The organism is Leclercia sp. CFBP8987, assembly GCF_034044995.2.
Lineage (GTDB): Bacteria > Pseudomonadota > Gammaproteobacteria > Enterobacterales > Enterobacteriaceae > Enterobacter > Enterobacter tamurae.
The window spans coordinates 345,749-402,916 of record NZ_CM188255.1; the positions used below are offsets into that span (position 1 = coordinate 345,749).

The window sequence follows — 57,168 nt, forward strand, 5'->3', positions numbered from 1 at the left end:
TGATTACCCTCGTCGGATTCAAGAACGAGATTGGGCTGTCGCTGGTAATGGTCTGCCTGCTGCTGGGCTTCTGCCGGGAATCGCAGATCTATCAGGTGACCCGGGCGCTGTACTGGGTGTTTTACATCCAGTTCCCGGTGGCCATTTATCAGCTGATCTTTGTCCTGCCGGAGCGCGTGGCGCTGCGCGGCGAGGCGGAGAAATGGGACTCGGTGGTGGGGACCTTTGGCGGCGATCCTATGGGTGGCGGCAACACTGCCGCGATGGGGCTGTTCTGTCTGCTGATCATGCTGCTTAAAGTCTCGGAATATAAACATGGGCTGGCCAGCTTCAAATCCATGGCGCTGCATATCGTGCTGGGGTTTGTGATGTGCATCATTGGCGAAGTTAAATTCGTGATCCTGCTGTCGCCGCTGCTGCTGGGCTGGGTGTGGCTGACCCCCTCCTGGGTTAAAGAGGCGAGCAAGGTCAACCTGGGCGTGCTGCTCTCTATTCTGATCGGCATGGCGCTGCTGATCGGGCTGGCGGTCGTCGCTCTGGCCTATACCTATTCAACGGCCTACGGCGGCGATACGGCGGAGAACCCCTTCGTGGTCTTCCTCGACTCCATGGATTACATCTTCGATCCGGACTTTATTACCCCCGGCGGGGAAGTGGGCCGCTTCACCTCTCTGCTGTTCTGGGCACAGCATAACGATCTGTCAGGGCTGCCGGGAACGCTGTTCGGCTACGGCCTGAACGCCACCAACAGCGGCAGCGCCGTCTCCCCTGGCTTCCTGCATCAGTATTATAACCTGTATCTCGATAGTACCTCCCTGAGCATGTTGTTATGGGAAGTGGGCGTGGTGGGGACGGTGCTGTTTGTGGGCCTGTTTATCTACATCCTGAAGGCGGCCCGGCCCGAGCCGGTGTTGTCTGTGGAGCAGCTCGATAAGCCGGACGTTCAGCTTCTGAGCTTTGCGCCGGCGTTTAACATCTTCGCCATCGCCTGTCTGCTCAGCCTGCCGTACAGCCAGATACTGATGATTACGCCAATGTTGCAGTTCTTGTTTTATATGTCGTTAGGTTCCAGTTTGATTATTCGCCGGACCGTACGCCGTCATACGGGGCATTATTGATGTACAAACCCTTTATTACCGTCAGTATCAAAACCTTTAACGAAGCCGAATGTATTGAGAAAACCATCGACAGTATCCGCAGCCAGCTGGGTACGTATCCGCATAAAATTATTGTTGCCGACAGTCTTTCAACGGATAACACCCAGCAGTTGGCCAGCGATAAAGGGGTGATGGTGGTGTCGTTAACCGAACCGACAGACCGCTGCTGCGGCGTCGGGCATCAGCTGGGCTACCTTCACAGCGAAGGGGAGTTCATCCTGCTGATGGATGGCGATATGGAGCTGGAGCCCGGTTTTATCGATCATGCGGTGGCGTTTTTGCAGAATAACCCGACGTACGCTGGCGTGGCCGGTACGGTGGAGATGGATGACGCCTCAAACTACGAATTTACCTCCCGCAAGCAGCGTATCAATAAAATCTACCCGCTGGGGGACAGCGACCATCTGGGTGGCGGCGGCCTGTATCGCCTGTCTGCGATTGCCGATATCGGCTACCTGACCAACCGCAGCCTGCACGCCTATGAAGAGGCGGAGTTAGGCATGCGCCTGCTGGCCGCGGGCTATAAACTGCATCGCCTGAACGTGCCCTATTTCCGTCATACCTCCTACACGATGCCGACCTTCAGGATGCTGCGCTATCGCTGGAAGAGCGGCTTCCATCAGGCGCCCGGCGAACTGCTGCGCAGCGCGTGGGGGAAACCCTGGTTCCGTGATGCGTTGATGATGGTGAAAAACGAAGTGATCTTTGCGAGCTACATCTTCATCGTGCTGATTGCCTTCTTCTCTTTCGACGTCAGCCTGATTGATATCGCGCTGTTGCCGCTGCTGGCCTTTATCCTGCTAAAAACCCTGCGTAACCGCTCATTAAAAAATGGCCTGAACAGCGTGATCAACCTCGCCGTGCTCTCTGCCGGACTGGTGAAAGGGCTTTTCCACCCGCAGCGCGATCCCCGGGTTCCGCCGGATAATAAAGTTATTCATGAACAGGTAGAGTAATGAAAGTCTTACTGGTGAATAAGTTCTTCTTTATCAAAGGAGGCGCTGAGACGGTCTATTTTCAGGAACGTCAGATGCTGAAAGAGGCCGGTGTGGAGGTGATCGATTTCTCCATGCAGCATGAGAAGAACTTTCCGTCTGAGTATGCCGACCACTTCGTCAGCAATGTCGATTATCACAAAGAGGGCGGCCTGCTGGCGGGGGCGAAAACCGCCATCAACTTTATTCACAACCGGGCGGCCTGTAAAAAAATGCGGGCGCTGCTGGAGCAGACGCGCCCGGAGATCGTCCATTTCCACAATATCTATCACCAGCTGACCCCGGCCCTGATCAAGGTCGCCCGGGATTTCGGCTGTAAGACCGTTCTGACCGCCCACGACTATAAGATTATGTGCCCGTCGTACTCGATGCTGCGCGACGGCAAAGTGTGTGACGCCTGCGTCACGGGCAGCGTCTTTAATGCGTTTCGCTATCGCTGCCAGGAGGGCTCGGCGTCGAAGAGCCTGCTGCTGTCGCTGGAGGCGACCTGGCAGTACATCGCGCAAAATTATCAGGCGCTGGACGTTATTGTCTCCCCGAGCGAGTTTCTGCGTAGCGAGCTGAAACGCTCTCTGCCGGATTCGCGCATCGATGTGATTGTGAACGGTATCAACGACAGCCACACGCCGGAGGCGGGGAAGGATGAGGGATACCTGCTGTACGTCGGGCGTTTGAGCCGGGAGAAAGGGGTCCCGACCCTGGCCCGGGCGCATCAGCTCATGCGCAATCACATGCCGTTAAAAATCGTCGGCCACGGGCCGCTGTATGACGAGATGGTGGTGGACTATCCCAACGCGGAGTTCCTCGGCTATGTGCAGCAGGGCCCGGCGCTGGATGCGTTGATTCAAAACGCCCGGGCCGTGGTGCTGCCGTCAGAGTGTTATGAAAACTGCTCCATGGCGGTGCTGGAGGCGATGTCATTCGCCCGGGCCGTGGTGGGCGCCCGCATCGGCGGGATCCCGGAGCAGGTACGTCACGGTGTGGAGGGATTGCTGTTTGAACCTGGCAACGCTCAGGATCTGGCCGATGCGCTGGACGTGATGGCGGAAAACCCGGCGCAGGCCCATGCGATGGGGCTGAAAGGCCGGGTACGGCTTTGCCAGAAATACTCACTGCGCAAGCACATGGAGACGTTGCAGTCGCTCTATCGCGAACTGCTCGACAGGCCATAATATGCCAAAAAAAATCACGGTGTTGGGTACCCGCGGGATCCCCGATGTATTAGGCGGCGTCGAAACCCATTGTCAGAATCTGTATCCGGCTATCCGCCAGCAATATGACGTGGAGATCTGCGTGATCGCCCGGTCACCCTATGTCCACTACCGGCGCTCGAGCTATAAAAATGTCGAGACGCTGGCGATCTGGGCGCCCAAAAAACGCAGTTTCGAAGCCATTGTGCACTCTGTTATTGCGGCGTTGAGGACATTCGTTGACCGATCCGATATTGTGCATGTTCACGCCATTGGACCCGGCCTCGTGGTGCCGTTGCTACGCCTGATGGGCAAACGTGTGGTCTTTACCCATCATGGGCCGGACTACGAGCGCCAGAAGTGGGGCAGGATGGCAAAAAAAATCCTGATGCTCGGTGAGAAAGTGGCGGTGAAGTATGCCCACGAAGTGATTGTTATTTCTGAGGTGATCAACCAGCTGATCCAGCAGAAATACCATCGCTACAATGCGCATCTGGTTTATAACGGCGTTAACGTGCCGGAGCCGCTGGCTGACGAGACCATCGACAGGATCCTCGGGCGGTATGAGTTGCAGCCCGGGCGTTATATCGTGATGGTCGGGCGGTTCGTTGAAGAGAAGGGGATGCATGATGCCATCGCCGCGTACCAGCAGTCGGGCCTGACGCTGCCGCTGGTATTGGTCGGGGATGCGGATCATGATACGGAGTACAGCATCCACCTGAAACAGCTGGCGTTTCAGACGCCCGGCGTCGTGATGACCGGCTTTTTAAAAGGTGAGGCGCTGCAGGTCGTCTTCTCTCAGGCCTCGCTGTTTGTGATGCCCTCGTACCATGAGGGATTGCCCATTGCGCTGCTGGAGGCGATGTCGTTTTCGCTCCCGGTGGTGGTGAGCGATATTTTGCCGAACCTTGAGGTCGGCTTACCGGCTGAGACCAGTTTTAAGCTGGGTAATGTCGCTGACCTGGCAGATAAAATGTCCCGATGGGCGGACTCACCCCGGATTGATTACGGCGATTTTTTGCAGCGTTACAACTGGGATGAGATCGCCAGAAAAACCGTGTCCATTTACCATAGATTAGACAAAACAATAGGTTAAAATTGACCAGTAAGCCCCGAAACCCGATTGTTATCGACCGTTTTTATGAAGTGCTTGATAAGGATGTCAGCGCCCAGCTGACCCCGGAGCAAAAAGAGGAGATCGAGAGCGCGATTGTCTCGGTTACCCTGGCGTCGCGGCACCGGATCGATTTCCGTAAAAGTTTTCCTTTCTTCGGCAAACGCCTCTATATGGTGTTCCTGCTGGGACGGGATCTGCGTGCCCGCTCGCGTCCGGAGTCAAAGCTGTCGCGTATCGTGGTGACGTTTCTTATCCTGTTCGCCACCCTGTTCCTGCTGTGTTGCGTGCTGCTGACGTTGTACATGATCAAATCTGCGCTGGGCATAGACGTTTTCCAGAACTACCACGTCGGGATTTGGGACTGGTGGCTCAATCTGAAATACCAGTAATCAGGCGCTGTAACCGCCGGGATTGTTCTTCTGCCAGTTCCAGGCGTCGCGCATCATCTCCTCGAGATTGCGCGTGGCCTGCCATCCCAGCTGCTGGCGTGCCAGCGATGAGTCCGACCAGCACTCTGCCACGTCGCCGGAACGTCTGCCGACAACCCGGTAGTTAATCTTGGTCTGGGCGGCTTTTTCAAAAGCCTTGATCAGATCCATCACCGAATAGCCCACCCCGGTACCGAGATTGATGGCCTTAAATGCCTCGCCCTCGTCTTTATGATCCAGCGCGGCCAGATGGCCGTGGGCGAGATCCATCACGTGAATATAGTCCCGCACGCCGGTGCCGTCCGGCGTCGGATAATCATCACCAAAGACCGTCAGGCACGGCAGCTTGCCGATGGCCACCTGAGAAATATAGGGCACCAGGTTATTCGGAATACCGTTCGGATCTTCTCCCAGACGCCCGGAGGGATGCGCGCCAACGGGATTGAAATAGCGCAGACAGGTGATCCTGAAGTGCGGCTCGGCGACGGAAAAATCAGCTAAAATCTGCTCCACCATCAGCTTGGAGGTACCGTACGGATTGGTGGTACCGCCGGTGCGCGACTGCTCGCTTAAAGGCACCGATTCGGGATTGCCATACACCGTGGCCGAGGAGCTGAAAATAAGACTGTGGATGCCCGCGCGCTGCATTTCATCCAGCAGCACTAGTGTCCCGACAACATTATTTTCGTAATAGGCGAGGGGATGGGCAATGGACTCTGAAACGGATTTAAGACCGGCGAAATGGATAACGTCGGTGATGGTGTATTGCGAGAAAAGGGTTTTTAACGCGTGACGATCCAGAATATCAGCGATGCAAATTACTGGCTGTTTGCCGGTTAATTCTGCGACCCGGCGTAATGACTCCTGCGAGGCATTAGAGAGGTTATCAAGGACGACAACATCTTCGCCTCTCTCCAGTAATGCCAGCACCGTATGAGAACCAATATAGCCTGCGCCACCCGTGACCAGAATTGCCATAATAAATCCCCCAAAAAGCCATCACCAGCCGACACAAAGACCCGCCGGAACAGAGATGCGCTTTCGCAGTATTTTATTTTGCCGCTCTGGTTAGCGTAGTGCGGCTTCCCGATATTGTCACTTAGTTGAAAAGCCGCTTACGGTGATTAACCATAATTTTATACGCCAGCTTTTTAAGCGTAGAGAGCAGGCTGAAGGTAAGGTGCTTGGTATCGTAGACAATATAGTTGTCGGTGAAGTTTAAGGTGTGGATCCCATCGCTGTTGTTAATCGACGCACTTATTTTCCCCACCAGTTTCTCCTGGTATTTATGCGGGGTTAACGTGGTTAATTCCTTAATGAAGATGGATTTCCCGTATACCTCAGGATGGCTCTCCTGAGTAAAGATGTAGGTTTTATTGTTGATGGAGTACGGCTTACCGGCCCCGCGAAAATGAACGTTGCAGACATCCAGGTTCGGGGAGATCAGGGTCCAGTCGCCCAGAATGCCCTCTGAGGTGTGAATCACCAGCTCGTTATCCATGGTGGTTGAGACCATGTAACTGACGCCATTCAACTCAAAGACCACGTTATCCGTGACGGCCATATCGGAGACCAGCACTTTGACCTTTTCCCAGCGCGCGGGGAAGTCGACGGACTGGAACAGAATCACTTCTTTGCGTTCTGACGACTCCGGGATCATGAACAGTTTCCCGTCGAGCTGGAACAGAAAGGGAAAAGAGAGATGGCATTTTAAGTCATCAAATCCTTCCAGCTTCAGATCATCGATCTCGTCGAGATTTTTATTGAGGATACGGCAGCGCAGCACCCCCTTCGAATTCAGAAAAGAAAACGCTTCATAAAAAACATACAGCAGATCGTTTTTATCAATAATAAAAGGATCGGCCTGGAAAGTATATTTTTTATCAAGCTGCTGTGCTTTGCTGGTACGCAGGATATCCAGCGTGTTTTCCGGGAAAACGTGCTGGCCATGGCTGTTAATGACCATGATGTCCCAGGACTCATGGAAGAACAGCTTTTTTATTATCCTGTTATTTTTATTAAACATTTTGCCGCGCTTCCCATCAAAAGGTATTAATAAATCCAGAGAGGAAAAGGATATTTCATAGTATAACAACCTTATGACGAATGGTTAGGCAAAGAAATAATAGGAATGGGTGAGTCCGGGATATATCGTATGAAATAAAATAAACTTTAATTCTGCCACAGCTTATTAACTGGCCCCAGGGTAAAGGAACATTCAATGCGCGTAGACAATCTGTCATGCAAAAAAAGTCGGTTGTGGCTGCTTGTTGCTGGGGTGCTCACCCTCTCATCGGGCTGGGTGAAGGCGGAGAGTACGGAGCCGCTGCAAACGGTGAATCCTCCGGCCATCAGCGGACTATTGACCAACCCGGGCAGTGGCGTGGCCCGTTTTCACGACCAGGACTTAAGCGTCGCGCAATATCCGGCGACAGGCCTCGAGTATCGTCGCTATTACTGGAGCGAAGTGGAACCAAAGGAGGGGCAGTACAATTTTGCGCTGGTGGATGAGGGGTTTGCCGCTGCGGCAGCGCATCAACCGGCGATGAACGTTGGCCTGCGGTTTATGATCCTTGATGGACCAGAGTCGGGCTCAGAGATCCCGCAGTGGCTGATCGATAAAGGTATCAAAGGCAGCTGGACGCCGGATCATAAGACCTTTGTCCCGGATCTGGACGATCCCACCTATCTGGCTTACGCCCAGCGTCTCCTTCAGGCGTTTGGCGCGCGTTATAACAACAATCCGGAGCTGGCGTTTATCGATATCGGGATGGTTGGCGCATGGGGAGAGTGGCACAACAGCAACTTCCCGACCCTGCAACCATTGCAGGAACGCTATCCTCCAGCGCTGCTCAACCGCTATGTCGACATGCACTTCAGCGCCTTCCCTGATACTCCTAAAATCATGCTGCTCAACGGCTATGATTCTGTGGCTTATGCGGCAAAGAGAGGGGCGGGCTGGCGGGCGGACTGCCTCGGCGACTGGCGCAACTTTAGCCGTACCTGGAGCCACATGAGCAATGATTATCCGGAGCGCATTGCGGCGGCAGACGCGGCCTGGCCGGGGTTTACCCAGGCGTGGAAAAAAGCCCCCGTCAGCCTGGAGATCTGCGGCCATATGGCGGAATGGCTGAGCGAGCAGAAGTATACCCGGGAAGAGGTGCAGGCCACCTTTGACTGGGCCCTGGCGCAGCATGCCAGCACCCTGAACCTGAAATCCACCGATGTGCCGCAGGTATACCGCGATATCCTCGACAAGGCGCTGGCAAAAATGGGTTACCGATTCCGGGTGGTGTCGCTGACCCATTCGGCAAGCGCCCGCCCGGGTCAGGCGGTTTCCCTCCATAGCCAGTGGGCCAACGACGGCGTGGCACCGATTTATTTGCGCTATACCCTCGCCTGGCGTCTACAGGACCCGCGCGGGAACACGGTCGCGCAGGGCAGCGCCGGGGATGATATCCGCCAGTGGCTACCGGGCAGGCACAGCTCGGCATATCAGCTGGCCACCCCGCGTAATCTGCAGGCAGGACGCTATCAGCTGGATGTGGGGTTGGTGGATAAAAACAACAAAGCGCGTATTCAGCTTGCTAACGAGGGGAAGCTGAGCGATGGCTGGTATCGGCTGTCGTCGGTGATGATTGAGTGAGGGCGCAGAAAAGCATTTGGTTCGCTACTCTGGTTCGTTCCTTCTAAATCTATCGTAATGACATCTGCGTTACGCATGTTGTATACTTAATATCCACATAAATCCAGGAGGACAACCCCATGCCAGCCGCAAACAGTATGGCGATTAAACGCGAAACTCTGAACTTGCGCATCAGACCCGCTGAGCGCGATCTCATCGATCGAGCGGCGAAAGCAAGAGGGAAAAACCGCACTGACTTTGTGTTGGAGGCCGCCCGTGCCGCCGCCGAGGAAGCGTTGATCGAGCAACGTATCATCATGGCCGATCCGCAAGCTTATCAGGAATTTCTTGCCCGTCTGGACCAGGCTCCTGCGCCCAATGCCGCGCTGCGTAAAACCATGCAGACCCCTGCGCCGTGGGAGCAGGAAAAGTGATCTCCGCGCCAGAACCGCTTCATGCCGGGCATATTCCTACCTCGTTTTGCTGCGGTGTGGATTCTATGGATAACTGGCTGAAACAGCGGGCGATGAAGAACCAGCTTTCTGGCGCATCCCGTACGTTTGTCTGCTGCGACGATGCTAAGGTGATGGCTTACTACTCGCTGGCTTCAAGCGCTGTGGTGACAAATAATGCGCCCGGTCGCTTCCGCCGCAATATGCCTGATCCTATCCCGGTTGTAGTGCTGGGCCGTCTGGCAGTGGATAAATCACTGCACGGGCAGGGCCTCGGGCGAGCGCTGATACGGGATGCCGGGCTGCGGGTGATTCAGGTGGCAGAGACTATTGGCATTCGCGGGATGCTTGTTCACGCTCTGTCGGACGAAGCGCGAGAGTTTTACCTGCGGGTGGGGTTTGAGCCGTCGCCAATGGATCCGATGATGTTGATGGTGACGTTGGGGGATTTGGTTAATGCCTGATTGATATTATTTGCAACCAATAAGGTGGTAGGGTCGTCTATTTAGATGCGGTATTAGCAAAAAGCAAAAACCCGCCTTTTGGGCGGGTTCTTTAAATAGTGGTGCCCGGACTCGGACTAACGCCGAAGGCGTTGAACAGCGCGCTCGTCGCGCTGGCCCCGAAGGGGTGAGCCGCTGGCGGCGAATAATCGAACGTAGTTCGATGGAGAGTCCGGTTCTCCAAAAGCAAAAACCCGCCTTTTGGGCGGGTTCTTTAAATAGTGGTGCCCGGACTCGGAATCGAACCAAGGACACGGGGATTTTCAATCCCCTGCTCTACCGACTGAGCTATCCGGGCAACGGGGCGCATTAAACCGCAATCACGTACGGTCGTCAACCTTATTTCGGGAAAAGCTGTTCAACTGCTTAAGTTTGCGGCAATCTGTCGGTTTGCGCGGCGATTTTGCACAAATCTTCCAGACACAGAGGTAAACCCGGGCAATGCTGACAGCGAAAAAGGGGGCGCGACAGTGAACGACTGGCTTGAGCTGCGACAGCATGCAGATACGGGAATTGAAACCATCAAGGCGCACTTTGAAGGGCACGCCTACGATCCGCACTGGCACGACAGCTATCTGGTGGGGATCACCCTCAGCGGCACCCAGCAGTTCCATTGCCGCCGGGAGCGCCACCGTAGCCATCCGGGGGATGCGTTCCTGCTTGAGCCAGGCGAGATCCACGACGGCGACGCGCCGGTTGCGGGCGGCTTCACCTATCTGACGTTCTATCTCGACGAGCGCTGGCTCATCCATACCCTGCACGGCCTGTATGATTCCACGCCCGGCAGTTATTCTCTGCATTTCACCCAAACCCTGTCTCGCGAGCCGCAGCTGGTGCGCACCATTGGCGACACCTTTGCGACGCTGCACAATGACGAGATGAAGATCGTCCAGCAAAGCACGATGGATAATCTGCTGGCGCAGCTCACCTCCCACTGTCACTGGCGCAAAAAATTACCCTCACAGTTGCAGAGCGCGGCAGTGGCGCACCGGGCGCGGGACTATCTCTATGCCCATCTCGGCGACAATATTGGTCTCTCCGACCTTGCCCGGGAGACCGGCACCGATCGCTTCACGCTCACCCGCTGCTTCAAGCGCGAGTTCCACCTGGCGCCCCATGCCTGGCTGATTCAGCTGCGGCTGGCGAAAGCGCGACAGTTTCTGGCGCGCGGGGATCTGCCCGTGGATGTGGCAGCGGCGCTGGGGTTTGCCGATCAAAGCCATTTAGGCCGCTGGTTCCAGCGGGCTTACCGGATCACACCTGCCCACTACCGTCGGTTGTGCACAAACCTTCCAGACGTTTCCAGAAAATAGCGGCAATGTCAGGGCTCTTATAATAAGGAGTCACCTGTGAATCTGATGCCGTTTCTGTTGTTTGCTTTTGTTGCCTCGATAACGCCGGGGCCCACCAATATCCTTATTCTGACCAACAGCCAGCATTATGGGGTAAAGGCGACCCTGCCTGCGCTGGTGAGCGCCTGCGTGGCGGCCAGCGCCATTGTGCTGATTTCGGGAGCCGGGGCGGGTGAGGTGCTGCGCCAGTATCCGCTGGTGCGGCAGGTGATGAGCTGGGCTGGCGTGCTGTGGTTAAGCTGGATGAGCTGGCAGCTGTTTTGTGCGCCCGCGGCAAACCTGTCCGGCGAAACGCATACCCACTTTACCGCGCGCGCAGCGGCGTTATTGCAGGTGATCAACCCTAAAACCTGGATGATGGCGCTGGCGGTGGTCAGCCTGTTTGCCCCGGCGGGAGAGCATGCGTTACGGGATATCGCCCTGATGGCGCTCTGGTTTCTGCTGATCTCCGTTGCCTGCCTGCTGTGTTGGGCATGGCTGGGGCAGGCGGTGAACAGGCTGTTTCGGACCGCGGCGGCGATGGTGCGTTTTCAGCGCCTGATGGCGCTGTGTCTCTTCATTTCTGCCTGGGCGGGGATGCTGGCTTAAGTCAGCGCCCCACCTTTGCGGCACTGCGCGAAGTGCAGAATATCTTCCGCCAGACGCTGTGCCGTATCGACATCGGCCTGGCTGCGGTTCACCAGCATCCGGCTGAGGCACCCTTCCATGATCAGATCCATCTGCTTTGCCACCATCGCCGGATCGTCCACTTCCAGGGTGGTCAGCAGCTCATGCGTAAAGTCATGCGAGGCGCGTTTTTGCTGGTCGGCAAGCTGGTGGATCGGGTGACCCGGATCCGGGAAAAAGGTACAGGCGGCAATAAACAGGCAGCCCGGATAGCGATGATTACGCACGCATTCGGTAAGCGCAGAGTAACGCGCCAGTAATTTTTGCTCTGCCGAAAGCTCGGTGTTGAGCATCAATTGTCTGCGCCAGGTATCTACCTGCTGGCTGAGATAGCGCAGAGAATCGTACAGCAGCGCCTCTTTATCGGGCCAGAAACGACGTAGTTCATCCAGAGGATAATTCACGCGCTCGGCAACCATCTCCAGCGAGGTGCTGGCTATCCCTTGAATTTCAAGCAATTGCAGGGTTGCGCCCAGAACATCTTCACGTTGCACGGTTTTCTCCTCCGTTTACTTTCGTACTTTCCCATCTGAAGTGTCGTTTACGGTTGGCGATCGCGCAAATGTGCACTGAACGATGCGGCATCCATAAAACCTGTCACTCGCTGTGCAGGCTGCTCCTGACCTTGTGCGTTGAAAAACAAGATAGTGGGCAGACCGAGCACATTGAGCGCTTTCAGCAGGGCCTTATCCTGCGGGCCGTTCGCCGTAACGTTGGCCTGCAGCAGAACAGTATCTTTCAGGGCGTTTTGCACCTGCGGATCGCTGAAGGTGTATTTTTCGAACTCTTTGCAGGCGACGCACCAGTCGGCGTAGAGGTCGAGCATCACCGGTTTCCCCTCGGCTTTGGCCAGCGCCTGATGTAACGCGTCGATATTTTCGATCGGCGTGAAATTCAGGTGCGCCTGGCTATGGGCTGCGGGGGCACCAAAGGCCCAGTCCTGCAGCGGTCGCACGCTGACCAGCGCGGCGGCCAGGAGCAGGATCTGCACCACCCGGACCCACGGCTTGCGGGCGTTTAAGCTGCTGATAAAGGCCCAGCCAAAGAAGGCGACGCCCAGCATCGCCCACAGACGCAGGCCCCAGACATCGCCGATCACCCGCTCAAGCAGGAACACCGGCAGCGCCAGAATAACAAAACCAAACGCGGTTTTTACCGTCTCCATCCACGGGCCGCTCTTCGGCAGCAGGCGGTTGCCAAATACCGTCACCAGCATCAGCGGCAGGCCCATCCCGAGGGCGTAGAGATACAGCGTGCCGCCGCCGAGCCACATATTCCCGCTCTGGGCGATATAGAGCAGGATCGCGCTGAGCGGGGCGGTGGTGCAGGGCGAGCAGATCAGCCCGGCAATGGCCCCCATGGCAAACACGCCGCCCACAGAGCCGCCCTGCTGGCGATTGCTCATCAGCGTTAAGCGGGTTTGCAGGGAGGAGGGCAGCTGCAGGCTGAACAGGCCAAACATCGACAGCGCCAGCAGGATAAAGACCATCGACAGGCCGATAAGCACGTAAGGGTGCTGAAGCGCGGCCTGGAACTGCAGCCCGGCGGCCGCGACCACCAGCCCGAGCGCGGTATAGGTGAGCGCCATCCCCTGTACGTAGATAAATGCCAGCAGCAGCGCGCGGCCGGTGGAGAGTCGCTGTTGACCGCCGAGCACGATGCCGGAGATCAGCGGATACATGGGCAACACGCATGGCGTGAAGGCGATACCGATGCCGATCAACAACGCCCAGAAAGCGGAGAAGGGCAGTTCGCCTCCTGCGCTGGTCTTCTCCTCTGCGGGAAGAGGGGAAACCGCAGGGACGGCGGCCGCTTTCACTTCGCTGAGCGGAATAACTTTGGTTTCCGGCGGGTAGCAGAGACCGGCGTCGGCACAGCCTTGATAAGTCACCGTCAGGGTCGCGCCTTTATCCGCCTGCGCGACGGCGACGGGCACTGACAGCTGGCCCCGGTAGATTTCACTTTTGCCGTAGAATTCATCTTCGTGCGCCACCCCGGCGGGCAGCTGAAGGGCGCCTACCTGCGCCTGAGCGGGCGTGATGCTGATCTGCTTGCGATAGAGGTAGTATCCCTCCTTCACATTCCAGTTGAGATTCAGTTCATGTTGGTTTTGCTGAAAATCGAAGACAAAAGCCTGATCGGCAGGCGTAAAGTTCGAGCGGCCGGGTGCATCAAACAACCCGGCAAAGACTGACGTGCTGCACAGCAGCAGGATCAGCGTAAGGAAGCGTTGAGCCATGAGAGATAGTCGTTATCGCCGTGGAGCACTGGCAAAACCAGCAGTTCCGGTGTCTGGTAAGGATGATGGGATTTGAGGCAGTCGAGGAGCGCCTGCTGATGGGCCACGCTGGATTTAAGCAGCATCTGCACTTCGTACTCCTGTTCCAGCTTGCCTTCCCAGTAGTAGAGGGAAGTGGCGCCGGGGAGGATGGTCACGCAGGCTGCGAGCTTATCTGCCAGCACTTTGGCGGCAAGATCCTGAGCGGTAGCTTCATCGGGAGCGGTACACAGAACAACAACAGTGTCGGGCGTATTCACAAGTCGACCTCGGTATCGCGAAAAAAATCACTATATCACGACCGGCTGCTGCTCATTAATGAATCGGGCCGCTAAGCGGCCCGACTTTAACTCTTTTTACAACCAAAAGCGGTTTACAGCACAATCCCGCCGATGATGAAGCCAAGGACCACGCACAGGGTAATGGCAATCACGCCCGGGATCAGGAAGGCATGGTTAAACACGTACTTACCGATACGGGTGGAGCCGGTGTCATCCATCTCAACCGCGGCCAGCAGGGTCGGGTAGGTTGGCAGCACGAACAGCGCGGAAACCGCAGCAAACGAGGCAATCGCCGTCAGCGGAGTGACGCCCAGCATCAGGGCCGCAGGCATCAGCGCCTTGGTGGTCGCCGCCTGGGAGTAGAGCAGGGTCGCGGCAAAGAACAGCACCACCGCCAGCAGCCACGGATAGTTATGCAGCAGATCGCCGGCGACGGTCTGGATATCGGTGATATGGGCTTTGACGAAGGTGTCGCCCAGCCAGGCCACACCCAGTACGCACACGCAGGCGCTCATACCGGATTTAAAGGTGCTGGCGTTGAGCACTTCGCTGGTGTCGATTTTACAGGTGATGCTGATCAGCGTGGCGATGGTCAGCATGAACACCACGATCGCTTCGTTACGCGGCAGAACCGGGTTCTGAATCAGCCCTACGGTATCGCTGATGGCGGTGGCGTAGAACATCACCGCGATAATCCCGATCAGGAACAGCAGCACGGAGCGTTTAGCGTGTGGCTTCAGGACAAAGGCCTGGCTGCCGCGCAGCTTCACTTCGCCTTTCGCCAGACGTTCCTGATAGACCGGATCGTCTTTCAGCTCGGCGCCGAGGAAGTTACAGAATACCGCGGTGATCATCACCGCAATCAGGGTGACCGGAATACAGATCGACAGCAGCGTCAGGTAGCTCACGCCCATCGGCTCCAGAATACCGGCAAAGAACACCACCGCCGCGGAAATCGGCGAGGCGGTGATGGCAATCTGTGACGCGACAACGGCGATAGAGAGCGGACGGGATGGACGGATGCCCTGCTCTTTCGCCACTTCGGTAATCACCGGCAGGGTAGAGAACGCGGTATGGCCGGTCCCGGCCAGAATGGTCATAAACCAGGTGACCAGCGGCGCAAGGAAGGTAATGTATTTCGGATGGCGGCGCAGCATACGCTCCGCCAGGCTCACCAGGTAGTCCATACCCCCCGCAACCTGCATGGCAGCGATAGCGGCGATAACCGCCATGATGATCTCAATAACGTCGAACGGAATAGCGCCGGGTTTAATTTGAAAAAAGAGAGTAAGTACAAGCACGCCAAGACCACCGGCGAAACCGATGCCGATCCCCCCGAGCCTTGCCCCTAAGTATATCGCCAACAGGACGACGACGAGTTCTGCTCCAAACATGAGTGCCTACCTTGCTTATTAACAAGTTGATATTGAATTGTTGTGTTTTGGTAACGCCTAAAAACAAAAAAGGCACGTCAAGTGACGTGCCTTCATGAAGTTTAACCTGAACTGTTATTGTTCACTTTCATCCGTGTATCTTTTTGCTTTATAGGCCGGGTGCATTAGGTTCTGAGCCGAGAAGATATCATCCAGCTCGGCTTCTGTCAGCAAGCCACGCTCAAGTACGACCTCTCGCACGCTCTTCCCGGTTTCGGCGCAGATTTTACCGACGATATCACCGTTGTGGTGACCGATGAACGGGTTGAGGTAGGTGACGATGCCGATGGAGTTATAGACGTAGCTTTCACATACCGCTTTGTTGGCGGTGATGCCGTTGATGCATTTCTCCAGCAGGTTGTAGCAGGCGTTGGTCAGAATGTGAATCGACTCAAACATCGCCTGGCCAATCACCGGCTCCATCACGTTGAGCTGCAGCTGACCGGCTTCTGAAGCCATGGTGACGGTAATGTCGTTCCCGATGACTTTGAAGCACACCTGGTTTACTACTTCTGGCACTACCGGGTTCACTTTGGCTGGCATGATGGACGAGCCCGCCTGCAGTTCCGGCAGGTTGATTTCGTTCAGACCCGCACGTGGACCCGAAGAGAGCAGGCGCAGATCGTTACAGATTTTGGACAGCTTCACCGCCAGACGTTTCAGCGCGCTGTGCACCATCACGTAAGCGCCGCAGTCGGAAGTCGCTTCAATCAGGTCTTCTGCCGGTACAACCGCCAGGTTGGAGACTTCGGCCAGCTTCTGCACCGCCAGCTGCTGATAGCCATCCGGGGTGTTCAGACGTGTACCAATGGCCGTTGCGCCGAGGTTTACCTCCAGCAGCAGCTCAGAGGTGCGCATCAGGTTGCGGGTTTCTTCATTCAGCAGCACGTTAAACGCGTGGAACTCCTGGCCGAGGGTCATCGGCACCGCGTCCTGCAGCTGGGTGCGGCCCATTTTCAGTATGTCCTGGAATTCGACAGCTTTGTTCTGGAAACCTTCGCCAAGCTGGTTAATGGCATCCACCAGCTTCACCACCGAGGCGTAGACGGCGATACGGAAACCGGTCGGGTAGGCGTCGTTGGTAGACTGGCATTTATTGACGTGATCGTTTGGGTTCAGGTACTGGTACTCACCCTTCTGGTGGCCCATCAGCTCGAGGCCGATGTTGGCCAGTACCTCGTTGGTATTCATGTTCACCGATGTACCCGCGCCGCCCTGATAGACGTCGACCGGGAATTGATCCATGCACTTGCCGTTGTTCAGCACTTCATCGCAGGCGGCGATAATAGTATTGGCGATGCTTTTCGGAATGGTTTGCAGCTCTTTGTTTGCCATAGCTGCGGCTTTCTTCACCATCACCATGCCACGCACAAACTCAGGGATGTCGCTGATTTTGCTGTTGCTGATGTAGAAGTTTTCAATCGCTCTCAGAGTGTGAACACCATAGTAGGCATCCGCTGGAACTTCCCTGGTACCCAACAAGTCTTCTTCGATACGAATGTTGTTTAACATGTGAACCTTCTTTTCAAGCTGCCGATTGATTGTACTAAACACACAGTACATCTGTGGTTATGTCTATTTTCTGACCGACGATTATCCCCTGAATCGGCCAGATACCCGGAATGATATGCTGATGATAGCGAAATGCCGTAACCTGGATCACTTATTATGGACCCTGTTACATGATATTTATCAATCTGTGAAATGAATCACCGCTTGAATATTTCCAGAAAAAATATCCGTGCAAACCGATTGAATTTTGACTAACCGCCTCCATTTCTTACAGACGCGAATCGCAAATTGATACCGACAGGGGCCTTAACGGCGTCTGCCACACAGGAGAAGCCAGTGCGCTGGATACCGTTAGCTGCAATCTTTCTCTATGTTTACATAGAGATTTCTATTTTTATTCAGGTCGCCCATGTGCTTGGCGTCCTGCTGACGCTGATCCTGGTGATTTTCACTTCGGTCATTGGCATGTCGCTGGTGCGCAATCAGGGTTTCAAAAACTTCCTGTTAATGCAGCAGAAGATGGCTGCTGGCGAGAGCCCGGCGGCAGAGATGATTAAAAGCGTATCGCTGATTATTGGCGGTATCTTGCTGATTATTCCTGGGTTTTTCACCGACTTCCTCGGCCTGCTGCTGCTCTTCCCGCCAGTGCAAAAGCTCCTGACGCTGAAACTGATGCCGCATTTGCGTTTTAACCGGATGCCGGGGGGCGGATTCACTACTGGCCCAGGTAACGGAGAGACGTTCGACGGGGAGTATCAGCGCAAGGATGACCAGCGCGACCGTCTGGATCATAAAGACGATCGTTAACAGAAATTGCCCGGCGGCGCTGCGCTTGCCGGGCCTACGAAACCCTAGCCCGGATAAGCACAGCGCCATCTGGCAGTCAGATGGCACCACGCTTAGGCAACAACAGCCACAGCCCCGCCAGCATCAGAATGGCGTACAGACTCTTCCATCCCACCATCGCCAGCAGCAGTAAACAGAGCACCCCACCGACAACGGCCAGCGCTTTATAGCGGCCTTTCAGCAGTCGACATCCCGCCAGCATGCACAGCAGATAGATCATGATGAAGATGCCGTTGGCATAGACGATTAGCGCATCGAGATTGATATCCAGCCAGTAGATCGCCAGCGTGCTTAACACGCAGCAGCCCAGCACCGCGTTCAGGGCGTTGAGGGGTAACTGACGTCTGGACAGGCGTGCGAGGCGGCTTTCCGGCTTATACAGCGCCTGGGACCATACCAGTCGGGCAAAGCTCTGGATGTAGATATTCAGGCTGGCGAAGCAGGCGAGATAGCCAATGACGCAGGCGATCCATAGCGCCTTCACACCAAACAGCTGCACCACAATGCCGGGCAGCGAGGCCGCGGCCGCCATATCGGCCCCGTAGGCGGTGAAGCGAAGGACCAGTACGGTACAGGCCCAGTAGACCGTGCCCGCCAGCAGCAGGCCGAGCATCAGCGCCCGCGGGAAATCGCGTTCCGGCTGTTTAAACTCCGATGCCAGGTGCGCAAAGGCCTCCAGGCCGACAAAACACCAGAACATGACGGAAAGAGCAGCAAAAAGCTGCGAATGGTCGATATCGCTTATCGCCGGGAAGGGGATCTCTGTGACCTGAATATCGCCCGCCCACCAGATGGCGGCAATCAGCGCTACGATTAGCACCGCCACCAGGGTTTGCAGGTTAGCGCTGGAGCTGGCCCCGCGTGAGCCGACCCACCAGACAATCGCCAGCGTACCCAGCTCGGCCAGCAACAGCTGCGCATCATGCCAGCCAAACAGCGCCTGGCCAAAACCTGTCGCAATATGCAGGGCGGCAGGCAAGCCCACGGGGATCACGGAGAGGAATAACCAGCCGGTGACGCGCTGCAGGCGTGGTCCAAACGCCATCCCGACAAAATGCGCTACGCCACCGGCACTCGGGAAGTGACGCCCGAGAATGGCAAATACAATCGCCACCGGGAACACCAGCACGATGAGCACCGGCCATGCCCAGAGACTGTTATCACCCGCGACCAGGGCTGCCAGCGCCGGCACGGCAAATACCCCCGTGCCCAATAAAGAGGTTGAAAGTAAGCCAACACCCTGCGCGAGTCCCAGCTCCTGTTTGAGTCCACTCATTCCGTTGTCCTGCCCCTGTCAAAAGAGAGGCGATGGTAACACTTTCACAAATTTTTTTTCGACTACCCCTTGAAGGGGTAAAACCCCATCCCCATCTCTCAGGGCACTAGCCGGAAAACCGCTTACGGCCCGGCGTCACCCATAACTGATAATGACTTTCTCAAAGGAGAGCTATCAATGAGTATTCGTCCGTTACATGATCGTGTGATCGTCAAACGTAAAGAAGTTGAAACCAAATCTGCTGGCGGCATCGTTCTGACCGGTTCTGCAGCAGCAAAATCAACTCGTGGCGAAATCATCGCTGTCGGTAAGGGTCGCATTCTGGAAAACGGAAATGTGCAGCCTCTGGACGTTAAAGTTGGTGACATCGTCATTTTCAATGATGGCTACGGTGTGAAGTCCGAGAAGATCGACAATGAAGAAGTGTTGATCATGTCCGAAAGCGACATTTTGGCAATTGTTGAAGCGTAATCCGCGAACGACACTGAACATACGAATTTAAGGGAAAGATTAAAATGGCAGCTAAAGACGTAAAATTCGGTAACGACGCTCGTGTGAAAATGCTGCGCGGCGTAAACGTACTGGCAGACGCAGTTAAAGTGACCCTGGGCCCGAAAGGCCGTAACGTGGTTCTGGACAAATCCTTCGGCGCGCCGACCATCACCAAAGATGGCGTTTCCGTAGCGCGTGAAATCGAGCTGGAAGACAAGTTCGAAAACATGGGTGCCCAGATGGTGAAAGAAGTTGCCTCTAAAGCGAACGACGCTGCAGGCGACGGCACCACCACTGCTACCGTACTGGCGCAGGCGATCATCACTGAAGGCCTGAAAGCTGTAGCTGCGGGTATGAACCCGATGGATCTGAAACGTGGTATCGACAAAGCTGTTATTGCTGCAGTTGAAGAGCTGAAAGCACTGTCCGTACCGTGCTCTGACTCTAAAGCCATTGCTCAGGTTGGTACCATCTCCGCTAACTCCGACGAAACCGTAGGTAAACTGATCGCTGAAGCGATGGATAAAGTCGGTAAAGAAGGCGTGATCACCGTTGAAGACGGTACCGGTCTGGAAGACGAACTGGACGTGGTTGAAGGTATGCAGTTCGACCGCGGTTACCTGTCCCCATACTTCATCAACAAGCCAGAAACTGGTGCTGTTGAGCTGGAAAGCCCGTTCATCCTGCTGGCTGACAAAAAAATCTCCAACATCCGCGAAATGCTGCCAGTGCTGGAAGCCGTTGCGAAAGCAGGCAAGCCGCTGGTTATCATCGCTGAAGACGTTGAAGGCGAAGCGCTGGCGACTCTGGTGGTTAACACCATGCGTGGCATCGTGAAAGTGGCTGCGGTTAAAGCACCTGGCTTCGGCGATCGTCGTAAAGCGATGCTGCAGGATATCGCAACCCTGACTGGCGGTACCGTTATCTCTGAAGAGATCGGTATGGAGCTGGAAAAAGCGACGCTGGAAGACCTGGGTCAGGCAAAACGCGTTGTTATCAACAAAGACACCACCACCATCATCGATGGCGTGGGTGAAGAAGATGCAATCCAGGGCCGTGTTACTCAGATCCGTAAGCAGATCGAAGAAGCGACCTCTGACTACGACCGTGAAAAACTGCAGGAGCGCGTAGCGAAACTGGCAGGCGGCGTGGCAGTCATCAAAGTCGGTGCAGCTACCGAAGTTGAAATGAAAGAGAAGAAAGCACGCGTTGACGATGCCCTGCACGCGACCCGTGCTGCGGTAGAAGAAGGCGTGGTTGCCGGTGGTGGTGTTGCTCTGGTTCGCGTTGCAGCGAAACTGACTGGCCTGACCGCTCAGAACGAAGACCAGAACGTGGGTATCAAAGTTGCGCTGCGCGCAATGGAAGCTCCGCTGCGTCAGATCGTTTCCAACGCTGGTGAAGAGCCATCTGTTGTGGCGAACATGGTGAAAGCGGGCGAAGGTAACTACGGTTACAACGCTGCTACCGAAGAATACGGCAACATGATCGACTTCGGTATCCTGGACCCAACTAAAGTGACCCGTTCTGCTCTGCAGTACGCGGCCTCTGTTGCTGGCCTGATGATCACCACCGAGTGCATGGTTACTGACCTGCCAAAAGGTGACGCGCCTGATTTAGGTGCTGCTGGTGGTATGGGCGGCATGGGTGGCATGGGCGGCATGATGTAATCATGTTGTTCTGCACCTCGCAGAAATGAATAAACCCCCGGTCAGAAATGATCGGGGGTTTTTCTTTTGGTCATCTTTTTAGTATAAGGTTTAGACGCGGGCGCACCTGCCCAGCTTATTGAAAACGAGGAATAACATGCGCGTTAACGTTTGTGCAGGGATTGTAGGAGCAGCGTTGCTGCTGGCGGGTTGCAGCTCCGGCAACGAGCTGTCTGCAGGTGGGCAGAGCGTTCGCTTTGTAGAAGATAAGCCGGGAAGCGAATGCCAGCTGATTGGCACCGCTACGGGCAAGCAAAGCAACTGGCTTTCTGGCCAGCATGGCGAAGAGGGCGGCTCAATGCGTGGCGCGGCGAATGGTCTGCGTAACCAGGCGGCTGAAATGGGCGGGAACGTCATTTATGGCGTGAGCAGCCCAACGCAAGGCATGTTATCAAGCTTTGTTCCGACCGCCAGTGAGATGCAGGGCCAGGTTTATAAGTGTCCGAACTGATATTGCGGTGGGTATCTCTCTCAACAGAGGGAGAGATACCCGGGCAAAGGGTTTGAAGAGATGACCGCTTGAGAGCCTCTTTTCAGGCCCAGCGTTACTGTGTATTAGCGTTGTTGAAGTCCCAAATCCAGCGGTGTCTTGCTCGGTTCGCCACCAATCTCACGCGCCAGTTTAGGTACCATATAACCAGAAACCAGGGTTAACAGTTCGCGCATAATCGCCCGGGCTTCATCATCTTCGACCATAAAGTGTGCTGCACCCTGAACTCTGTCCAGCACATGAACGTAATAGGGCATCACGCCCGCATCGAAAAGCGCGTTGCTCAGGTTAGCGAGCGTTTGGGCGTTATCGTTCACCCCGCGCAGCAACACACTCTGATTCAGCAACGTCACCCCGGCCTGCCGCAGACGCGTCATTGCCGCGCGGAAGTCCTCGTCTATCTCATTGGCGTGATTAATATGGTTAACCAGCAAGATTTGCAGCGACGATCGCGCCAGCCGTGCGCTGAGCGCGACGGTAATACGCGCCGGGATCACAATCGGTAGACGACTATGAATGCGTAACCGCTTGATATGCGGGATCGCTTCCAGCTGGGTGATAAGCCAGTCCAGCTCGTGATCTTTCGCCATCAAAGGATCGCCGCCGGAAAAGATAATCTCATCCAGCTCAGGATGATCGGCAATATAGTCGAGCGCCGCTTGCCAGTTGCGCTTGTTACCCTGATTGTCGGCGTACGGGAAGTGACGTCGGAAGCAATATCGACAATTTACCGCGCAGCCACCCTTAACCAGCAGTAGCGCGCGATTGCGGTACTTGTGCAGTAAACCGGGTACTACGCTGTTCTGTTCTTCGAGGGGATCGGTGCTAAAACCGGGGGCAGCGATAAACTCATCCTGCGCGGTGAGTACCTGTTTTAAAAGCGGATCGTCAGGATTACCTTTTTCCATACGAGCCACAAAAGCACGCGGAACACGCAGGGCAAACAGGCGTTTCGCATCACGTCCGGCGAGGAGTTTTTCATCAGCGTCCAGATTTAAAAGACGCAGCAGTTCATCAGGACTGGTGATTACATCTGCAAGTTGCAATAACCAATCTTCTCTGGATGGGGTGTTTAGGGTTACAATATGCGCCATTTTGTGGCTTAGCTACCAGTTAACAATTTCAGAGGGCCTTATGGCGACTTACTATAGCAACGATTTTCGTGCCGGTCTTAAAATCATGATGGACGGCGAACCGTACGCGGTTGAAGCCAGCGAATTCGTTAAACCAGGTAAAGGTCAGGCATTCGCACGCGTTAAGCTGCGTCGCCTGCTGACCGGTACCCGTGTAGAGAAAACCTTCAAATCCACCGACTCCGCTGAAGGCGCAGACGTTGTTGATATGAACCTGACCTACCTCTACAACGACGGTGAATTCTACCACTTCATGAACAACTCCACTTTCGAGCAGCTGTCTGCTGACGAGAAAGCCGTGGGTGACAGCGCTAAATGGCTGCTGGATCAGGCGGAGTGCATCGTAACCCTGTGGAACGGCCAGCCTATCGCTGTGACCCCACCAAACTTCGTTGAACTGGAAATCGTTGAAACCGATCCAGGTCTGAAAGGCGACACCGCAGGTACTGGCGGTAAGCCAGCCAAGCTGTCTACCGGTGCAGTGGTTAAAGTTCCACTGTTCGTCCAGACTGGCGAAATCATCAAAGTAGATACCCGCTCTGGTGAATACGTTTCTCGCGTGAAGTAATTCACTTCGGGATGAAAGGCGCAGTGTTCTGCTGCGCCTTATCGACCTAAAGAAGGTTCATGGACGATGCAGCACACAATCAAAATTTTACTGCTGATGGTTCTTGCCAGTTCTCTGCTTTCCGGATGCAACACAGCCCGTGGCGTCGGGGAAGACATTAAAAGTCTGGGTCACGCTATTTCGCGCGCCGCCTCCTGATTCTTTCTACTTTTCCTAAAAATTCTTCCTTTTCCGTCACTCGCCGGGATCCTGGCTATGCTTATGTTGCTGTACACAATAACTTTGGCTAAAAAAGGAAGACATTATGCTTAAGAAAACATTTGTAGCGATCTTTTCTGTTCTGGTGCTTTCGTCAGTACTAACTGCCTGTAATACCACTCGTGGCGTCGGTGAGGATATCTCCACTGGCGGTAGCGCGATCTCTGGTGCGGCAACTAAAGCACAGCAGTAATCTTGGGCGGTACGGGGCTGAATACGTCGCCGTACCCTCAGTTTTACCTGTCAGGGCAGCGACAAAAACGGCGAGTATCGCGTATCCATGTGCAATTTCATCCGAATATTGCGCTTGTAGGTGTATACCGTCTTTCCGTGAATGCTCAGCTTACTGGCAATCTTCTGGTTGCTGGCCCCGTCCATCCATAGCGTTAACACCTTCTCTTCCTGACGCGTCAGCAATGGCGTCGCGACCACCGCAGGTTCACTGATTTCCTGTGAGGCCAATACCTCATTAATGGTTTGCGCCAGAACCTCCAGCGAGGTCTTTTTGGCCAACGATGCCCACAGAGGAAAGGTGTTCATAAAGGCCGAGGTTTCAGGTTGCTCATCTGATTGCAGCAAAACAAAAGGCACGGTTTCACTGGCGCTCATCAGAGAAGAGAGCTGCTGGATATGCTGAATATCTGACGTAAACCCCTGCAAATCTGCAATCACCAGCGTCGGTTTCCATTGCAGGATATGCTCCCTGGCCAGAAAGAGATTGTTGAGGCCCGTCACCAAAACGGGGGAGGGGAACAGCCCTGAATGATTGATCCACATTTCCAGGCCCATGCGGGTGTAATGACACCGGTCAATCAAAAGAATTTTGAACATTTGTTTTTCGCAATCGGCAAAGTGTTGTCGCTTCCTGCTTTCAGGAAGTAGCTCATAGTAAAGAAGTCGGATGTGTTATAAATGAAGGAATTTCGTTGCTAATTACGTCTATTTCTTGCTTTCAGCCGCTGAAGTGATGCCTGAAACAAAGCAGTTGAAAAATGAATTCATGCTCTTCACAATAAATCGTTCACCTGCCTTACGGGACGACCTGTAAGCGCTTCTCTCATCGGGGACGGCCCCAACTGTTGTTTAAGTTAAGGAGCCTGTATGCCCTGGATTATTCTCTTTATTGCCGGTTTACTCGAAGTGGTTTGGGCCATTGGCCTGAAATACACCCACGGGTTTACGCGTCTCACTCCCAGCATTATTACCGTTTCTGCGATGATAGTGAGCATTGTGCTGCTCTCGTGGGCCATGCGTTCGCTGCCTGTAGGGACGGCTTATGCGGTGTGGACGGGGATTGGTGCAGTAGGCGCGGCCATTACCGGCATTTTACTGCTGGGTGAGTCTGCGAGTCTGGCGCGTATCGCCAGCCTCGCATTAATTGTCGCGGGCATTATTGGGCTGAAGCTCAGCACCCATTAATGGGGCTGTTCAATCCAGACCAGCTGGCTGATATCAAAGCCCTGACGGGTGGCAGAAGCCAGTAACCGCTGTTTCATCTCATCTGAAATCGTCGGTGTGCGGGCGAGGATCCACAGGTAGTCACGATTCGGCCCGCACACCAGCGCATGCTGGTAATCCTTATCCAGCGCAATCACGTTATAGCCGCCATAAAAAGGCCCGATAAAAGAGACTTTCAGCGCGGCGGTGTCAGACGCGCCGGTAAAGTACGCTTTCCCCGTCACTTTTTGCCACATGCCGCGCTCAGGATTGTAGCCCCGGTTAATAACCTGGATCCCGCCGTCGCTCATCAGGCTGTAATTGGCCGTTACCTTTTGCAGGGCACGTTCAAAGCGATGGTCAAAACGGGCGATTTCATACCAGGTGCCCATGAACTGTTGGGCGTTGAAGGGCCGGACGACAGTCACGCCCTGGGGCGGGGTGGGAGCGCTACAGGCAACAACCAGAAATGCAGCGGCAACGGCGGCGATGACGGGCAGGATGCGCATAGGCTTTTCCTTACAGGATTTTTGATAAGTGTAGAACCTGTCTGGAATTTTGCTCTCCCGCCGGCAGGCAGGAGAGCGGGGGAGGATCACATAAAGACAACGGCAACCAGCGTGACCACGCTCAGAATGGCAGCCAGACCGTAGAACACCCATTTCCCGTTAGGGACGTGGATCTTCAGGTCGTGCATGGCGTGATGAATACGGTGCAGACCACACCACAGCGGCAGAACAATCATCAGGAAGATGAATACCCGCCCAATAATGCTGTGGGCAAAAGCCAGGACCCGCTCGTAGCTCAGCGCATCGCCGGGGTAGAGCCCCAGCGGCAGCATAATCCCTACCAGCAGAATAATGACCGGCGCGATAATGGCACACCACATGCCGCCTGCCCCAAAGAGGCCCCAGAAGACGGGTTCGTCAGAACGTTTTGGAGTTGGATTAATCACAGTGGTCTCCTTACCAGAACAGGGCTACGCCAAGAATTACCACGGTCACGACCGCAGTCACCGCCCAGAGTCCTTTGATGATCGGCTCTGGCCCCAGTTTTTCATTTTTGACGATAATATTTGCCGCTTTCGGCGCCAGCTCAAACCAGGTTTTGGTATGCAACAGCGCTGCCGCCAGCACGATGATATTCAGGATCACCACAATCGGGTTCTGCAGGAACCCGACGAAACCGGCCCAGGTTTCCGGACCGTGCTTAAGGGCAAACAGGCCGTACATCAGTTCGATGCTGAACCATACCGCCGGAACCGCCGTGCCTTCACGCAGCATATAGAAGCGATAAAACGGCAGATTTTTCCACCAGGTGGACGGCATCGGCCGTACATAGGCTTTGCGTTTAGTCGTCATCATGCACTCCTTAGCGTGGTTTCAGGGTGGCGATAAGAAAGTCTTTCGAGCTTTCTACTTTGCCCTGTTGGATCGCGGCGGCCGGGTCGACGTGCTTCGGACAGACTTCCGAGCAGTAGCCGACGAAGGTACAGGTCCAGACGCCGTTCTGGCCGTTCAGCTGCGCCATACGTTCTTTCTTGCCGTGGTCGCGGCTGTCTTCGTTATAACGATGCGCCAGGGTGATGGCGGCCGGGCCGATAAACTCCGGATTCAGGCCAAACTGCGGGCAGGCGGCATAGCACAGGCCACAGTTGATGCAGCCGGAGAACTGGTGATACTTGGCCATCTGCGCCGGGGTCTGCTTGTTCGGCCCCTGATCCGGCGTACGCGGGTTGCCAATGATGTACGGCTTAATGGCTTCCAGACTTTCGATAAAGTGGGTCATGTCGACCACCAGATCGCGCTCAATCGGGAAATTCGCCAGGGCTTCGACCTTCATCCCTTTCGGGTATTCACGCAGGAAGGTCTTGCAGGCCAGCTTAGGCACCTTGTTGACCATCATGCCGCAGGAGCCGCAAATCGCCATCCGGCAGGACCAGCGGTAGCTCAGGTCCGGCGCCAGGTTGTCTTTGATGTAGCCCAGCGCGTCCAGCAGCGAGGTCTGCTCATCGTAAGGCACTTCATAGAAGGTGCTGTGCGGCGCGCTGTCCACTTCCGGGTTGTAGCGCACCACTTCGACTTTCAGAGTTTGCATCTCAGCCATTGGTCGTCTCCTTCTTCTCGGCTGCTTCCGCTTCTGCACCGTAAACGCGTTTCGCCGGTGCCAGCGTGGTGATCTTCACGTCGCTGTAGTCCAGACGGGTGGTGCCGTCCGCGTCGCGATAAGCGAGGGTATGCTTGAGGAAGTTGACGTCGTCACGCTCCGTGCAGCCTTCGTCCAGCCGCTGATGGGCACCGCGCGACTCTTTACGCGCCAGGGCGGAGTGCGCCATACATTCGGCAACGTTCAGGCCATGACCCAGCTCAATGGTGTAGAGCAGATCGGTGTTGAAGACGCTGGAGGTGTCAGTGACACGCACACGCTTGAAGCGCTCCTGCAGCTCAGCCAGCTTGTCGACGGTTTTCTGCATCAGTTCCGGCGTACGGTAAATACCGCAGCCTTCTTCCATGGACAGCCCCATCTCATCGCGGATCTTCGCCCAGTTCTCACTGCCTTCCTGATTCATCAGGTTTTTCAGGCGCTGCTCAACATCGGCAACCTGCGCATCGAGCGCAGCACCGTTAGCGGCGCCAGCCGTCGCGGCACGCGCCATCGCCTGCTCACCCGCGAGACGGCCAAACACCACCAGTTCGGCCAGCGAGTTAGAACCCAGGCGGTTAGCGCCATGCAGACCAACGGAGGAGCATTCGCCCACCGCAAACAGGCCTTTGATACGGGTTTCGCACTGCTGATCGGTTTCGATACCGCCCATGGTGTAGTGCGCGGTTGGACGTACCGGGATTGGATCTTTAACCGGATCGACGCCGACATAAGCTTTTGCCAGTTCACAGATGAACGGCAGACGTTCCAGCAGTTTCTTCTCGCCCAGGTGGCGCAGGTCGAGATAGACCACATCGCCGCGTGGGGTGGGGATGGTGTTACCTTTGCGCCACTCATGCCAGAAGGCCTGAGAGACTTTATCCCGCGGGCCGAGCTCCATATATTTGTTCTTCGGCTCACCCAGCGGGGTTTCCGGACCCATGCCGTAATCCTGCAGATAGCGATAGCCATCTTTATTGACCAGAATCCCGCCTTCACCGCGGCAGCCTTCCGTCATTAGAATGCCGGAACCCGGCAGGCCGGTCGGGTGATACTGGACGAACTCCATGTCACGCAGCGGAACGCCGTGCTGCAGCGCCATGCCCATCCCGTCGCCGGTCACGATGCCGCCATTGGTGTTATAGCGGTAAACACGTCCGGCACCGCCGGTCGCCATCACCACGGCATTGGCGCGGATCTGGACCAGCGTCCCTTCCATCATGTTCATCGCCACCAGACCGCGGGCCTGGCCGTCATCAACCAGAATGTCGAGGACGAAATGTTCGTCGAAGCGTTGGATCTGGGGGAACTGCAGCGAGGTCTGGAACAGGGTGTGGAGCATATGGAAGCCGGTCTTATCGGCGGCAAACCAGGTACGCTCAATCTTCATGCCGCCGAAGCGACGCACGTTGACGCTGCCATCTTCACGGCGACTCCACGGGCAACCCCACTGCTCGAGCTGGGTCATCTCCGTCGGGCAATGATGCACGAAATAATCAACGACATCCTGCTCACAAAGCCAGTCACCACCGGCTACGGTGTCGTGAAAGTGATAATCAAAGCTGTCATGATCCTGCGCGACGGCAGCGGACCCCCCTTCAGCGGCGACCGTATGGCTGCGCATCGGGTAGACTTTTGAAATCAGGGCAATTTTAGCGTTTGGGTTAGCCTGGGCTGCAGCAATCGCTGCGCGTAATCCCGCTCCGCCTGCGCCAATAATGGCAAGATCGGCTTGAAAGGTATGCACGACATTCCTCCAGATTTTTGATATTTCGCATCTCACCTACCCTAAGGTAGTGCACGGCCGGGGAGGGCAAATGCGAAAGCGATTCCACTGCTCCTTTATGGGTAACGCAGTATAGCCCCAGGAAAGAAAGGGAAATTTGACGTGTTCGATTTTTTTGCGGTTCTTTCGCTGGATTTATCACTGCAATTGATGAATCACGTCACGAAATTATTGGGAATTATGAAAACCACAAAATTGACTGTGCAAAATTTGTCTCCGCCATGGGTTACGAGTAGACTTCGTCCCCTTGTCTGAAATCGGAGAAATTCTCATGAGCGAAACGGCCACCTGGCAGCCGAGCGCATCCATCCCCAATCTGTTAAAACGCGCAGCAATTATGGCGGAGATTCGCCGCTTCTTTGCCGATCGCGGTGTGCTGGAGGTGGAAACGCCCTGCATGAGTCAGGCGACGGTAACGGATATTCATCTGGTGCCGTTTGAAACCCGTTTTGTTGGTCCTGGTCACTCCCAGGGAATGAATCTCTACCTGATGACCAGCCCGGAATACCACATGAAGCGCCTGCTGGCGGCGGGATGTGGGCCGGTATATCAGCTGTGCCGCAGTTTCCGCAATGAAGAGATGGGGCGTCATCACAACCCTGAATTCACCATGCTGGAGTGGTACCGCCCGCACTATGATATGTATCGCCTGATGAATGAGGTGGATGATCTGCTGCAGCAGGTCCTGGAGTGCCCGGAAGCTGAAACCCTCTCTTATCAGCAGGTTTTCCAGCGTCATCTGGAGATTGATCCGCTCTCTGCGGACAAAACCCAGCTACGTGAAGCGGCGGCAAAACTGGATCTCAGCAATGTTGCCGATACTGAAGAAGATCGCGACACGCTGCTGCAGCTGCTCTTTACCTTTGGCGTTGAGCCGCAGATTGGCAAAGATCGCCCGACCTTTGTCTATCACTTCCCGGCAAGCCAGGCGTCACTGGCTCAGATCAGCACCGAAGATCACCGCGTGGCGGAGCGTTTCGAGGTGTACTTTAAAGGTATTGAGCTGGCGAATGGTTTCCACGAACTGACGGATGCCCGTGAACAGCAGCAGCGTTTCGATCAGGATAACCGCAAGCGCGCCGCGCGCGGCCTGCCGCAGCAGCCCATCGACCACAATCTGCTGGGCGCGTTAAAAGCCGGCTTGCCGGACTGCTCCGGCGTGGCGCTGGGGGTTGATCGTCTGGTGATGCTGGCGCTGGGCGCTGAGCAGTTGGGTGATGTGATTGCTTTTACCGTAGACCGCGCCTGACGGTTTGGTTGTTCTCCCTCTCCCTGTGGGAGAGGGTTGGGGTGAGGGCATCAGACCGCACCCCTCCTGATTACAAACTCCCCGCCGGGCGCGACTTCGCCGCCGACGTCAAGGTTCTTCCCGTCTTACGCCCGTCCAGCGTTTCCAGACGCATCTGGAACGGTGGGAACGGCATATCGATACCGTGCTCACGGAAGCCCGCCAGAATCAGCTGGTGGATCTCATGGCGCAGCGGCATGCGATGGCCCATCTCGGCCGCGTAAATACGCAGTTCGAAAATCTGGATCCCCTGCTGTAAATCCACTAAAAACACTTCCGGCTCCGGCGTGCTGATCACCAGCGAACAGCGCTCGGCCGCGGTATAAAGAATTTGCGTTACCTCTTCGCTGTTGGCATCCGACGGGGCCGGCACGGTCAGCACCACACGCGTCACGGAGTCCGACAGCGACCAGTTAATAAACTGCTCGGTGATAAACGCCTTGTTAGGGACGATGATCTCTTTACGGTCCCAGTCGCTGATGGTGGTGGCGCGGGTGTTGATCTTCGTAATGCTGCCGGTCAGATCGCGGATCGTTACGGTATCGCCAATACGGATCGGCTTCTCAAAGAGGATGATTAGACCCGAGATAAAGTTGGCGAAGATCTCCTGCAAGCCAAACCCGAGCCCGACCCCGAGTGCGGCTACCAGCCACTGCAACTTCGACCACTCAATGCCGATCATTGAGAAGCCCACCAGCCCGCCAAACACCATCAGCAGGTATTTGGTGATGGTGGTAATGGCGTAGCCGGTGCCCGGCGTTAAATCCAGATGCTGTAACAGGGCCAGTTCCAGCAGCGCCGGGAAGTTACGGATCAGCTGGGTGGTGATGATGAACACCAGAATGGCTATCAGCACCGCCCCGAGCGTAATCGGCTCCAGACTCTCCACGCCCTGAACCGTCGAGGTCACATCCCAGAGAGTGATGTTCTCCAGGAAGCCAAACGCTGAATGAATTTCCGACCACAGCACAATGACAGACAGCAGGGCGACCAGCATCAGAATGGAGCGGACCAGACGCAGGGACTGGGTACTGATGGCATCCAGATCCAGCTCGGTTTCATCGACCTCCACTGTGCCTTCCGTGCTAAGCATGTGAGCGGGCTCCTCTTCGCCGCGCGCACGCTGGGCGAGGATTTCGGCCCGGCGGTTTTTCGCCCGGTCGAAGGCCAGACGACGACGCTGAATCAGCATCCAGCGACGGATAACGTGGTAGACCACCAGCAGCAGGAACCAGATCGCCACCGAAGTTTCAAGACGCGCCAGCAGCGCCTGGGCAGTGGCCAGATAGCCGACCGCCGCCGCCAGAATCGCCGCCAGCGGGGCGCTGAGCAGCAAATTCCACAGCATATGGTTGACCATGTTATCGCCGCTGCCCTCTTTGTCGAGATAGAGCGGGATCCCGGCCTTCTTCAGGCTCAGCGTCACCACCGCCAGCGCACCACAAATCAGGATAAAGCACAGCCGGCCGAGCGAGCCGGAAAACTCCCGGTCGTTGAGGTTATCAAACATGATCAGCGCCATAATCAGCGGCACAATCAGCCCGATGCTCATCAGGTAGTAGCGCATCGCCCGCGCCACGCGGTTACGCGGCCAGCCAAAGTGGGCGACAAACAGGCCATTTGGTCGGGCGAAGGTGGCGCAGATCATTACCACCCACAGCAGCGGTACGGTGGCCGTCACCCCGTAGCCAATGGCCACCGCCAGCGGATAAGGCCAGGCTTCCCGGAGGCCATAGCCGAGGGTCATCCACAGCACTGGCAGCGGCGAGGCGACCAGAATCGACCAGAAGACCGTGCGCAGCGTGAGCCAGAAATGGTCCTGGGTCACCTTGCCGACGCGCGCGCTGGAGCGATCGAGGAAGCGGGTGAAGTGTCGGCGGGAGTAAATGCTGAACCCAACCAGAATCAGCGCGCCCAGCAGCGGGAAAATCGTCTCCTTGCTGGTGAGCATCATCACGCTGGCTTTGCCTAACTGGCTGAAGGTATCCAGCGAAATTAAACGCCGCAGATCCTGAACAATATCAATCGGCCAGGAGAAGGATATCGGCCGCACGTCCGAGGTCCAGAACAGGTAGCGGTGCGTCGCCTCGTTGACCTCTTTTAACGCATCTTCCAGCTGGCTGTTGGAGACCTTCAGTTTGGTCAGCTCAAGCAGCAGCGTATCGCCGCCCTGCAACAGTGAATTGAGTAATTCACGCTGCGTGCGCAGCTGGGCTTCCAGAATGCGGTTCTGCTCGGCGGTGAGCGCTTTGCCGTCGGGCTGATGGATCTGGCGCAGCTGCGGCTGCTTGTTGAGTTGATCTTCAAAGCGCAGACGCTGCACACGCAGCTGCGCCATTTCAGTATCAAGCTGCTGAGGTTTTGGCATTTCGGGCAGGCGGGCAACCTGAGCGCGCAGGGCTTCACCAAGCAGGTTTGACGAACCGAGCCACTGCGACTGTTCGCGTAGCGTATTCAGCGCCTGACGCACCTGCAGGGTTTGATTGGTCGCCTGGCGTTGCTGGGAGGCTACCAGATCCATGCGCTGGGCCTGCTGGTTCAGCGCGGCAGAGAGCTCGCGGTTGACCTTAAACTGCTCGACGATCCCGGCGGGCAGGTTCTCGCTGTTCTCTGCCAGCAGTTCGGTGCTCTCCAGCGCCCGCTCAGCTTCTTGCTGGCGCTGGCTGTTGAGTTGATTGCGCAGCGCCTGGAGATAAGCATCCAGCTGCTCGCTCTGCTTTTTCGCCAGCTCAGAGCGCATACGCGCCAGCTCCTGACGATTGTTGGCCGACAACTGCGCCAGCTCCAGTTCATCCACCAGCGCTTTTAACCTGGCGGATTCCGCCTGGATGCCCAGAGTTTGAGCCTGGCTAAGGGCGGTATTGCCGGTTTGCGCCCCGGCGCGGCGTTCAACCTCATTGAGCTGACGGCGGGCATCGGTTTGTTGCTGAGGCAGTTGGGTCAGGGAGTCAGCGATGTCGCGGGCGCGCTCCTGCTCCTGCTGCGCCTGACGGGTTTTTTCCAGTAACTGGCTGCTGACCTGCAGGATCTCCTGATTCAGGGTGTCAGAGGTCATGCCCGCAGGGACCTGGCGCGGCTCTTCACGCAGATCGTTCAGCTGCGCGCGCAGGGTTTGTGACAGTTTGGGGAAGTTATCGATGACCTGCTGATACTGCGTGGCACGCTCAAGGGAGCCTTTACGCTCCTCAAGCGCGTTCAGCGCAGCCTCGAGAGCCTCAACGGTTTCCGGCTGGGCGGGCTTTGCCGCCTTCGCCTGCTCCAGTTCCTGTGAGATTTGTTTGCTGTCGGGGGCCGTAGCGGCGTACGCCCCCGTACTGAGGCACCAGGCCATCAGCAAAGTGATAATCAGGCGCACGTCAGTTTACCTTTACTTAGCTTTCGTCTTTTTTGTCATCAACCAGCGGGCTGGCTTCGAGTTCGGCGGCAATCTCTTCGTCGGACAGCGGGGCAGGCTCTGCGTCCGGGGTCACGAAGGTTTCCGTCGACACCGCCAGCGGCTGGCCGAGTTTGGTGACCGACAGGCTTTCGAGCTGCTCAACCAGCTTCACTTTACCCGGAGCAAACAGGTTGATGACGGTGGAGCCGAGCTTGAAGCGGCCCATCTCCTGGCCCTTCAGCAGCGCCACGGAGCCTTCGTTTTCACCTTCAGGCCAAGTCCAGCGTTTGATCACGCCTTCGCGCGGTGGCGTAACGGTTCCCGCCCAGACGGTCTCAATGCTGCCGACAATGGTGGCACCCACCAGAATCTGCGCCATTGGGCCAAACTCGGTATCGAACAGGCAGATAACGCGCTCGTTACGGGCAAAAAGGTTCGGCACGTTTTGCGCAGTCAGATGGTTTACCGAGAACAGATCGCCCGGAACGTAGATCATCTCCCGCAGAATGCCGTTGCACGGCATATGCACGCGGTGATAGTCGCGTGGCGACAGGTAGGTGGTGGCAAAGGAACCATTGCGGAACAGATCCGCCATCAGGTAGTTACCTGCCAGCAGGGCTTCCAGGCTGTAGTTATGGCCTTTGGCCTGCAGGATTTTGTCGTTTTCGATCGCGCCCAGCTGGCTGATCACGCCGTCAGCAGGCATTACCAGCACGTTCGGGTCGGTATTCAGCGGACGCACTTCATCACGCAGGGCACGCACAAAGAAATCGTTGAAGGTGCGGTAGCTGGCGGTATCCGGCTTCTGCGCCTCTTTCATGTCGACCTTGTAGTATTTCACGAACAGATCGATCACCAGCTTAGTCAGCCAGCCCGCTCGTTTGCTCGCGCCCCAGCCCGCCAGGCGAGTGAGCCACAGTTTCGGCAGAATGTATTGAAGCGAAAGTTTAAATGAGTTTAACAAGGTAGCCTCCAGGCCATTGTTTTGTCGTTCCTGATCCGGCTGCAGGAGAGCCGGAACCTGAAAAAAGGGGACGATTTTAGCGACGCTTAGCTTAGTTGTCAGTCATCAGATTCAGAAAAGCTTTTACGCGTTTTTACCTGCGCCATGCTTTCGAGAATATGGTGATAGTTTGCAAAACGGGTTTCCGCAATTTCACCGTTTTCGACCGCTGCACGAATGGCACAGCCAGGGTCGTTATCGTGCTTACAGTCACGGTATTTACACGCGCCTAAATAGTCGAGGAATTCGACAAAGCCGTTAAAGATTTGATCGGGCTCGAGATGCCACAGACCAAATTCACGCACCCCAGGGGAGTCGATCACGTCGCCGCCATGCGGGAAGTGATACAGGCGCGAGGCGGTGGTGGTGTGCTGACCCAGACCGGAGTTGTCAGAGACATCGTTGGTCAGGATCTCCTGCGGCAGACCAAGCAGGTTGTTCAACAGGCTGGATTTGCCCACGCCGGACTGACCGGCAAAAATGCTGATGCGATCGGTCAATGCCTCTTCGAGCGGCTTCAGGCCATCCTGCTTCCGGCTTGAGACCATCAGCACGCGATAGCCAATCTTGCGGTAGATATCCATCTGCTCATTAACGAAGTCCATGCCTTCGTCATCAAGCAGATCGATTTTGTTCAGGACAATCAGCGGCTCAACCTCGAGGGTTTCACAGGCGACGAGATAACGGTCGATAATATTCAGTGACAGTTCAGGCAGGATCGCAGAGACAATCACGATCTGATTGATGTTGGCGGCAATGGGTTTTACGCCGTCGTAGAAGTCGGGGCGCGTCAATACCGACGTGCGCTCATGCACGGCTTCCACGATGCCTTTCACCGTCACGCCTTCTGCGGCGGCTTTACCCGGACGCCAGACCACGCGGTCACCGGTGACCAGCGAGCGGATGGTGCGGCGGATATTGCAGCGGTGAACGTCGCCATCGCCCGATTCCACATCAGCATGCATACCGAAGCGGCTTATCACCACGCCTTCAGCGGGTTCGCCAAACAGGTTGTCGTCGTAATCGACCTTCTCCGAAGTGGTTTTAAGACGGCGCTGGTGATTGGCTTTCACGCGGCGCTGTTGCCCTTTGGAGAGTTTATTTTTACTCAATCGTGCTGGCTCCTGGTCGCCCATATTGGGCAAAACCTCTATGATACACACTAATTAATACTAGTTAACCTGCCACGGCCGGTTATACGAGAAGGGTGGAAAATAACATGAGTGCAGATGAAAACAATCTGATTTGGATCGATCTGGAGATGACCGGACTGGATCCCGAGCGCGATCGCATTATTGAGATCGCCACGTTGGTGACCGACGCGAACCTGAATGTGCTGGCGGAAGGGCCGACCATTGCCGTGCATCAGTCCGACGAGCAGCTGGCGCTGATGGATGACTGGAACGTGCGCACCCATACCGGCAGCGGGCTGGTGGAACGTGTTAAAGCCAGTACGCTGGGGGATCGTGAAGCCGAACTGGCCACCATTGAGTTCCTCAAGCAGTGGGTGCCGCAGGGCAAGTCACCGATCTGCGGTAACAGCATCGGTCAGGATCGCCGTTTCCTGTTTAAGTACATGCCGGAGCTGGAAGCGTACTTCCACTACCGTTATCTCGATGTCAGCACCCTGAAAGAGCTGGCCCGTCGCTGGAAGCCGGAGATGCTGGACGGTTTTAAGAAGCAGGGCACTCACCAGGCGATGGACGATATCCGCGAGTCGGTGGCGGAGCTGGCTTACTACCGCGAACATTTTATTAAATTGTAAGCTGCAGGCCCGGCGGGCAGCGCTTGTCGGGTCTAAATCGCTAAAACGATTTAAAAATGCGCAATGTGACGAATATTGCAGCACTTGAACTTAATTTATAAAAAATCGCTTTTTGGGGGGTTGCAGCAGAAAGGATTTCTCGTATAATGCGCCTCCCGTAACGACAGAGAATTCATCGTTACGACAGCACAGATTTTGCGGGAATAGCTCAGTTGGTAGAGCACGACCTTGCCAAGGTCGGGGTCGCGAGTTCGAGTCTCGTTTCCCGCTCCAAATCTTTCGCTGCGCAGTAAGACCACCAATCGCAGGATTTCAAGTTGCAACAAGGCGGCAACTGAACGAATCCTTGGGAGCTTACTAAAGTAAGTGACTAAGGTGAGTGAAGGCAGCCAACGCAGTGGCGGCTTGAAAGACAAAGATTAAGCGGGAATAGCTCAGTTGGTAGAGCACGACCTTGCCAAGGTCGGGGTCGCGAGTTCGAGTCTCGTTTCCCGCTCCAAAATTTGAAAGGTATCGCAAGATACGCACCACCCAAGCGGGAATAGCTCAGTTGGTAGAGCACGACCTTGCCAAGGTCGGGGTCGCGAGTTCGAGTCTCGTTTCCCGCTCCAAATTTTTTACTCCTCTTCCAGATATCCACAGCGGCAAGCCCCGCCGGGGATGATTTGTTTCATTTCTGACAAACTCTTCTTAACAGACTTATCCACAGCTTTGCTATTTTTCAGCGAATAGCCAAATACTTCGCCTGATGAATAGTAACTTTATAATCTGTTGAAAATAATAAAGAAAATTTCATTTCAAAATGTTAAGCCGATCACTTGACCTGTAGCCGGGCCCGGACTAACTCTGGCTTTTAAATTTTATTCACAGCCTGTGGAAACATCATGCATCGCGTGGTAGCCCTTTTTCGACCACCCGTACCAGCCTGATTTTCTGCGGTAATTGTACCTCTACAACGCAGGCGTTTCGTTTGGCGATTTGCTGCGCAACCGCCCACTCTATGTGCTCATCAAGAAGTGGGTGCTCACCTCTGCGACTTTCCAGGGCCTGAATATTGGCTTCGTCCCAGGGGGCATTTCCCAGCGCGACCGCAATATTTCGCAGCCAGCGCAGATGTCCGATGCGGCGAATAGCCGATCCCTCCGTCACCTTCAGAAACCAGGCTTCGCTCCAGGCAAACAGCTCCAGAAGCGGCGGCGCGTGCAGAGCCTTACGCGGGCTGAAGTCGTCCTCCTCCGTTAACTGTGAATAACGGTTCCACGGGCAGATCAGCTGGCAGTCATCGCAGCCGTATATGCGGTTGCCAATTAACGGCCGAAACTCTTCCGGGATGGCCCCTTCCAGTTCGATAGTCAGGTAGGAGATGCAGCGGCGGGCATCGACGGTGTAAGGCTCAACGATGGCCCCGGTGGGGCAGATGGTCATGCAGGCCACGCAGCGTCCGCAGCCGTCTTCGACCGGTTTATCCACCGGTAAAGGGAGGTCAATCAGTAATTCACCGAGGAAGAAGAAGGAGCCAGCATCGCGGCTGAGGATAAGTGAGTGCTTACCTGTCCAGCCAAGCCCTGCTTTTTCAGCCAGCGGGCGTTCAAGAACAGGCGCGGAATCGACAAAGGGTCTAAAATTCAGCGTGGCGCACTGCTGCTGGATCATTTCCCCGAGCTTTTTGAGTCGGTTACGCAGCAGTTTATGATAATCACGTCCGAGGGCATAACGGCTGACGTACCCCAGCGTGGGGTCTTTCAGCGTACTGGCAAAGGCTGCCCGGGCGGGAAGATAATTCATACGCACGCTGATCACGCGCAGGGTCCCCGGCAACAGTTCATGCGGACGGGCGCGCATCATGCCGTGACGCGCCATCCACTCCATTTCGCCGTGGTATTGATTATCCAGCCATGCCTGGAGTTTTGGCTCACTGGCAGAGAGATCGGTATCGGTGATACCCACATGTTGAAAACCAAGCTCAGCGCCCCACTGTTTAATGTTTTGCGCTAACTGATTGAGATCGAGGGGCTGTGACATGACGGACCATACTGTGAAGAAAAACCCCGCAAGTATACCACATTCTGTCTGGCCAGCGGAGGCGCTACGTCGCATCGAAAAAGAGGCGGCAGACAGCATCGGCATGACCCTTTATAAGCTGATGCAGCGTGCAGGCGAGGCCGCTTTTGCCGTTGCCCGCACGGCTTACCCGCAGAGCAGACACTGGTTGATCCTGTGCGGCCATGGCAACAACGGCGGCGATGGCTATGTGGTGGCCCGACTGGCGCTCGCCGCAGGCATTACCGTCACGCTGCTGGCGCTGGAGAGCGATAAACCCCTCCCCGAAGAGGCGACAAAAGCGCGGGAAACCTGGCTGGAGGCGGCAGGCGTTATCCATGCCGCGGAGTCGGTCTGGCCCGAAGGCATCGATCTGATTGTCGATGGTCTGCTGGGAACCGGTTTACGCAGCGCGCCACGCAATCAGGTTGCCAGATTAATCACGCAGGCCAACCAGCATCCGGCCCCCGTCGTCTCGCTGGATGTCCCCTCCGGGCTGAACGCGCAGACCGGCACCACGCCCGGCGAAGTGATCCACGCCGACCATACGGTGACCTTTATCGCTCTTAAACCCGGCCTGCTGACCGGGAAAGCGCGTGATGTCGTCGGGGCGTTGCACCATAACGCCCTCGGGCTGGAGGGCTGGCTCGCCGGGCAAGAGACGGCACTCAGCCGCTTTGATGCCGCGCAGCTGGCACACTGGCTTCCACCGCGCCGTCCCACCTCTCATAAAGGCGATCACGGGCGTCTGGTCATTATCGGCGGCGACCACGGCACCGCAGGTGCTATCCGCATGACCGGCGAAGCGGCGTTACGGACGGGAGCGGGGCTGGTGCGTGTCCTGACCCGCCGCGAAAATATAGCCCCCATTGTCACCGCCCGGCCTGAGCTAATGGTGCACGAACTGACAGCCGAGGCGCTGGATAAGAGCCTGCAGTGGGCCGATGTGGTGGTGATTGGCCCCGGTCTGGGTCAGGAGCCGTGGGGTAAAGAGGCGTTACGTAAGGTTGAGAGCTTTCGGCACGCCATGCTGTGGGACGCTGACGCGCTGAACCTTCTGGCAATCAATCCGGATAAACGTCACAATCGCATCCTGACGCCGCACCCCGGTGAGGCCGCGCGTCTGCTTAACTGCAGCGTTGCAGAAATTGAAAGTGATCGCTTACATTCTGCCCAGCGTCTGGTAAAACGTTACGGTGGTGTGGTGGTGCTGAAAGGCGCTGGCACCATCGTCGCCAGCGAGGGCGGCTTTGCAGGTATCATTGATGTCGGCAATGCCGGCATGGCGAGCGGCGGTATGGGCGATGTGCTTTCCGGTATTATCGGGGCGTTGCTCGGACAGAAACTGGCGCTTTATGATGCCGCCTGCGCAGGCTGCGTCGCCCACGGTGCAGCCGCCGATCGGCTGGCTGACCAGTATGGCACGCGCGGTATGCTGGCAACCGATCTTTTTGACACGCTGCGGCGTGTTGTTAACCCGGAAATAATTGACGTAGAAAATGATTAATCGAGTGATCCCTTTACCCGACGAACAGGCAACTTTAGATCTCGGCCAGCGCGTGGCGCAGGCCTGCGAGGGCGCAACCGTCATTTATCTGTATGGCGACCTTGGCGCGGGTAAGACCACCTTTAGCCGGGGCTTCTTACAGGCGCTGGGGCATCAGGGAAACGTGAAAAGCCCGACCTATACGCTGGTTGAGCCCTACACCCTCGACAACCTGATGGTGTACCACTTCGATCTCTATCGCCTTGCCGACCCTGAAGAGCTGGAATTTATGGGGATCCGTGACTATTTCGCCAACGATGCTATTTGCCTCGTAGAGTGGCCGCAGCAGGGAACAGGCGTCTTGCCTGACCCGGATGTTGAAATTCACCTGGAGTATCAGGCGCAAGGGCGTGAAGCCCGCGTCACTGCTGTCTCCGCATCAGGTAACTCCATACTGGCGCGGTTAGCCGGTTAAAAGAAGAGATAACGGGATGATTAATCGCGTTAAAAGTTGGTTGATGGCTGCAACGGTGCTGTTTTGTGCCCAGGCCGGGGCGGCAACGCTGTCCGATATTCAGGTCTCAAACGGCGATAATCAGGCCAGGATCACCTTCAGCTTTATGGGCGATCCAGAGTATGCGTTTTCGCAGGACGATAAGCGCAGCGTCGCGCTGGATATTAAACAGACCGGCGTCATCAAAGGGTTACCGCTGCAGTTTAGCGGCAATAATCTGGTGCACCGCATTCGTTCCGGTACGCCGAAAGACGATCAGTCCCTGCGTCTGGTGGTTGATTTAACGCAGAACGGTAAGACCCGGGCGGTGAAGCAGCAGAACGGCGCCAACTATATGGTGATCTTCACCATCAATGCCGATGCACCGCCGCCTCCGCCACCACCGCCGGTAGTAGCGAAGCGGGTGGAAGCGCCTGTTGTGGCACAGCGCCCGTCAGAGCCGGCCCGCAATCCGTTTAAAACCGGCAGCGATCGGATTACCAGCGTTACCAGTAGCAACACGGTGACGCGTCCGGCAGCCCAGGCGCGCCAGACAACCGGCGACAAAGTCATTATTGCGATTGATGCCGGACACGGTGGCGATGATCCTGGCGCCATCGGGCCGGGCGGGACGCGTGAGAAGAACGTGACCATCGCCATCGCCCGTAAGCTGCGGACCTTGCTGAATGACGACCCGATGTTTAAAGGCGTGTTAACCCGCGATGGCGATTATTTTATCTCGGTCATGGGCCGGTCTGACGTGGCGCGCCAGCAGAACGCTAACTTCCTCGTCTCTGTGCATGCCGATGCAGCTCCCAACCGCAACGCGACGGGAGCATCCGTATGGGTGCTTTCCAACCGTCGTGCTAACAGCGAAATGGCAAACTGGCTTGAGGAACATGAAAAGCAATCCGAGCTGTTAGGCGGGGCAGGCGACGTACTGGCGAACAGCCAGTCGGATCCCTACCTGAGCCAGGCGGTACTGGATTTACAGTTCGGCCATTCCCAGCGTGTCGGGTATGATGTGGCGACTAACGTCCTGAATCAGCTGCAAAGTGTCGGTTCTCTGCACAAACGCCGCCCGGAACATGCCAGCCTGGGCGTGCTGCGTTCGCCGGATATCCCGTCCATTCTGGTGGAAACGGGCTTTATCAGTAATCACGGTGAAGAGCGCCTGCTGGGCAGCGACAGCTACCAGCAGCAGATTGCCGAGGCGATTTATAAAGGCCTGCGCAAGTATTTTGATTCGCATCCGCTCCAGTCTGCACCGCAGGGTGGCGCGGGGCAGACCGCCAGCGCCGTATTACCGGGCGAGTCGACCTCGACCAACTAAGGAGATTTCATGCCGATTCAGGTTCTGCCGCCGCAGCTTGCGAACCAAATCGCCGCCGGTGAGGTGGTAGAACGCCCTGCGTCGGTGGTGAAAGAGCTGGTGGAAAACAGTCTTGATGCGGGCGCGACCCGCATCGACATTGATATTGAACGCGGCGGCGCGAAACTCATCCGCATCCGTGATAACGGCTGCGGCATCAAAAAAGAGGAGCTGGCCCTGGCGCTGGCCCGTCACGCCACCAGCAAAATCGCCTCCCTCGACGACCTCGAAGCCATTATCAGCCTCGGTTTTCGCGGCGAAGCGCTGGCCAGTATCAGCTCCGTCTCCCGCTTAACGCTCACCTCCCGCACCGCAGAACAGCCGGAAGCCTGGCAGGCCTACGCCGAAGGCCGGGATATGGACGTGACGGTCAAACCTGCCGCGCACCCGGTGGGCACCACGCTGGAAGTGCTGGACCTGTTCTACAACACCCCCGCGCGGCGCAAGTTTATGCGCACCGAGAAAACCGAATTCGGTCATATCGACGAGATTATTCGACGCATCGCGCTGGCGCGTTTCGATGTCACCATCAACCTGAGCCATAACGGCAAGATGATGCGTCAGTACCGCGCCGTGGCGCAGGGCGGGCAGAAAGAGCGTCGGCTGGGCACCATTTGCGGTACGCCGTTTCTGGAACAGGCGCTGGCTATTGAGTGGCAGCATGGCGATCTGACCCTGCGCGGCTGGGTGGCGGATCCAAAAGCCAGCAGCGCGGCATTTGCGGAGATCCAGTATTGCTACGTCAACGGACGTATGATGCGCGACCGCCTGATCAACCATGCCATCCGCCAGGCGTGCGAGGATAAACTCGGTGCCGGAGAGCAGCCCGCTTTTGTGCTGTATCTGGAGATCGACCCGCATCAGGTGGATGTGAATGTCCATCCGGCGAAGCATGAAGTGCGTTTTCATCAGTCGCGGCTGGTGCATGACTTTATCTACCAGGGCGTGCTGAGCGTATTGCAGCAGCAGGCCGACCCGACTCTGCCGCTGAGTAACGTGGAGCCTGCGCCGCGGACGATCCCGGAAAACCGCGTTGCGGCGGGCAAAAACCAGTTTGCTGAACCGGCTGTCGCCCGTGAACCTGCCGCCCCGCGCTTTGCATCCGGCGGCTCAGCTTCCCGGACCTCAGGTGCCAGCTATCCCCATGCCCAGCCGGGCTATCAGAAGCAGGCGGGCGCGGTCTATCGCACCTTGCTCGATACCCCGGCGCCTGCCCAGAAAACAGAAGATGTCGCACCTGCAACCTCTACGCTGGTAGGGCATAGCCAGAGTTTTGGTCGGGTACTGACCATCGTATCACCGGATGCGGCCCTGCTGGAGCGTGACGGCCAGCTGGCGCTGTTGTCCCTGCCGATAGCCGAGAGCTGGTTAAAACAGGCGCAGCTTGCACCTGGTCCACAGCAGGCCTGCGCCCAGCCGCTGCTGATCCCGGTGCGGATAAAAATCTCGGCGCAAGAGACGCAGATCATCCAGCGTTATCAAACGGCGCTGGCTGAAATGGGCATCGAGGTAGTGACCGAAGCGCACCATGTCACGCTTCGGGCGGTGCCTTTACCCTTACGCCAACAAAATTTACAAAACTTGATTCCTGAACTGATAGGCTACCTGGCGCAACAGACGACGTTTGATGCCGCCAACACCGCACAGTGGATCGCCCGCCAGTTGGCCAGCGAACATTCGACGTGGAGTATGGCGCAGGCGATTACGGTGCTGGCGGAGGTCGAACGCCTCTGCCCGCAGCTGGTAAAAGCGCCGCCGGGTGGTTTATTGCAACCTGTAGATCTACAAACGGCTAAGAACGCCCTGAAAAATGAGTGACTTGAGTAATACCAGCCTGCCTAAGGCGATATTTTTGATGGGGCCAACGGCCTCCGGTAAAACCGCGTTAGCCATTGAGTTACGTAAAGTTTTGCCAGTAGAGTTGATTAGCGTTGATTCCGCCCTTATTTATCAGGGGATGGATATTGGTACGGCAAAGCCTAACGCAGACGAGTTACGCGCGGCCCCGCACCGATTACTGGATATTCTTGACCCGGCGCAGGCCTATTCGGCGGCAGATTTTCGTCGCGATGCGCTGGCGCAGATGGCAGAGATCACCGCAGCAGGGCGTATTCCCCTGTTAGTGGGTGGAACCATGCTCTATTTCAAAGCCTTACTGGAAGGGTTATCGCCGTTGCCATCGGCAGACCCTGCGGTTAGAGCAAAGATTGAGCAACAGGCGGCAGAGCAGGGATGGGGTGCGCTGCATGAGCAACTGGCTGAGATCGATCCGGTTGCCGCAGCACGTATTCATCCAAATGATCCGCAAAGGCTTTCCCGGGCACTGGAAGTTTTTTTCATTTCGGGTAAAACTTTAACGGAACTGACGCAAACGTCAGGAGAGGCTCTGCCGTATCAGGTGCATCAGTTCGCCATCGCCCCGGCGAGCCGTGAACTGCTCCATCAGCGAATTGAGCAGCGTTTTCATCAGATGTTAGCTTCAGATTTTGAAGCAGAAGTGCGGGCGCTATTTGCCCGTGGAGATTTGCATACGGACATGCCTTCCATTCGTTGTGTGGGTTATCGCCAGATGTGGTCATACATTGAAGGTGAAATTTCACATGATGAAATGGTTTATCGAGGTATTTGCGCCACGAGACAGTTGGCGAAACGCCAGATGACCTGGTTGCGCGGTTGGGATGGTATCCACTGGTTAGACAGTGAAAAGCCCCAACAGGCGTTACATGATCTATTACAGGTTGTTGGTGATATCGCAGACTGAATGTGTACAATTAAGTCGTATCGTGCGCAATTTTTCAGAATCGCAAGGTTCTAAGTACAAAACAAGCATATAAGGAAAAGATAGAATGGCTAAGGGGCAATCTTTACAAGATCCGTTCTTGAACGCACTGCGTCGTGAACGTGTTCCAGTTTCTATTTATTTGGTGAATGGTATTAAGCTGCAAGGTCAAATTGAGTCTTTCGATCAGTTCGTGATCCTGTTGAAAAACACGGTCAGCCAGATGGTCTACAAGCACGCGATTTCTACTGTTGTTCCGTCTCGTCCAGTATCTCATCACAGCAATAACGCTGGCGGCGGTTCCAGTAACTACCATCATGGCAGCAACGCGCAGGGTTCTTCTGCGCCTGCGCAGGACAGTGAAGAAACCGAATAAGGTTACTGGCTGTTATTTCCATATCGGGGAGCCAGATTTTCTGCGTTCCCCGCTGATCTTTTTTGAGAGGTTTACGCTTGTTTGACCGTTATGATGCCGGTGAGCAGGCGGTGCTGGTACACATCTATTTTTCGCAAGACAAAGATATGGAAGATCTCCAGGAGTTTGAAGCTCTGGTCTCTTCCGCCGGTGTCGAAGCAATGCAGGTGATTACCGGTAGCCGTAAAGCGCCGCACCCAAAGTATTTTGTTGGTGAAGGTAAAGCAGTAGAGATTGCGGATGCCGTTAAAGCGACTGGCGCATCAGTCGTGCTTTTTGATCACGCCCTGACACCGGCCCAGGAACGCAACCTGGAACGTCTGTGCGAATGTCGCGTTATCGATCGAACGGGTTTGATTCTGGACATTTTTGCTCAACGTGCACGTACCCATGAAGGGAAACTGCAGGTCGAGCTGGCGCAGTTGCGCCATCTGGCAACGCGCCTGGTGCGCGGCTGGACACACCTTGAAAGACAGAAAGGCGGGATTGGTTTGCGTGGCCCGGGTGAAACCCAGCTCGAAACCGACCGTCGCTTGCTGCGTGGCCGTATAACCCAGATCCTCTCACGACTTGAAAAAGTTGAGAAGCAACGTGAGCAGGGGCGCCGCTCCCGACAGAAAGCAGACATTCCAACGGTGTCGCTGGTCGGTTATACCAACGCCGGTAAATCCACCCTGTTTAACCAGATCACTGAGGCCCAGGTGTATGCCGCAGACCAGCTGTTTGCGACCCTGGATCCGACGCTGCGCCGCATTGATGTGACGGACGTCGGTGAAACCGTGCTGGCGGATACCGTTGGGTTTATCCGTCATCTGCCGCACGACCTGGTGGCCGCATTTAAAGCCACCCTGCAGGAGACCCGTCAGGCGACGCTGCTGTTGCACGTCATTGACGCTGCGGATGTCCGCCTGCAGGAAAACATCGATGCAGTGAATATCGTGCTGGAAGAGATTGATGCGCACGAGATCCCAACGCTGCTGGTGATGAACAAAATCGATATGCTGGATGGCTTTGAGCCGCGTATCGACAGGGATGAAGAGAACATACCGATTCGGGTCTGGCTTTCTGCCCAGACCGGTGTTGGTGTACCACTGCTTTTCCAGGCCTTAACAGAACGTCTTTCCGGTGAAGTGGCTCAGCACACGCTGCGTCTACCCCCCGAGGAAGGCCGACTGCGCAGCCGTTTTTATCAGCTTCAGGCGATAGAAAAAGAGTGGATGGAGGATGACGGCAGCGTGGGGTTGCAAGTGCGTATGCCGATCGTTGACTGGCGTCGCCTCTGTAAACAAGAACCTGCGCTGGTCGACTACGTCGTCTGACCGGATAGGAGATGCCTGAAGGTTTTTGCCCTTTGGGATACCCGAATCGCAATGGATGCTCCGGCATGCCAGGCGTTTGAAGGTATATCACCGCATAACAAATATGGAGCACATACATGGCGTGGAATCAGCCCGGTAATAACGGACAAGACCGCGACCCGTGGGGGAGCAGCAATAATCAAGGCGGCAACTCCGGGGGAAATGGCAACAAAGGTGGTCGCGAGCAGGGGCCACCCGATCTGGATGATATCTTCCGCAAGCTGAGTAAAAAGCTGGGCGGTCTTGGCGGTGGTAAAGGCACTGGCGGCGGTACTGGCCAGGGGCCGCGTCCTCATATGGGCGGTCGCGTGGTGACTATTGTTGCGGCTGCAGCGGTAATTATCTGGGCTGCCAGCGGGTTCTACACCATCAAAGAAGCCGAGCGCGGTGTTGTCACCCGTTTTGGTAAGTTCAGCCATCTGGTTGAGCCAGGCCTGAACTGGAAACCTACCTTCGTTGATAACGTGCGCGCCGTTAACGTTGAGTCGGTACGTGAACTGGCGGCGTCCGGCGTAATGCTGACGTCCGATGAGAACGTCGTCCGCGTTGAGATGAACGTGCAGTACCGTGTCACCGATCCGCAGCACTACCTGTTTAGCGTGACCAGCGCGGACGACAGTCTGCGTCAGGCTACCGACAGCGCCCTGCGCGGCGTAATCGGCAAATACACCATGGACCGCATTCTGACCGAAGGTCGTACCGTTATTCGTAGCGATACCCAGCGTGAGCTGGAAGAGACCATTCGTCCGTACAACATGGGTATCACCCTGCTGGACGTCAACTTCCAGGCTGCTCGTCCGCCGGAAGAGGTGAAAGCGGCATTTGATGATGCGATTGCTGCCCGTGAAAACGAACAGCAGTACATCCGTGAAGCGGAAGCGTACATCAACGAAGTCCAGCCGCGTGCAAACGGTCAGGCACAGCGTATTCTCGAAGAAGCGCGCGCCTATAAGACTCAGACCGTTCTCGAAGCTCAGGGTGAAGTGGCGCGTTTTGCGAGACTGCTGCCTGAATATAAAGCCGCACCGGAAATTACCCGTGAGCGTCTGTATATCGAGACCATGGAAAAAGTGCTGAGCCACACCCGTAAGGTGCTGGTGAATGACAGCAAAAATGGCAACCTGATGGTTCTGCCGCTGGATCAGATGCTGAAAGGCGGGAATGCGAGTGGTGCAAAGGCCAATAACAGCGGAGCGAATGAGCTGTTGCGTCTGCCGCCAGCGTCGACTGGCAACACCAGAGCCAATACCACCTCTTCTTCAAGCGATGGTGACATCATGGACCAACGCCGCGCCAACGCGCAGCGTAACGACAACCAGCGTCAGGGGGAATAACGATGCGTAAGTCAGTTATTGCGATCATCATCATCGTGCTGGTCGTGCTTTATACCTCTATTTTTGTGGTTAAAGAGGGCGAGCGCGGTATTACCCTGCGTTTTGGCAAAGTTCTGCGTGACAGCGAAAACAAACCGCTGGTTTACGAGCCGGGTCTGCACTTTAAGATCCCGATGATCGAATCGGTTAAAACGCTGGATGCCCGTATCCAGACCATGGATAACCAGGCCGATCGCTTCGTGACCAAAGAGAAGAAAGACCTGATTGTCGACTCTTACATCAAGTGGCGCATCAGCGATTTCAGCCGTTACTACCTGGCGACCGGCGGCGGTGACGTCTCCCAGGCCGAAGTGCTGCTGAAACGTAAGTTCTCTGACCGTCTGCGTTCTGAAATTGGTCGTCTGGATGTGAAAGACATCGTTACCGACTCCCGTGGTCGTCTGACCCTGGAAGTACGCGATGCCCTGAACTCCGGCTCTGCGGGCACGGAAGATGAAGTGACCACGCCAGCGGCTGACGACGCGATCGCCAAAGCGGCTGAACGTGTTCAGGCTGAAACCAACGGCAAAGTGCCGGTGATCAACCCGAACAGTATGGCTGCGTTAGGTATCGAAGTGGTTGACGTACGTATTAAGCAGATCAACCTGCCGACCGAAGTGTCCGAAGCGATTTACAACCGTATGCGCGCTGAGCGTGAAGCGGTAGCTCGTCGCCATCGTTCACAGGGTCAGGAAGAGGCTGAGAAGCTGCGTGCAACCGCAGACTATGAAGTGACTAAAACGCTGGCAGAAGCTGAGCGTCAGGGTCGTATCCAGCGTGGTGAAGGTGATGCCGAAGCCGCGAAACTGTTCGCCGACGCGTTCAGCCAGGATCCAGACTTCTATGCCTTTATCCGTAGCCTGCGTGCCTATGAAAGCAGCTTCCAGAGCAATCAGGATGTGATGGTACTCAGCCCGGATAGCGATTTCTTCCGCTACATGAAATCACCGACGACAAGCCGCTAATTTTACGGTTTGAAGACGACAATGGCGCCTCTCGGGGCGCCATTTTTTTGTGACTCTGAGGCCCAAATTCTGAAGATGCTATAAAGGCGTTTGTCATTCCAACCAGCGTAATCGCTGATAGCGCCGCACCGCTTGTGATGAAAAACGGCTCTTCACACAACATATTGAGGTAATCGATTAATTGGTGATGAACCCGGCAAGTTCGACGAAATTTGTATACAAAAAAAGCTGAACATCATCAAAACCGATGGTAGAATCCATTTTTAAGCAATCGGTGATTTTGAAAATGGGTAACAACGTCGTCGTACTGGGCACCCAATGGGGTGACGAAGGTAAAGGGAAGATCGTCGATCTTCTGACTGAACGTGCTAAATTTGTTGTACGCTATCAGGGTGGTCACAACGCGGGCCATACTCTCGTAATCAACGGTGAAAAAACCGTCCTCCATCTTATTCCATCAGGCATTCTTCGTGACAATGTGACCAGCATCATCGGTAACGGTGTTGTGCTGTCTCCTGCTGCGCTGATGAAAGAGATGAAAGGCCTGGAAGACCGTGGCATCCCGGTTCGCGAACGTCTGCTGCTCTCTGAAGCCTGCCCGCTGATCCTCGACTACCACGTTGCGCTGGACCTGGCACGTGAAAAAGCGCGCGGCGCGAAAGCGATCGGTACTACCGGTCGTGGTATCGGCCCGGCTTACGAAGATAAAGTTGCCCGTCGCGGTCTGCGTGTTGGCGACCTGTTCGACAAAGCTACCTTTGCTGAAAAACTGAAAGAAGTGATGGAATATCACAACTTCCAGCTGGTGAACTTCTACAAAGTTGACGCGGTTGACTACCAGAAGGTACTGGACGATGTAATGGCCGTTGCCGACATCCTGACCGGTATGGTTGTTGATGTGTCCGATCTGCTGGACCAGGCGCGCAAGCGTGGCGATTTCGTCATGTTTGAAGGTGCGCAGGGTACGCTGCTGGATATCGACCACGGTACTTATCCGTACGTGACCTCCTCTAACACCACCGCAGGTGGCGTGGCAACCGGCTCTGGCCTGGGTCCACGTTATGTGGATTACGTTCTGGGTATCATCAAAGCTTACTCCACTCGCGTGGGTGCAGGTCCGTTCCCGACCGAGCTGTTTGATGAAACCGGCGAGTTCCTCTGTAAGCAGGGTAACGAGTTTGGCGCGACCACCGGTCGTCGTCGTCGTACCGGCTGGCTGGATGCAGTTGCTGTGCGCCGTGCGGTGCAGATCAACTCCCTGTCTGGCTTCTGCCTGACCAAACTGGACGTCCTGGACGGCCTGAAAGAAGTGAAAATCTGTGTTGCCTACCGTATGCCGGATGGCCGCGAAGTGACTACCACTCCGCTGGCAGCTGACGACTGGCAGGGCATCGAGCCGATCTACGAAACCATGCCAGGCTGGTCTGAAACCACCTTCGGCGTGAAAGAGCGTAGCGGCCTGCCACAGGCGGCACTGGATTATATCCAGCGCATTGAAGAACTGACCGGTGTGCCGATTGATATTATCTCTACCGGCCCGGACCGTAGTGAAACGATGATTCTGCGCGACCCGTTCGACGCATAATGATGGTTTTGCCCGGCGGCGCTGCGCTTGCCGGGCCTACAGACCTCCATCGTAGGCCGGATAAGCAACGCGCATCCGGCCTTTTCTTTCTCCTTCCCGCCTTTCAGTTCAAATAAATTAGCCGCCAACTATCTGGCTGGTTTATCATCATTAATGAATATCTCTGCGGATATACCGCGATTTACCCTTTTCCTGAGGTTGATGTGCAGTTAACAAGTTTCACCGATTACGGATTACGCGCGCTGATCTACATGGCGTCGTTACCTGAAGGGAAGATGACCAGTATCTCTGAGGTGACAGAGGTGTACGGCGTGTCCCGTAATCATATGGTCAAGATAATCAATCAACTTAGCCGTGCCGGATACGTTGCTGCCGTCCGCGGGAAAAATGGCGGCATTCGCCTCGGTAAACCGGCACAGAGTATTCGTGTTGGTGATGTGGTACGCGAACTGGAGCCATTAACTCTGGTGAACTGTAGCAGCGCGTTCTGCCACATTACGCCCGCCTGTCGTCTGAAACAGGCGCTTTCAAAGGCCGTGCAAAGTTTTCTCATGGAGCTGGATAACTACACGCTGGCCGATTTGGTTGAAGAGAATCAACCGCTGTATAAATTATTGCTGGTGGAATGAAGAAAATTTCCACCGGAGATGACAACGGAGGAACCGCTATGTCACAAGATCCTTTCCAGGAACGCGAAGCTGAAAAATACGCTAATCCTATCCCAAGCCGCGAGTTCATCATTGAACACTTAACCAAACGCGAAAAACCCGCTAATCGTGAAGAACTTGCCGTTGAATTAAACATTGAAGGCGAAGAGCAGATTGAAGCCCTACGCCGTCGTCTGCGCGCCATGGAGCGCGACGGACAACTGGTCTTTACTCGCCGCCAGTGCTATGCCCTGCCAGAACGCCTCGACCTGCTGAAAGGCATGGTGATTGGTCACCGGGATGGTTTCGGCTTCCTGCGCGTCGAAGGCCGCAAGGACGATCTCTATCTCTCCTCTGAACAGATGAAGATGTGCATTCACGGCGACCAGATCCTGGCCCAGCCGCTGGGTGCCGACCGTAAAGGCCGTCGTGAGGCACGCGTGGTACGCGTGCTGGTGCCAAAAACCAGCCAGATCGTGGGCCGCTACTTCACCGACGCCGGCGTCGGTTTTGTGGTGCCGGACGACAGCCGTCTGAGCTTTGATATCCTTATTCCACCGGAAGAGGTGATGGGCGCGCGGATGGGCTTTGTGGTGGTCGTTGAACTGACCCAGCGTCCGACCCGCCGTACCAAAGCGGTCGGTAAGATTGTCGAAGTGCTGGGCGATAACATGGGCACCGGCATGGCCGTGGACATGGCGCTGCGCACCCACGAAATCCCATACGTCTGGCCAAAAGCGGTTGAAGAGCAGGTTGAAGGCCTGAAAGAGCAGGTCCCGGAGTCGGCGAAAGCGGGCCGTGTGGATCTGCGTAGCCTGCCGCTGGTCACCATCGATGGCGAAGACGCCCGTGACTTTGATGACGCTGTCTACTGCGAGAAAAAACGCGGCGGCGGCTGGCGTCTGTGGGTGGCCATTGCGGATGTGAGCTATTACGTCCGCACAGGTACCCCGCTGGATGGTGAAGCCCGCAACCGTGGCACCTCGGTCTACTTCCCGTCCCAGGTCGTGCCGATGCTGCCGGAAGTGCTCTCCAACGGTTTGTGCTCCCTCAACCCGCAGGTTGACCGTCTGTGCATGGTGTGTGAAATGACCATCTCCACCAAAGGGCGTTTAACCGGCTACAAATTCTATGAAGCGGTGATGAGTTCACATGCTCGCCTGACCTACACCAAAGTGTGGCACATGCTGCAGGGTGACCAGGATCTGCGTGAACAGTATGCGCCGCTGGTGAAGCACATCGAAGAGCTGCATAACCTCTATAAAGTGCTGGATCAGGCGCGTGAAGAGCGCGGCGGGATCTCCTTTGAGAGCGAAGAGGCGAAGTTCATCTTCAACGCCGAGCGCCGCATCGAGCGGATCGAACAGACCCAGCGTAACGATGCCCACAAGCTGATTGAAGAGTGCATGATCCTGGCCAACATCTCGGCGGCACGCTTCGTTGAGAAAGCCAAAGAGCCAGCGCTGTTCCGTATTCACGACAAACCGACCACCGAAGCCATTACCTCGTTCCGTACCGTACTGGCGGAGCTGGGCCTTGAACTGCCGGGCGGCAACAAGCCGGAGCCGCGCGATTACGCCGAGCTGCTGGAGTCCATCGCCGATCGCCCTGACGCCGAAATGCTGCAAACCATGCTGCTGCGCTCCATGAAGCAGGCGATTTACGATCCGGAAAACCGCGGTCACTTTGGCCTGGCATTGCAGTCTTATGCCCACTTTACCTCGCCGATCCGTCGTTACCCGGACCTCTCCCTGCACCGCGCTATTAAATATCTGCTGGCGCAGGAGCAGGGTCATAAAGGCAACACCACGGAAACCGGGGGTTACCACTACTCCATGGAAGAGATGCTGCAGCTGGGCCAGCACTGTTCGATGGCGGAACGCCGGGCGGATGAAGCCACGCGTGACGTCGCTGACTGGCTGAAGTGTGACTTCATGCTGGATCAGGTTGGGAACGTGTTTAAAGGCGTGATTGCCAGCGTCACCGGTTTTGGCTTCTTTGTCCGTCTTGATGAACTCTTTATTGATGGCCTGGTGCATGTCTCCTCCCTGGATAACGACTACTACCGTTACGATCAGGTTGGGCAGCGTCTGACCGGCGAATCCAGCGGCCAGACTTACCGTCTGGGCGATCGCGTGGAAGTGAAGGTTGAAGCCGTCAATATGGATGAGCGTAAGATTGATTTCAGCCTGATCTCCAGCGAACGTGCGCCGCGCAACGTGGGTAAAACCGCACGCGACCATGCGAAGAAAGGGGCGGCTGGCAAAACCAGCGGCAAGCGTCGTCAGACCGGTAAGAAGGTGAACTTCGAGCCGGACAGCGCCTTCCGTGGCGAGAAAAAACAGAAGCCGAAGGCCGCGAAGAAAGAAGCCAGAGCAGCGAAAAAACCGTCGGACAAAACCCAGAAAATCGCCGCCGCGACCAAAGCGAAGCGCGCAGCGAAGAAAAAAGTATCGGAATAATTTTCCCTGACCTTGATCCTCTCCCTTTCGGGAGAGGAGAACAGTAATTAATGAGAATCATCAATGAGTGAAATGATTTACGGCATCCACGCGGTGCAGGCCCTGCTGGAGCGCGCACCGGAGCGTTTTCAGGAAGTCTTTATTCTGAAAGGGCGTGAAGACAAACGCCTGATGCCGCTGATCCACGCCCTGGAAGCGCAGGGTGTGGTGATCCAGCTGGCGAACCGTCAGTATCTGGATGAGAAAAGCGAAGGTGCGGTGCACCAGGGGATCATCGCCCGCGTCAAGCCGGGTCGCCAGTACCAGGAAAACGATCTGCCGGATCTCATCGCCACCCTGGATAACCCGTTCTTCCTGATCCTCGACGGCGTGACCGATCCGCACAACCTCGGTGCCTGCCTGCGTAGCGCCGATGCCGCGGGTGTTCACGCGGTGATCGTGCCGAAAGATCGCTCTGCACAGCTCAACGCCACGGCCAAAAAAGTGGCCTGCGGCGCAGCGGAAAACGTGCCGCTGATCCGCGTAACCAACCTGGCGCGCACCATGCGTCAGCTGCAGGAAGAGAATATCTGGATCGTCGGCACCGCCGGTGAAGCGGACCATACTCTGTTCCAGAGCAAAATGACCGGCCGTCTGGCACTGGTGATGGGCGCGGAAGGGGAAGGTATGCGTCGTCTGACCCGCGAGCACTGCGACGAGCTGATCAGCATTCCGATGGCGGGCAGCGTCTCGTCCCTGAACGTCTCTGTGGCAACCGGCATCTGCCTGTTCGAAGCGGTGCGCCAGCGCGGGAAATAAACAGCAAGGCCTTCTTTGAAGGCCTTTAGTGTTTTCTCCCTCTCCCCGTGGGAGAGGGTTGGGGTGAGGGCACCAGACGGTGATCGTCCTGGCCGGGTAAGCGCAGCGCCACCCGGCACATACCTCACTCCTCCAGCGACCGCAAATGGTCATCCTTTCTTAACGTCATCAGCGCAAAAATACTCACCACCGCCGTCGCCATCACGTAATAGGCCGGAATATCCAGATTCCCCGTCTCTTTTATCAGTCCGGTAATAATTAAGCCCGCACAGCCCGAGAAGATGGCATTCGACAGCGAATAGGCCAGCCCCAACCCGGTATAGCGCACCCGCGTCGGGAACATCTCTGACAGCATGGCCGGTCCTGGCCCTGCCAGCATCCCCACCAGGCCACCTGCAATCAGCACCACTATCGCTTTCACCGCCAGTGTGCTGGACTCCGCCTGCAGGATTTTCAGCAGCGGCAGGGCGAGGATCAGCAGCAGAACGGCGGCAATCACCATCACCGTGCGGCGGCCGATACGATCGCTCAACATCCCTGAGGGAATAATGGTCAGCGCAAAGCCGATATTGGAGATCACCGCTATCAGCAGCGCCTGGTTAAAGCCGGTGTGCAGGGCCGACTGCAGGTAGGCGGGCATGATCACCAGATAGGTATAACCTGCGGCAGACCAGACCATCACCCGGCCGATCCCCATCACGATAGCTTTCAGCGTGTCGCTGGTGCGGGCTTTCGCCACTACCGGTTTGGTTTGCTGCTTCACGAAGCTCGGCGTCTCTTCCATGCTCACCCGCAGCCACAGGGCCACCGCCCCCAGCGGCAGGGCGATAAAGAACGGGATGCGCCAGCCCCAGTCATGCAGGGCTTCTGGCGTCAGCAGGGCCGAGAGCAATGCCACGATCCCTGCGCCGGCCAGCAGCCCCAGCGCAACGGTAAAGGACTGCCAGGCGCCGTACAGCCCGCGTTTGCCGCGCGGGGCGAACTCGGTCATCAGCGATACCGCGCCGCCATACTCACCACCCGCGAACAGCCCCTGCAGGATCCGCAGGCCGGTGATGATCAGCGGGGCGGCAATACCAATGCTGGCATACACCGGTACCAGACCAATCGCCGCCGTGGCCAGGGTCATCATCACCAATACGATGATAAGGGTGGGCTTACGCCCGATACGATCCCCGATCCGACCGAAGACGATGGCGCCTAATGGACGGAAGAAAAAGGCGATGGCAAACGAGGCGTAGGTGAGGATCAGGCTGGTCAGTCCCGCCTCACCGCTGAGCTGGAAAAAGTTTTTTGCAATCACGGTGGCCAGAAAACCATACACCGCAAATTCGTACCATTCGATAAAGTTACCGATTGAGCCTGCAACTAATGCGCGCTTGTGGGCATCCGGCGCCCGCTGAGTGGATTGCATCGTTATTCTCTCCATGAGGTTAAGAATAAATTATTCACTATAAAAGCCGGTATGAAATTTATTATTCGCCCAATCTGTGACCAGACTCACGCCTGGAGAGGGCGAAATTTTGTGCCCGCTGCCGTGCAGCGTCTGCCCGGTCTGTCCATAATTACCTCATTGCCATAGAAGGAGGGATACATTATGCACTGGCAGACGCACACGGTTTTTAATCAGCCTGCGCCACTCACCAACAGCAACCTTTTTCTTTCCGATCGTGCCCTGTGTGAAGCGGTCAGCCGTGAAGGCGCTGACTGGGACGCGGAGCTGCTCGCCAGTATTGGTCAGCAGCTGGGTACGGCAGAATCGCTGGAACTGGGCCGCCTTGCTAACGCCAATCCGCCCGAGCTGCTGCGCTTTGACGCCAGCGGTGCCCGGCTGGACGATGTGCGCTTTCATCCCGCGTGGCACCTGCTGATGCAGGGGTTGTGCGCTAACCGGGTGCATAACCTGGCGTGGGAAGAGGAGGCGCGAAAAGGGGCCTTCGTGGCCCGCGCGGCGCGTTTTATCCTGCATGCGCAGGTGGAGGCCGGCACGCTTTGCCCGATCACCATGACCCATGCCGCCACGCCGTTGCTGCAGCAGGCGCTACCGCGCATGTTCCATGACTGGCTGACGCCGCTCCTTAGCGACCGGTATGACTCCCATCTGGCTCCGGGCAACCAGAAGCGCGGCCTGTTGATTGGCATGGGGATGACGGAGAAGCAGGGCGGATCGGATGTTCTCAGCAACACCACCCGGGCAGAGCGCTGCGGCGACGGCAGCTACCGGCTGGTGGGCCATAAGTGGTTTTTCTCGGTGCCGCAAAGCGATGCGCATCTGGTACTGGCGCAGGCCGAAGGCGGCCTGTCGTGCTTCTTCGTTCCCCGTTTTCTGCCTGACGGTTTGCGCAATGCCGTCCATCTGGAGCGTCTGAAAGACAAGCTGGGCAACCGCTCCAACGCCAGCAGCGAAGCTGAGTTTCTTGAGGCCACCGGCTGGCTGCTGGGCGAAGAGGGGGAAGGAGTGCGCCAGATCCTGAAGATGGGCGGACTTACCCGCTTCGACTGTGCGCTCGGCAGTCACGGCCTGATGCGCCGGGCCTTCTCGGTGGCGTTGTATCATGCTCACCAGCGGCAAACCTTTGGCAAAAACCTGATCGATCAGCCGCTGATGCGCGATGTGTTAAGCCGCATGGCGCTGCAGCTGGAGGGACAAACGGCGCTCCTGTTCCGCCTGGCGCGGGCCTGGGATCGCCGGGATAACGAGCACGACGCCCTGTGGGCACGGCTGTTTACCCCGGCCGCGAAACTGGCGATTTGTAAAGCCGGGATCCCGTTCGTCGCGGAAGCGATGGAGGTGTTGGGTGGTATCGGCTATTGCGAAGAGAGCGAGCTGCCGCGTA

At 56.2% G+C, this 57,168-nt stretch carries 54 protein-coding genes and 4 tRNA genes (2 of these 58 only partly in view); 37 read left to right on the plus strand and 21 right to left on the minus strand.

Annotation, left to right across the window (positions count from 1 at the left end; all coding sequences use genetic code 11):
- The 5 genes in view from SOM40_RS01620 to SOM40_RS01640 are tightly spaced (at most 2 nt apart) and all read left to right on the plus strand, a layout consistent with a single transcriptional unit that may run on beyond the window.
- Nucleotides 1–1,118, plus strand: partial view of a capsular biosynthesis protein gene (locus SOM40_RS01620; RefSeq protein WP_320529823.1) — the 3' portion only. The gene continues 259 nt to the left of window position 1, outside the view; only the last 1,118 of its 1,377 coding nucleotides appear in the window; its start codon lies beyond the left edge, outside the window; the stop codon is at nt 1,116–1,118.
- The gene (locus SOM40_RS01625; RefSeq protein ID WP_320529824.1) at nt 1,115–2,113 is read left to right on the plus strand and encodes a glycosyltransferase family 2 protein; all 999 of its coding nucleotides are present in this window, start codon (nt 1,115–1,117) and stop codon (nt 2,111–2,113) included. The genes SOM40_RS01620 and SOM40_RS01625 overlap by 4 nt, the downstream gene beginning before the upstream one ends.
- Complete coding sequence (locus tag SOM40_RS01630) at nt 2,113–3,324, plus strand: glycosyltransferase family 4 protein (protein WP_320529825.1); 1,212 nt, start codon at nt 2,113–2,115, stop codon at nt 3,322–3,324. The genes SOM40_RS01625 and SOM40_RS01630 overlap by 1 nt, the downstream gene beginning before the upstream one ends.
- A gap of 1 nt (nt 3,325) precedes the next feature.
- Nucleotides 3,326–4,438 carry a glycosyltransferase family 4 protein gene (locus tag SOM40_RS01635; RefSeq protein ID WP_261644584.1) on the plus strand — a complete coding sequence of 371 codons (1,113 nt, stop codon included), beginning with the start codon at nt 3,326–3,328 and terminating at the stop codon, nt 4,436–4,438.
- A gap of 2 nt (nt 4,439–4,440) precedes the next feature.
- Nucleotides 4,441–4,848, plus strand: coding sequence for a hypothetical protein (locus SOM40_RS01640; RefSeq protein ID WP_166181352.1), 408 nt, complete (start codon nt 4,441–4,443; stop codon nt 4,846–4,848).
- On the opposite strand, the gene galE is transcribed toward SOM40_RS01640, so the two are convergent.
- Together galE and SOM40_RS01650 are read right to left on the minus strand one after the other, a co-directional pair.
- Entirely contained in the window at nt 4,849–5,865 is a 1,017-nt protein-coding gene (galE, locus tag SOM40_RS01645) for a UDP-glucose 4-epimerase GalE (protein WP_312190696.1), read from the minus strand.
- A 121-nt stretch (nt 5,866–5,986) separates the two neighbouring features.
- Nucleotides 5,987–6,913 (minus strand): glucosamine inositolphosphorylceramide transferase family protein, encoded by a 927-nt coding sequence (locus SOM40_RS01650; protein WP_106994002.1) that lies wholly within the window; start codon nt 6,911–6,913, stop codon nt 5,987–5,989.
- Between the two features lie 195 nt (nt 6,914–7,108).
- Between SOM40_RS01650 and SOM40_RS01655 the strand changes: the two genes are divergently transcribed.
- From SOM40_RS01655 to SOM40_RS01665, 3 genes are all read left to right on the plus strand, one after another.
- Nucleotides 7,109–8,533 (plus strand): DUF4832 domain-containing protein, encoded by a 1,425-nt coding sequence (locus SOM40_RS01655; RefSeq protein WP_320529826.1) that lies wholly within the window; start codon nt 7,109–7,111, stop codon nt 8,531–8,533.
- A 119-nt stretch (nt 8,534–8,652) separates the two neighbouring features.
- Nucleotides 8,653–8,946 carry a type II toxin-antitoxin system TacA family antitoxin gene (locus SOM40_RS01660; protein ID WP_106994004.1) on the plus strand — a complete coding sequence of 98 codons (294 nt, stop codon included), beginning with the start codon at nt 8,653–8,655 and terminating at the stop codon, nt 8,944–8,946.
- The gene (locus SOM40_RS01665; protein ID WP_106994005.1) at nt 8,943–9,428 is read left to right on the plus strand and encodes a GNAT family N-acetyltransferase; all 486 of its coding nucleotides are present in this window, start codon (nt 8,943–8,945) and stop codon (nt 9,426–9,428) included. The genes SOM40_RS01660 and SOM40_RS01665 overlap by 4 nt, the downstream gene beginning before the upstream one ends.
- A gap of 261 nt (nt 9,429–9,689) precedes the next feature.
- On the opposite strand, the gene SOM40_RS01670 is transcribed toward SOM40_RS01665, so the two are convergent.
- A tRNA-Phe gene (locus SOM40_RS01670) sits at nt 9,690–9,765 on the minus strand.
- Between the two features lie 172 nt (nt 9,766–9,937).
- On the opposite strand from SOM40_RS01670, the gene SOM40_RS01675 reads away from it, so the two are divergent.
- Nucleotides 9,938–10,780 carry an AraC family transcriptional regulator gene (locus SOM40_RS01675; protein ID WP_320529827.1) on the plus strand — a complete coding sequence of 281 codons (843 nt, stop codon included), beginning with the start codon at nt 9,938–9,940 and terminating at the stop codon, nt 10,778–10,780.
- Between the two features lie 36 nt (nt 10,781–10,816).
- Nucleotides 10,817–11,407, plus strand: a complete 591-nt coding sequence (locus SOM40_RS01680) for a LysE family translocator (RefSeq protein ID WP_320529828.1) — start codon at nt 10,817–10,819, stop codon at nt 11,405–11,407.
- Here the strand turns inward: SOM40_RS01680 and SOM40_RS01685 are convergent.
- The 5 genes from SOM40_RS01685 to aspA all read right to left on the minus strand — a co-directional run bounded on the left by SOM40_RS01685 (nt 11,404) and on the right by aspA (nt 16,989).
- Entirely contained in the window at nt 11,404–11,979 is a 576-nt protein-coding gene (locus SOM40_RS01685) for a transcriptional regulator (protein ID WP_106994014.1), read from the minus strand. The two genes, SOM40_RS01680 and SOM40_RS01685, sit on opposite strands and share 4 nt — an antisense overlap.
- A 47-nt stretch (nt 11,980–12,026) precedes the next feature.
- Entirely contained in the window at nt 12,027–13,724 is a 1,698-nt protein-coding gene (locus tag SOM40_RS01690) for a protein-disulfide reductase DsbD (protein ID WP_320529829.1), read from the minus strand.
- Nucleotides 13,700–14,023: a divalent cation tolerance protein CutA gene (gene cutA, locus SOM40_RS01695; protein WP_106994016.1), complete on the minus strand. Its 324-nt coding sequence runs from the start codon at nt 14,021–14,023 to the stop codon at nt 13,700–13,702. The genes SOM40_RS01690 and cutA overlap by 25 nt, the downstream gene beginning before the upstream one ends.
- A gap of 113 nt (nt 14,024–14,136) precedes the next feature.
- Complete coding sequence (locus SOM40_RS01700; protein WP_106994017.1) at nt 14,137–15,438, minus strand: anaerobic C4-dicarboxylate transporter; 1,302 nt, start codon at nt 15,436–15,438, stop codon at nt 14,137–14,139.
- Between the two features lie 114 nt (nt 15,439–15,552).
- Complete coding sequence (gene aspA / locus SOM40_RS01705) at nt 15,553–16,989, minus strand: aspartate ammonia-lyase (protein WP_106994018.1); 1,437 nt, start codon at nt 16,987–16,989, stop codon at nt 15,553–15,555.
- A gap of 336 nt (nt 16,990–17,325) precedes the next feature.
- Here aspA and SOM40_RS01710 point away from each other — a divergent pair, with 336 nt between their 5' ends.
- Nucleotides 17,326–17,796, plus strand: a complete 471-nt coding sequence (locus SOM40_RS01710) for an FxsA family protein (RefSeq protein ID WP_166181361.1) — start codon at nt 17,326–17,328, stop codon at nt 17,794–17,796.
- Between the two features lie 76 nt (nt 17,797–17,872).
- Here the strand turns inward: SOM40_RS01710 and yjeH are convergent, their stop codons facing one another.
- On the minus strand, nt 17,873–19,111 hold the full coding sequence (gene yjeH, locus SOM40_RS01715) for an L-methionine/branched-chain amino acid transporter (protein ID WP_320529830.1): 1,239 nt from the start codon (nt 19,109–19,111) through the stop codon (nt 17,873–17,875).
- Nucleotides 19,112–19,288: 177 nt separating this feature from the next.
- Between yjeH and SOM40_RS01720 the strand changes: the two genes are divergently transcribed.
- From SOM40_RS01720 to SOM40_RS01730, 3 genes are all read left to right on the plus strand, one after another.
- Nucleotides 19,289–19,582, plus strand: coding sequence for a co-chaperone GroES (locus SOM40_RS01720; protein ID WP_032616151.1), 294 nt, complete (start codon nt 19,289–19,291; stop codon nt 19,580–19,582).
- A gap of 44 nt (nt 19,583–19,626) precedes the next feature.
- Nucleotides 19,627–21,273: a chaperonin GroEL gene (gene groL, locus SOM40_RS01725; RefSeq protein WP_106994021.1), complete on the plus strand. Its 1,647-nt coding sequence runs from the start codon at nt 19,627–19,629 to the stop codon at nt 21,271–21,273.
- Between the two features lie 136 nt (nt 21,274–21,409).
- On the plus strand, nt 21,410–21,763 hold the full coding sequence (locus SOM40_RS01730) for a DUF4156 domain-containing protein (RefSeq protein WP_106994022.1): 354 nt from the start codon (nt 21,410–21,412) through the stop codon (nt 21,761–21,763).
- Nucleotides 21,764–21,867: 104 nt separating this feature from the next.
- Here SOM40_RS01730 and epmB read toward each other — a convergent pair whose 3' ends face one another.
- Nucleotides 21,868–22,896, minus strand: a complete 1,029-nt coding sequence (epmB, locus tag SOM40_RS01735) for an EF-P beta-lysylation protein EpmB (RefSeq protein WP_320529831.1) — start codon at nt 22,894–22,896, stop codon at nt 21,868–21,870.
- Nucleotides 22,897–22,936: 40 nt separating this feature from the next.
- Between epmB and efp the strand changes: the two genes are divergently transcribed.
- The 3 genes from efp to ecnB all read left to right on the plus strand — a co-directional run bounded on the left by efp (nt 22,937) and on the right by ecnB (nt 23,954).
- Nucleotides 22,937–23,503: an elongation factor P gene (efp, locus tag SOM40_RS01740; protein ID WP_032616155.1), complete on the plus strand. Its 567-nt coding sequence runs from the start codon at nt 22,937–22,939 to the stop codon at nt 23,501–23,503.
- 66 nt (nt 23,504–23,569) lie between these two features.
- A complete protein-coding gene (locus tag SOM40_RS01745) occupies nt 23,570–23,701 on the plus strand; it encodes an entericidin A/B family lipoprotein (protein WP_106994024.1) in 132 nt (43 codons plus the stop codon).
- A gap of 106 nt (nt 23,702–23,807) precedes the next feature.
- Nucleotides 23,808–23,954, plus strand: coding sequence for a lipoprotein toxin entericidin B (ecnB, locus tag SOM40_RS01750; RefSeq protein WP_106994025.1), 147 nt, complete (start codon nt 23,808–23,810; stop codon nt 23,952–23,954).
- Nucleotides 23,955–24,004: 50 nt separating this feature from the next.
- Here ecnB and SOM40_RS01755 read toward each other — a convergent pair whose 3' ends face one another.
- Entirely contained in the window at nt 24,005–24,592 is a 588-nt protein-coding gene (locus tag SOM40_RS01755; protein WP_106994026.1) for a helix-turn-helix transcriptional regulator, read from the minus strand.
- Between the two features lie 270 nt (nt 24,593–24,862).
- Here SOM40_RS01755 and sugE point away from each other — a divergent pair, with 270 nt between their 5' ends.
- Entirely contained in the window at nt 24,863–25,180 is a 318-nt protein-coding gene (gene sugE / locus SOM40_RS01760; protein ID WP_106994027.1) for a quaternary ammonium compound efflux SMR transporter SugE, read from the plus strand.
- Here the strand turns inward: sugE and blc are convergent.
- The 5 genes from blc to frdA form a co-directional block, all read right to left on the minus strand.
- Nucleotides 25,177–25,707 (minus strand): outer membrane lipoprotein Blc, encoded by a 531-nt coding sequence (gene blc, locus SOM40_RS01765; RefSeq protein ID WP_261644592.1) that lies wholly within the window; start codon nt 25,705–25,707, stop codon nt 25,177–25,179. The genes sugE and blc overlap by 4 nt on opposite strands.
- An 86-nt stretch (nt 25,708–25,793) precedes the next feature.
- Nucleotides 25,794–26,153 (minus strand): fumarate reductase subunit FrdD, encoded by a 360-nt coding sequence (gene frdD, locus SOM40_RS01770; protein WP_106994029.1) that lies wholly within the window; start codon nt 26,151–26,153, stop codon nt 25,794–25,796.
- 10 nt (nt 26,154–26,163) lie between these two features.
- Nucleotides 26,164–26,559, minus strand: coding sequence for a fumarate reductase subunit FrdC (frdC, locus tag SOM40_RS01775; protein WP_106994030.1), 396 nt, complete (start codon nt 26,557–26,559; stop codon nt 26,164–26,166).
- Between the two features lie 10 nt (nt 26,560–26,569).
- Nucleotides 26,570–27,304, minus strand: a complete 735-nt coding sequence (locus SOM40_RS01780) for a succinate dehydrogenase/fumarate reductase iron-sulfur subunit (protein ID WP_039028428.1) — start codon at nt 27,302–27,304, stop codon at nt 26,570–26,572.
- The gene (gene frdA / locus SOM40_RS01785; RefSeq protein WP_261644594.1) at nt 27,297–29,087 is read right to left on the minus strand and encodes a fumarate reductase (quinol) flavoprotein subunit; all 1,791 of its coding nucleotides are present in this window, start codon (nt 29,085–29,087) and stop codon (nt 27,297–27,299) included. The genes SOM40_RS01780 and frdA overlap by 8 nt, the downstream gene beginning before the upstream one ends.
- A 310-nt stretch (nt 29,088–29,397) precedes the next feature.
- Between frdA and epmA the strand changes: the two genes are divergently transcribed.
- Entirely contained in the window at nt 29,398–30,375 is a 978-nt protein-coding gene (epmA, locus tag SOM40_RS01790; RefSeq protein ID WP_166181376.1) for an elongation factor P--(R)-beta-lysine ligase, read from the plus strand.
- A 70-nt stretch (nt 30,376–30,445) separates the two neighbouring features.
- Here epmA and mscM read toward each other — a convergent pair whose 3' ends face one another.
- The 3 genes from mscM to rsgA all read right to left on the minus strand — a co-directional run bounded on the left by mscM (nt 30,446) and on the right by rsgA (nt 35,905).
- Nucleotides 30,446–33,769, minus strand: a complete 3,324-nt coding sequence (gene mscM / locus SOM40_RS01795) for a miniconductance mechanosensitive channel MscM (RefSeq protein WP_106994034.1) — start codon at nt 33,767–33,769, stop codon at nt 30,446–30,448.
- 16 nt (nt 33,770–33,785) lie between these two features.
- Complete coding sequence (gene asd, locus SOM40_RS01800) at nt 33,786–34,754, minus strand: archaetidylserine decarboxylase (RefSeq protein WP_166181378.1); 969 nt, start codon at nt 34,752–34,754, stop codon at nt 33,786–33,788.
- A 98-nt stretch (nt 34,755–34,852) separates the two neighbouring features.
- Nucleotides 34,853–35,905 (minus strand): small ribosomal subunit biogenesis GTPase RsgA, encoded by a 1,053-nt coding sequence (gene rsgA, locus SOM40_RS01805; protein ID WP_181247284.1) that lies wholly within the window; start codon nt 35,903–35,905, stop codon nt 34,853–34,855.
- 107 nt (nt 35,906–36,012) lie between these two features.
- Between rsgA and orn the strand changes: the two genes are divergently transcribed.
- From orn to SOM40_RS01825, 4 genes are all read left to right on the plus strand, one after another.
- On the plus strand, nt 36,013–36,558 hold the full coding sequence (orn, locus tag SOM40_RS01810) for an oligoribonuclease (protein ID WP_106994037.1): 546 nt from the start codon (nt 36,013–36,015) through the stop codon (nt 36,556–36,558).
- A gap of 197 nt (nt 36,559–36,755) precedes the next feature.
- A tRNA-Gly gene (locus tag SOM40_RS01815) sits at nt 36,756–36,831 on the plus strand.
- A 150-nt stretch (nt 36,832–36,981) separates the two neighbouring features.
- Nucleotides 36,982–37,057 (plus strand) — tRNA-Gly (locus SOM40_RS01820).
- Between the two features lie 36 nt (nt 37,058–37,093).
- Nucleotides 37,094–37,169, plus strand: a tRNA-Gly gene (locus SOM40_RS01825).
- Nucleotides 37,170–37,440: 271 nt separating this feature from the next.
- Here SOM40_RS01825 and queG read toward each other — a convergent pair.
- A complete protein-coding gene (queG, locus tag SOM40_RS01830) occupies nt 37,441–38,580 on the minus strand; it encodes a tRNA epoxyqueuosine(34) reductase QueG (protein ID WP_312080185.1) in 1,140 nt (379 codons plus the stop codon).
- Here queG and nnr point away from each other — a divergent pair.
- From nnr to rlmB, 13 genes are all read left to right on the plus strand, one after another.
- Entirely contained in the window at nt 38,579–40,105 is a 1,527-nt protein-coding gene (gene nnr / locus SOM40_RS01835; protein ID WP_320529832.1) for a bifunctional ADP-dependent NAD(P)H-hydrate dehydratase/NAD(P)H-hydrate epimerase, read from the plus strand. The two genes, queG and nnr, sit on opposite strands and share 2 nt — an antisense overlap.
- Nucleotides 40,098–40,559 carry a tRNA (adenosine(37)-N6)-threonylcarbamoyltransferase complex ATPase subunit type 1 TsaE gene (gene tsaE, locus SOM40_RS01840; protein ID WP_106994040.1) on the plus strand — a complete coding sequence of 154 codons (462 nt, stop codon included), beginning with the start codon at nt 40,098–40,100 and terminating at the stop codon, nt 40,557–40,559. Before nnr ends, tsaE begins: the two co-directional genes overlap by 8 nt.
- Nucleotides 40,560–40,575: 16 nt before the next feature.
- A complete protein-coding gene (gene amiB / locus SOM40_RS01845) occupies nt 40,576–41,910 on the plus strand; it encodes an N-acetylmuramoyl-L-alanine amidase AmiB (RefSeq protein ID WP_166181381.1) in 1,335 nt (444 codons plus the stop codon).
- Nucleotides 41,911–41,919: 9 nt separating this feature from the next.
- Nucleotides 41,920–43,767, plus strand: a complete 1,848-nt coding sequence (mutL, locus tag SOM40_RS01850) for a DNA mismatch repair endonuclease MutL (RefSeq protein ID WP_320529833.1) — start codon at nt 41,920–41,922, stop codon at nt 43,765–43,767.
- Nucleotides 43,760–44,710, plus strand: a complete 951-nt coding sequence (gene miaA, locus SOM40_RS01855) for a tRNA (adenosine(37)-N6)-dimethylallyltransferase MiaA (protein ID WP_166181383.1) — start codon at nt 43,760–43,762, stop codon at nt 44,708–44,710. The genes mutL and miaA overlap by 8 nt, the downstream gene beginning before the upstream one ends.
- A gap of 85 nt (nt 44,711–44,795) precedes the next feature.
- Entirely contained in the window at nt 44,796–45,104 is a 309-nt protein-coding gene (hfq, locus tag SOM40_RS01860; RefSeq protein ID WP_032616179.1) for an RNA chaperone Hfq, read from the plus strand.
- Between the two features lie 77 nt (nt 45,105–45,181).
- Complete coding sequence (gene hflX / locus SOM40_RS01865; protein ID WP_106994044.1) at nt 45,182–46,462, plus strand: ribosome rescue GTPase HflX; 1,281 nt, start codon at nt 45,182–45,184, stop codon at nt 46,460–46,462.
- A 116-nt stretch (nt 46,463–46,578) separates the two neighbouring features.
- On the plus strand, nt 46,579–47,835 hold the full coding sequence (gene hflK, locus SOM40_RS01870; RefSeq protein WP_106994045.1) for an FtsH protease activity modulator HflK: 1,257 nt from the start codon (nt 46,579–46,581) through the stop codon (nt 47,833–47,835).
- A 2-nt stretch (nt 47,836–47,837) separates the two neighbouring features.
- A complete protein-coding gene (gene hflC, locus SOM40_RS01875) occupies nt 47,838–48,839 on the plus strand; it encodes a protease modulator HflC (RefSeq protein ID WP_106994046.1) in 1,002 nt (333 codons plus the stop codon).
- A 286-nt stretch (nt 48,840–49,125) separates the two neighbouring features.
- Entirely contained in the window at nt 49,126–50,424 is a 1,299-nt protein-coding gene (locus tag SOM40_RS01880) for an adenylosuccinate synthase (RefSeq protein ID WP_166181386.1), read from the plus strand.
- A 203-nt stretch (nt 50,425–50,627) separates the two neighbouring features.
- Entirely contained in the window at nt 50,628–51,053 is a 426-nt protein-coding gene (gene nsrR, locus SOM40_RS01885) for a nitric oxide-sensing transcriptional repressor NsrR (RefSeq protein WP_166181387.1), read from the plus strand.
- A gap of 38 nt (nt 51,054–51,091) precedes the next feature.
- A complete protein-coding gene (gene rnr / locus SOM40_RS01890; protein ID WP_106994048.1) occupies nt 51,092–53,533 on the plus strand; it encodes a ribonuclease R in 2,442 nt (813 codons plus the stop codon).
- Nucleotides 53,534–53,596: 63 nt separating this feature from the next.
- A complete protein-coding gene (gene rlmB, locus SOM40_RS01895; protein ID WP_106994049.1) occupies nt 53,597–54,331 on the plus strand; it encodes a 23S rRNA (guanosine(2251)-2'-O)-methyltransferase RlmB in 735 nt (244 codons plus the stop codon).
- 124 nt (nt 54,332–54,455) lie between these two features.
- Here rlmB and SOM40_RS01900 read toward each other — a convergent pair whose 3' ends face one another.
- A complete protein-coding gene (locus SOM40_RS01900; protein WP_166181390.1) occupies nt 54,456–55,745 on the minus strand; it encodes an MFS transporter in 1,290 nt (429 codons plus the stop codon).
- Between the two features lie 183 nt (nt 55,746–55,928).
- Here SOM40_RS01900 and SOM40_RS01905 point away from each other — a divergent pair, with 183 nt between their 5' ends.
- Nucleotides 55,929–57,168: the 5' portion of an isovaleryl-CoA dehydrogenase gene (locus tag SOM40_RS01905; RefSeq protein ID WP_320529834.1), read on the plus strand. 383 nt of this gene lie beyond the right edge of the window; 1,240 of the gene's 1,623 nt are visible here — the first part of the coding sequence; its start codon is at nt 55,929–55,931; its stop codon lies off the right edge, out of view.

Bases quoted from the DNA above. Each gene is read 5' to 3' on its own strand.
- SOM40_RS01630 (WP_320529825.1), top strand. From the start codon at position 2,113: ATGAAAGTCTTACTGGTGAATAAGTTCTTCTTTATCAAAGGAGGCGCT.
- SOM40_RS01635 (WP_261644584.1), top strand. From the start codon at position 3,326: ATGCCAAAAAAAATCACGGTGTTGGGTACCCGCGGGATCCCCGATGTA.
- galE (WP_312190696.1), bottom strand. From the start codon at position 5,865: ATGGCAATTCTGGTCACGGGTGGCGCAGGCTATATTGGTTCTCATACG.
- SOM40_RS01650 (WP_106994002.1), bottom strand. From the start codon at position 6,913: ATGTTTAATAAAAATAACAGGATAATAAAAAAGCTGTTCTTCCATGAG.
- SOM40_RS01655 (WP_320529826.1), top strand. From the start codon at position 7,109: ATGCGCGTAGACAATCTGTCATGCAAAAAAAGTCGGTTGTGGCTGCTT.
- SOM40_RS01660 (WP_106994004.1), top strand. From the start codon at position 8,653: ATGCCAGCCGCAAACAGTATGGCGATTAAACGCGAAACTCTGAACTTG.
- SOM40_RS01690 (WP_320529829.1), bottom strand. From the start codon at position 13,724: ATGGCTCAACGCTTCCTTACGCTGATCCTGCTGCTGTGCAGCACGTCA.
- SOM40_RS01700 (WP_106994017.1), bottom strand. From the start codon at position 15,438: ATGTTTGGAGCAGAACTCGTCGTCGTCCTGTTGGCGATATACTTAGGG.
- aspA (WP_106994018.1), bottom strand. From the start codon at position 16,989: ATGTTAAACAACATTCGTATCGAAGAAGACTTGTTGGGTACCAGGGAA.
- yjeH (WP_320529830.1), bottom strand. From the start codon at position 19,111: ATGAGTGGACTCAAACAGGAGCTGGGACTCGCGCAGGGTGTTGGCTTA.
- SOM40_RS01720 (WP_032616151.1), top strand. From the start codon at position 19,289: ATGAGTATTCGTCCGTTACATGATCGTGTGATCGTCAAACGTAAAGAA.
- groL (WP_106994021.1), top strand. From the start codon at position 19,627: ATGGCAGCTAAAGACGTAAAATTCGGTAACGACGCTCGTGTGAAAATG.
- SOM40_RS01730 (WP_106994022.1), top strand. From the start codon at position 21,410: ATGCGCGTTAACGTTTGTGCAGGGATTGTAGGAGCAGCGTTGCTGCTG.
- epmB (WP_320529831.1), bottom strand. From the start codon at position 22,896: ATGGCGCATATTGTAACCCTAAACACCCCATCCAGAGAAGATTGGTTA.
- efp (WP_032616155.1), top strand. From the start codon at position 22,937: ATGGCGACTTACTATAGCAACGATTTTCGTGCCGGTCTTAAAATCATG.
- SOM40_RS01745 (WP_106994024.1), top strand. From the start codon at position 23,570: ATGCAGCACACAATCAAAATTTTACTGCTGATGGTTCTTGCCAGTTCT.
- ecnB (WP_106994025.1), top strand. From the start codon at position 23,808: ATGCTTAAGAAAACATTTGTAGCGATCTTTTCTGTTCTGGTGCTTTCG.
- SOM40_RS01755 (WP_106994026.1), bottom strand. From the start codon at position 24,592: ATGTTCAAAATTCTTTTGATTGACCGGTGTCATTACACCCGCATGGGC.
- sugE (WP_106994027.1), top strand. From the start codon at position 24,863: ATGCCCTGGATTATTCTCTTTATTGCCGGTTTACTCGAAGTGGTTTGG.
- blc (WP_261644592.1), bottom strand. From the start codon at position 25,707: ATGCGCATCCTGCCCGTCATCGCCGCCGTTGCCGCTGCATTTCTGGTT.
- frdC (WP_106994030.1), bottom strand. From the start codon at position 26,559: ATGACGACTAAACGCAAAGCCTATGTACGGCCGATGCCGTCCACCTGG.
- SOM40_RS01780 (WP_039028428.1), bottom strand. From the start codon at position 27,304: ATGGCTGAGATGCAAACTCTGAAAGTCGAAGTGGTGCGCTACAACCCG.
- epmA (WP_166181376.1), top strand. From the start codon at position 29,398: ATGAGCGAAACGGCCACCTGGCAGCCGAGCGCATCCATCCCCAATCTG.
- orn (WP_106994037.1), top strand. From the start codon at position 36,013: ATGAGTGCAGATGAAAACAATCTGATTTGGATCGATCTGGAGATGACC.
- nnr (WP_320529832.1), top strand. From the start codon at position 38,579: ATGACGGACCATACTGTGAAGAAAAACCCCGCAAGTATACCACATTCT.
- queG (WP_312080185.1), bottom strand. From the start codon at position 38,580: ATGTCACAGCCCCTCGATCTCAATCAGTTAGCGCAAAACATTAAACAG.
- tsaE (WP_106994040.1), top strand. From the start codon at position 40,098: ATGATTAATCGAGTGATCCCTTTACCCGACGAACAGGCAACTTTAGAT.
- amiB (WP_166181381.1), top strand. From the start codon at position 40,576: ATGATTAATCGCGTTAAAAGTTGGTTGATGGCTGCAACGGTGCTGTTT.
- mutL (WP_320529833.1), top strand. From the start codon at position 41,920: ATGCCGATTCAGGTTCTGCCGCCGCAGCTTGCGAACCAAATCGCCGCC.
- miaA (WP_166181383.1), top strand. From the start codon at position 43,760: ATGAGTGACTTGAGTAATACCAGCCTGCCTAAGGCGATATTTTTGATG.
- hfq (WP_032616179.1), top strand. From the start codon at position 44,796: ATGGCTAAGGGGCAATCTTTACAAGATCCGTTCTTGAACGCACTGCGT.
- hflK (WP_106994045.1), top strand. From the start codon at position 46,579: ATGGCGTGGAATCAGCCCGGTAATAACGGACAAGACCGCGACCCGTGG.
- hflC (WP_106994046.1), top strand. From the start codon at position 47,838: ATGCGTAAGTCAGTTATTGCGATCATCATCATCGTGCTGGTCGTGCTT.
- SOM40_RS01880 (WP_166181386.1), top strand. From the start codon at position 49,126: ATGGGTAACAACGTCGTCGTACTGGGCACCCAATGGGGTGACGAAGGT.
- rnr (WP_106994048.1), top strand. From the start codon at position 51,092: ATGTCACAAGATCCTTTCCAGGAACGCGAAGCTGAAAAATACGCTAAT.
- rlmB (WP_106994049.1), top strand. From the start codon at position 53,597: ATGAGTGAAATGATTTACGGCATCCACGCGGTGCAGGCCCTGCTGGAG.
- SOM40_RS01900 (WP_166181390.1), bottom strand. From the start codon at position 55,745: ATGCAATCCACTCAGCGGGCGCCGGATGCCCACAAGCGCGCATTAGTT.